Origin of the sequence: Anoxybacillus sp. FSL W8-1294 (assembly GCF_037965005.1) — a bacterium.
GTDB lineage: Bacteria > Bacillota > Bacilli > Bacillales > Anoxybacillaceae > Anoxybacillus > Anoxybacillus flavithermus_G.
Genome location: NZ_CP150179.1, coordinates 1,622,402 through 1,680,072, shown reverse-complemented (window position 1 = coordinate 1,680,072; position 57,671 = coordinate 1,622,402). Strand labels below are relative to the sequence as shown.

Here is a 57,671-nt window from a genome sequence, read left to right as displayed (position 1 = left end):
ACAGAAATCGCAGAACAAAAGCCAGATAACAAATTTGCGATCGTTGATAGCGTCGTTGAAAAACCGAACGTTGCTAGCATCACATTCAAAGAGCATGAAGGTTCGTTCCTTGTCGGCGTTGTCGCTGGTTTAATGACAAAAACAAATAAAATCGGTTTCGTTGGCGGTATGGAAATTCCGTTAATTGAAAAATTCGAAAGCGGTTTTATTGCAGGAGTAAAAGCGGTAAATCCAAATGCCAAAGTTGAAGTGCAATATGCAGGTGCATTCGACAAAGCAGATAAAGGAAAAGCTATTGCTTCAAGCATGTACGCTTCTGGTATTGATATCATTTACCATGCAGCTGGTGCAACAGGAAACGGTGTGTTCTCAGAAGCAATCGACTTGAAAAAACAAGATCCAAACAAAGAAATTTGGGTGATCGGTGTTGACCGTGACCAATATGAAGAAGGAAAAGTGCCAGGAACAGACAAAAGCGTAACATTAACATCGATGGTAAAACGTGTTGACGTTGCTGTATATGACTTAGCGACAAAAACGAAAAATGGCAACTTCCCAGGCGGTCAAGCAGTTGAATACGGCTTAAAAGAAGATGGTGTAGGTATTGCTCCGACAACGAAAAATAACGTTCCTGAAGATGTGTTGAAAAAAGTTGATGAGTGGAAACAAAAAATTATTAACGGTGAAGTGAAAGTGCCTACAACTCGCGCAGAGTTAAAATAGGTAGATGATCGTTCTCCGAAGGGCTCCTTCCCTTCGGAGAACTCACTAAATGAAGGGTTGCAACACGTTGCGGCTTTTCATTTAGTGATGTAAATCATGCTCATATAAGGAGTGGATCACGTTTGGAGTACGTAATCGAAATGCTAAACATCCGCAAAGTTTTTGGGAATTTTGTGGCCAATGATAACATTACGTTGCAATTGAAAAAAGGGGAAATTCATGCGTTATTAGGCGAGAATGGTGCAGGAAAATCGACGCTAATGAACGTGTTATTCGGTTTATATCAACCAGATGGTGGGGAAATTCGCGTCAAAGGAAAAAAAGTAAATATCGTCAACCCGAACGTCGCCAACGACTTAGGAATCGGAATGGTACACCAACACTTTATGCTTGTTGATACGTTTACAGTAACGGAAAACATCATTTTAGGAAGCGAGCCAACAAAAGGTGGACAAATCGATATTGAAAAAGCAGAGCAAGAGGTACGTGAGCTTTCTGAACGATATGGTTTAGCTGTTGATCCGAAAGCGAAAATCGCTGACATTTCTGTCGGTATGCAACAACGGGTAGAAATTTTAAAAACGTTATATCGCGGAGCAGATATTTTAATTTTTGACGAACCAACAGCGGTCTTAACGCCGCAAGAAATTCAAGAGCTCATCCAAATTATGAAAGCGCTTGTACATGAAGGAAAATCCATTATTTTAATTACGCATAAGTTAAAAGAAATTATGGAAGTGTGTGATCGTGTCACAGTTATTCGACGTGGAAAAGGCATCGGCACATTAAATGTATCGGAAACAAACCCGAACGAACTAGCTTCGTTAATGGTTGGACGTGAGGTGCAATTCAAAACAGAAAAACAACCGTCGAAAGTCGGCAAACCTGTCCTTGAAATTGAAAATTTAGTTGTCAAAGACTCACGTGGAATTACTGCGGTTGATCATTTAAATCTAACGGTACATGCAGGAGAAATTGTCGGAATTGCAGGGGTAGACGGCAACGGACAAACAGAGCTTATCGAAGCGATCACGGGCTTAATTAAATCTGAATCGGGCTCGATTCGTTTAAATGGGAAAGAAATTCGTAACTTAACACCGCGCCAAATTACAGAAACAGGTGTTGGGCACATTCCACAAGACCGTCATAAACATGGACTTGTCCTTGACTTCTCGATCGGAGAAAATATGGTGCTTCAAACATATTACAAAGAGCCATATTCTAAACGAGGCGTTTTAAATTTCAAAGCTATTTACGATAAAGCGCGCCAACTTATTCAAGAGTTTGACGTTCGTACGCCAGATGAATATACGAAAGCGCGGGCTTTATCAGGAGGAAACCAACAAAAAGCGATTATCGGACGTGAAGTAGATCGCGACCCAGATTTGCTCATTGCCGCACAACCGACGCGTGGACTTGACGTTGGAGCGATTGAGTTTATTCATAAACGTCTCATTGAACAACGTGATAAAGGAAAAGCTGTCTTGCTCGTTTCGTTCGAGCTAGATGAAATTATGAACATCAGCGATCGTATTGCCGTTATTTACGAAGGGAAAATTGTTGCTATTGTTGATCCGAAAGAAACGACAGAACAAGAGCTTGGTTTGTTGATGGCAGGAAGCAAACGGAAGGAAGCAGGTGTATCATCATGAGTGAAAATCGTTTAACAAATATTCTCGTTCCTGTTTTTGCGGTTATTCTCGGAATTATTGCTGGCGCCATCGTGATGATCGTTAGTGGATATGACCCAATTGCTGGCTATTCCGCTTTATTGAACGGTGCTTTTGGGGATCGATATTACATTGGGGAAACGATTCGTCAAGTGACACCATATATTTTAGCGGGGTTAGCGGTTGCGTTCGCTTTTCGCACCGGGTTATTTAACATCGGTGTAGAAGGACAACTGATCGTCGGCTGGCTCGCTGCGGTTTGGGTAGGCGTTGCGTTTGAGCTCCCGAAAGTCATCCATCTGCCGCTCGCTATTGTTGCTGCTGCGTTCGCTGGGGCACTTTGGGGATTCATTCCGGGATTTTTAAAAGCTCGTTTTCGTGTTCATGAGGTAATCGTCACGATTATGATGAACTATATTGCTTTATACGTGTCGAATGCGATCATTCGCTCTGTTTTATCTGATCAAGGATTTAAGTCGGAAAAAATTCATCCGACTGCATCGTTACGTTCGGAATTTTTACAGTCATTAACTGATTACTCTACCCTTCATTACGGCATTATTATTTCGTTAATTGCAGCTGTTGTCATGTGGTTTTTACTTGAGAAAACGACAACAGGATATGAACTTCGTGCCGTCGGTTTTAACCAACATGCATCACATTATGCAGGTATGAACGTTAATCGCAATATTATATTATCGATGGTTATTTCTGGGGCATTTGCTGGTATTGCTGGAGCGATGGAAGGGTTAGGAACTTTTGAAAACGTCTCCGTTAAAGCTGGATTCACCGGAGTCGGATTTGATGGAATTGCCGTCGCCCTTCTCGGTGGAAACAATGCGTTTGGCATTATTTTAGCAGCTATTTTATTTGGAGCGTTAAAAGTCGGAGCGTTAGAGATGCCATCAGCGGCTGATGTGCCGACAGAACTTGTTGACATCGTCATTGCGTTGATCATTTTCTTCGTTGCTTCTAGCTATTTAATTCGTCTTGTGCTTACGCGCTTGAAAAAGGAGGGAAAATAAATGTTAAACATCCTTGAAATTATTATTCCTTCCGCGATTTTCTTTGCGGCACCGCTCATTTTCACGGCGCTTGGTGGCGTATTTAGTGAGCGTTCCGGCGTTGTAAATATCGGATTAGAGGGCTTGATGGTCATCGGAGCGTTTACTGGTGTAGTATTTAACTTAACGTTTGCTGACCAGTTTGGCGAACTAACCCCATGGCTTGCGATGGTTGTTGCGATGGTTGTTGCTTCTATTTTCTCGCTTATGCATGCAGTAGCAGCCATTTCGCTTCGTGCTGACCAAGTCGTTAGCGGGGTGGCGATTAACTTTTTATCGTTAGGGTTATCGTTGTTCCTCGTTAAAATGTGGTATGGAAAAGGACAGACAGACCAAGTACAAGTTGGTTTTGATAAAATTGATATTCCGATTTTAAGTAAAATTCCTGTTCTCGGTCCGATTTTTTTCTCAAACGGATATTTGCCATCTTATTTAGCGATTGTATTAGCGTTTGTCGTATGGTACGTCATTTATAAAACACCGTTCGGACTTCGCCTTCGTGCCGTTGGGGAACATCCGATGGCGGCAGATACGATGGGGATTAATGTGACAAAAATGCGCTACATCGCAGTGATGTTAAGCGGTGCACTTGCAGGAATTGGCGGTTCGATTTATGCGACGATTATTTCACGCGATTTCAGCCATGCGACGATCTCTGGTCAAGGATTTATGGCGCTTGCTGCGATGATTTTCGGAAAATGGCATCCGCTTGGTGCGATGGGAGCGGCCCTTTTCTTCGGATTTGCGCAAAGTTTAAGCATCGTCGGACAGGCGATTCCGTTTTTGAAAAACGTACCGACTGTTTATTTGCTTATTTTGCCGTATGCTTTAACGATTTTAGCGTTAACTGGATTTATCGGACGGGCGGATGCGCCAAAAGCGCTCGGTACGCCGTATGTCAAAGGAAAACGTTAATAGAAAAAGACTTCGGGCTGCCCGGAGTTTCAGACTGTTGACAAAATGGTTGTAAGACAGTTGTCTTACAACCATTTTGTTCCATTTTTATAAATAAAGCTAGCAAAATATCAAATTATTTTGTAAAATCATTAAAAGAAGAATATTGTTTCTTTTCGTTGAACATGTGTGAGTATATTCGTTTTTATTTAATTATATAAACATTTTTGTAATATGTTATTTGAGCATTTAGAACATAAGCATGTGAATTTGTATTATAAACATCATGTTGAAGATATGAAACGAACAAGTGACAACTTATGGGAAGTAAAAGTACGCGCGACAGGGGAAGCTGACGTTCACACAGCGAAGTTCGTCTTTATCGGGGCAGGCGGCGGCAGCTTGCATTTACTACAAAAATCCGGCATCCCTGAAGGAAAAGGAATCGGTGGATTCCCGGTAAGTGGGCTGTTTATGGTGTGCAACAATCCAGACATTATCGAGCAACATCATGCGAAAGTGTACGGCAAAGCGAAAGTCGGGGCACCTCCAATGTCTGTTCCACATCTCGATACACGTTTTATTGACGGTAAAAAAATGTTATTGTTCGGGCCGTTCGCTGGATTTTCACCGAAATTTTTAAAGAACGGATCGCTGTTTGATTTAATCACGTCTGTCAAGCCGCATAACGTGTTAACGATGCTTGCGGCAGGAGCAAAAAACATGGCATTAACAAAATATTTAATTGAACAAGTGATGTTATCAAAAGAACAGCGCATGGAAGAATTGCGTGAATTTATCCCGCATGCGAAAAGCGAAGATTGGGATGTCATTATTGCCGGTCAGCGTGTACAAGTCATTAAAGATACAGAAGCAGGTGGCAAAGGCACGCTTCAATTCGGTACGGAAGTTGTTGCCGCCCATGACGGCTCGGTTGCTGCGCTACTTGGTGCATCACCAGGCGCTTCAACAGCTGTTCGCGTCATGCTTGAAGTGATTGAAAAATGCTTCCCGAATGAAATGAAACAAAAGGAAGGGGAGATTGTTTTGGTTATTGCATCTGTTGTCGTATATATGGTGGGGATGTTACTCATTGGGTATTGGGCATATAAACGGACGTCAAACTTGTCTGATTATATGTTAGGTGGAAGGACGCTCGGTCCAGCCGTAACGGCGTTAAGTGCTGGGGCGTCAGATATGAGCGGTTGGTTGTTGCTTGGCTTGCCTGGCGCGATGTATGCACAAGGGTTAAGCGCTTCATGGATCGTCATCGGACTAGCTTTAGGGGCGTATGCGAACTGGTTATACGTTGCTCCACGCTTGCGTGTGTATACAGAAGTGGCAAACGATTCGATTACGATTCCAGCATTTTTAGAAAATCGTTTTGGTGATACATCGAAGCTACTTCGCCTCGTTTCAGGATTCGTCATTATGATTTTCTTTACGTTTTACGTTTCTTCTGGTTTCGTTTCTGGCGGAGTCATGTTTAAAAACTCGTTCGGTACAGATTATCATACGGGGCTATGGATTGTCGCTAGTGTTGTTATTGCGTACACGTTATTCGGGGGATTTTTAGCGGTCAGCTGGACGGACTTTGTGCAAGGTCTCATTATGTTTATTGCACTTATTCTCGTACCTGTTGTGACATTGATGCATACAGGGGGATTCACAGAAACGACAGCAACGATTCGAGACACCGATCCGAATTTGCTCGATTTGTTTAAAGGAACAAGCGTAGTCGGCATCATTTCTTTATTCGCTTGGGGACTTGGTTATTTTGGACAGCCTCACATTATCGTTCGCTTTATGGCGATTTCATCGGTGAAAGAGATGAAACAAGCTCGTCGGATTGGAATGGGCTGGATGATTTTTTCATCTGTCGGCGCGATGCTCACAGGTCTTTTTGGAATCGCTTACTTTAAACAAGCCGGCATGACGTTAGAAGATCCAGAAACGGTATTTATTAAACTTGGGGAAATTTTATTCCATCCGCTTATTACAGGGTTTTTACTTGCAGCCATTTTAGCGGCAATTATGAGCACGATTTCATCGCAATTGCTTGTGACATCAAGTTCCCTAACTGAAGATTTATATAAAGTTTTATTCCGTCGTTCAGCGTCCGATAAAGAGCTTGTGTTTGTTGGTCGTTTATCGGTGTTACTTGTTGCTGTTGTTGCTTTAATTTTGGCATATGAGCAAAACAATACGATTCTAAATCTTGTTGGCTATGCATGGGCTGGGTTTGGTGCTTCGTTCGGTCCTGTCATTATATTAAGCTTATGGTGGCGTCGCATGACAAAATGGGGGGCGCTTGCAGGAATGATTGCAGGGGCGACAACGGTCATCGTTTGGGCAAACTCTTCATACGCTAGCGTCATGTATGAGATGATTCCTGGCTTTATCGCAGGCCTCATCGCTATTGTTATCGTCAGCGTATTGACAGCAGCGCCAGATAAACAAGTGACAGAGCAATTTGATACGTTTAAACGTACGATTTCATCGTAAGAAAAAGGTGTCCAATTTGGGCACCTTTTTCTTACGTGGAAAATTGTCGAATGGCTCGCTTCATTTCATTTGAAATATGTTCCAAGTACCATTATAACACCCGTTCCGATAGAAATAAGTAAAAAACGTCCTATTACACTGATCACCTCCGACAAAAAGACTATTACTACTATATGTATATATGGATGACAATACATCTGTATGTATTTTTAAAAATTTTTACACAGTTTTTATGTTATTTGTGATATATTTACAAAAAATGACGTTACATCATGATATGTTTATAGATTGTATACTTGGAGGGGATCAAATTGAACACATTTGGAGCGATAGCTGCTTTTCTACTAGCTGTTGTATTTATTTTACGAAATGTGCCGGTGGGGTATGGAATGATGGGCGGAGCGTTTATTGGTGCTTTACTAGGGGGAGTTTCTATCGATGAAGCTGTTCGGCTAATGATAGATGGAGCAAAAGAGATGACCCCGTCTATTTTGCGCGTTTTAGCAGCTGGTGTGCTTGCTGGTGTATTGATACAGTCGGGGGCAGCGGTGGCAATAGCAGAAAAACTCATGCAAGCATGCGGGGAAAAATATGCGCTATTTTCGCTATGTGTTGCAGCGATGATGTTAACAGCGTGTGGGGTATTTGTTGATGTTGCCATTATGACGATTGCACCTGTTGCGCTTGCGATGGCACATCGACTTGACGTGTCGCGTTTTGCTATATTGCTCGCATTAATTGGTGGGGGGAAAGCTGGGAATATTATTTCCCCTAACCCGAATACGATTGCAGCAGCTGAGGCATTTCATGTCCCTCTTTCCTCTCTCATGATGGCAGGCATCGCACCGGCGGTGATTGGTCTTTTTGTCACGTACCAGCTTGCAAAACGGTGGCGGGGTGATGACAAACATATGCCAAAAATTGAAACGGTTGAAAAAGAAACACCTCCATGGCAAAAAGCGATCGTTGCTCCCGGTGTTGCGATAATTCTTTTATTGTCACGTCCGCTCTTTGGCGTGTCAATTGATCCACTTATCGCTTTGCCGACTGGTGCGGTGATTGGTGTGATTGTTATGAATAAAACGAGGGAGTTGAACGTGTTTCTACGCGTAGGCATGGAAAAAATGAGCGGTGTTGTATTCATGCTTCTTGGTACTGGAACGCTAGCGGGTGTAATCGCGAACTCCGCTTTGCACCAAACGTTTATGCACATGCTCGAATCGCTAGGGTTTCCGCCATACGTCATGGCATCGTTAGCTGGTGCGTTATTGTCAGGCATTACTGCATCTACAACGGCGGGGACAGCTGTCGCAAGCCACGTGTTTGGAAAAGCGTTAGTTGAAGCGGGTGTCCCATCGCTTGCGGGAGCAGCTATGGTACATGCGGGGGCAACAGTGCTCGACCATTTACCGCACGGCAGTTTTTTTCATATCACCGCAGCGAGTGTACATATGTCAACGAAAGAGCGCCTTACATTGCTTCCGTACGAAACGCTCATAGGCATAGCCATTGCCACAACATGTACAGTCATTTTTTATCTATTTTTATAAAACTATGTTCTAAATCATCAACAAATAAAAAAAGAATTTTTACGATCGATAGTGGGGCAGATCTTGTCGTTGGTCATCATCCGCACGTCATTCAAGGCATTGAACAATATAAAGGAAAAATGATTGTTTATAGCTTAGGCAACTTTATGTTCGGAGGCAATAAAAATCCGAGCGATAAAGATACGTTCGTTTATCAGCAAAAATTAACAAACCAACATGGCTCGTATACGAAAAATAAAGTATAATGGAAAGAAAAGGAGTTGATTTTATGTACATCGGGGACATTGTATTTCAATTCGTCATGCTTGGAATAATTGGATTATCCGTTTTCGGAGTCATATGGCTAACACGTTTGGCCATAAAGAAAAATTAGTAAAAAAGTTCGGCGCTCGCCGAACTTTTTATAATGATTTCCCACAAGATGGACAAAATTGAAAGCTTGTTTGAACCATCGTTCCACAATACGGACAAAACTTTTCTCCTTCATTACGACGCAAGCGAGCGTTTAGCGGATCTTTTTCTTCATTTTCGTCAACGATATCGACGATCGACATCCGTTCTTTCCCTGTAGCGTTTTTGTAATGATACACAGCTTGAAAAATACCGATACCAATGATAACGAAGCCGAAAAAAGGAAAGATTTGTGATCCTGGAATGGGAGAATCTTTTGTAATCGAAAAAGTCATAAACGTCCAAAACATACCGAATAAAATGGTGGCGATACTGCCGATAAATCCTTGCATGGATGGCCCGCGGCCAGGTTTGATGCTTTTCATTTCTATTCCTCCCTTATAATGGATACACCCATTATATACAAAACATAGAGAATATTCATCTCATTTACTTTTTTGAATAAGTATGTTAGAGTAAAAACCGCATAGACCATATGTGTAAGTGTGATCACGTAAAAGGAGGCTTTATCATATGACATTATCATTGTTAAGGCGTGAAGCAAGGGAAGCGTTGAAAGGAAAATGGGGCAGTGCCGTGCTTCTTATGCTTGTTTATGCGTTCGTGACCATCGTTTTCCCTATAGTAGTTGAGGTTGTATTAAGTGGAGGATGGGACGTATGGATTGAACAAGAAAACGTGACAATATCTGTTTCGATCGTCAGTTTGCTTCTTTCACTTGCGCTCATTCCGTTTAGTGTTGTTGTGTATTGGGTATTTTTAGATGTGTATCGCCATGAACCTGTCCGAATCTCTCCAATGTTTACAGTATATCAAAATGGGAAGTTATCATTAAAACTCATTGGCACGTCCGTTTTATTTGGTATCTTTGTGTTTTTATGGAGTTTGCTACTTATTATCCCTGGAATTATTAAATCGTTATCTTATTCACAAGCATTCTTTTTATTAAAAGATCATCCCGAATACGGTGCGCTTCAAGCGATTAGCGAAAGTAAAAAACGAATGAAAGGATATAAAGGAAAGTTATTTTTGCTATATGTTAGCTTTATTGGCTGGGGGCTTTTGTCCATCATAACGCTTGGAATCGGACTTTTATGGCTCATTCCGTACGTTTACACATCGCTTGCTGCATTTTATGATCAATTTATTCGCACGCAAGAAGTGCAAGCTGAATAAAAACGAACAAGGGCGACCTTGTTCGTTTTTTTTTTTTATAATAAAGCTAGTAAAATATCGAATGATTTTGTAAAATCGTTAAAAAGAGAATATTGTTTCTTTTTGTTGAACATATGTGAGTATATTCGTTTTTATTTAATTATACAAACATTTTTGTAATCGTTTAGAATAATAGTGACATACTATAATTTAAATGTGTTATAATAAATGTGGAGAAGTTTTTGGTCGAATCGATGGGAACGTTTAGGGGGGGCCAATGATGAAAACAGATGTGATTTTAATTGGTGCGGGGATTATGAGTGCGACATTAGGGACGTTGTTGAAAGAGTTAGCACCAGAGTGGGAAATTGCTGTGTTTGAAAGGCTTGGTCAACCAGCAGATGAAAGCTCGAACGAATGGAACAATGCCGGAACAGGTCATGCCGCACTTTGTGAACTAAACTACACAGTTGAAAAAGCGGACGGATCAATTGATATAAGTAAAGCAATTAAAATTAATGAGCAGTTTCAAGAATCATTGCAATTTTGGTCTTATCTCGTTCAAAATAAACACATTCGCAACCCGAAGGACTTTGTTATGCCAATTCCGCATATGAGTTTCGTGCAAGGGGAAGAAAATGTTGCGTTTTTGAAGAAGAGGTTTGAACAGATGGTGGATAATCCTTTGTTTAAAGGGATGGAGTTTTCTGATGATCCGCAAAAATTAAGAGAGTGGATTCCGTTGATGATGGAAGATCGTATCGTTACTGAACCGATTGCAGCAACAAGAATTGAAGCGGGAACGGACGTGAATTTTGGGGCTTTAACACGCATGTTATTTGAGCATTTAGAACATAAGCATGTGAATTTGTATTATAAACATCATGTTGAAGATATGAAACGAACAAGTGACAACTTATGGGAAGTAAAAGTGCGCAATGTAGCGACTGGTGAAGTACAGTCCCATTATGCAAAATTCGTCTTTATCGGTGCAGGGGGCGGAAGCTTGCACTTACTTCAAAAATCAGGAATTCCTGAAGGAAGAGGAATTGGCGGTTTTCCGGTGAGCGGGCTATTTATGGTATGCAACAATCCAGACATGATCGAGCAACATCATGCGAAAGTGTACGGCAAAGCGAAAGTTGGGGCACCTCCAATGTCTGTTCCACATCTCGATACACGTTTTATTGACGGTAAAAAAATGTTATTGTTCGGACCGTTCGCTGGATTTTCACCGAAATTTTTAAAGAACGGATCGCTGTTTGATTTAATTACGTCCGTCAAGCCGCATAACGTGTTAACGATGCTTGCGGCAGGAGCGAAAAACATGGCATTAACAAAATATTTAATTGAACAAGTGATGTTATCGAAAGAACAGCGCATGGAAGAATTGCGCGAATTTATTCCGCATGCGAAAAGTGAAGATTGGGATGTCATTATTGCTGGTCAGCGTGTACAAGTCATTAAAGATACCGAAGCAGGCGGCAAAGGCACGCTTCAATTCGGTACGGAAGTTGTTGCCGCCCATGACGGCTCGGTTGCTGCGCTACTTGGTGCATCACCGGGTGCTTCAACAGCTGTTCACGTCATGCTTGAAGTGATTGAAAAATGCTTCCCAAATGAAATGAAACAATGGGAAGCGAAAATTAAAGAGATGATCCCATCATATGGTGTATCGCTAATGAAAAACGAAACGCTTTTACGAGAAGTACAAACGCTCGCTGCCCAAACGCTCGGCTTGAAAGAAAATATGCCACTTCAAATTGCATAAACATAAAAGGCAGAAGTCGCTGGGCTTCTGTCTTTTTTGTGGCGATCGTGCATGCATTTGTTATAATGAGGAAAAAGGGGAAGGAAGATTGCTGCGAGGGGAAAGAGGACTGCTGCAAAGAGCAAGAAGATTGTTGCGAAGACGACAAACAAACATGTTGCTAGCACCAGAGCACCAGGGGAGCCTGGTGTTTTTTGTTTTACCACTATGCAATCGGCGACGTTACAATGATGGTGTGAAAATGTGTCTTGACACGTCATATTTTTGTTGTATAATCATGTGCAGAATAAACGCTGTCGTTCATATGGATGACAGGTCAAGAAGGGGAGCGGCATCGTGTCGCTCCTTTTGTTTTTATTGATGAAATGCCTCCTTCCTTGGCAGTGAGGGAGGGGGATTGCTTTTTATTTTTCTCGTATTGACGCACGTTTTCGACTAATTTCGACAGTTTCTGTCATCTCTATTTTGGTACAATAAAATCATGTCGAAATAGGTTTTGTAACTAACCAATAAGGAGTTCCGATGTTATATGTCCAAAGGAATGATTGATAATAAGCAACGTGGTTTAGTAGGGGATGTGCTCAAAAAGCATATGCAAAAAGGGAGTAAACTTTCTGTTGCGGCAGCTCATTTCACGTTATATGCTTTTGTAGAGCTAAAAAAGGAGTTTTCACAAATCGAAGAGTTGCGTTTCATTTTTACGGAACCAGCCTTTGTGAGAGGGGACCATTTAGCGAACGAAAAAATCGCAAAAAACGAAACATTGTTGTACGGTGTGGAAGAAGAGCAAAAATATAAAGCAGAACTAAACCAAGCATACATAGCAAAAGAGTTTGCGAAATGGTTGAAACAAAAAGTGAAAATAAAATCGGTTACTACGCGCAAAATTGAAGGCGGGCTATACCATGTCCAAAATAAAGACGGAACGCAAATTGGATTGGTCGGTGGCGCTCCTTTTTCGAGCCCAGGACTAGGCTACAGCAACTCGTCCAACATGTATATTAACACGATTACGGATGATGAAAAAGAGAATATTGAGTTATTACGCCAGTTTGATGACATTTGGAAAAATGAGTATGCCTTGCAAGATGTAAAGGAGCAAATTTTGCGCCAATTAGAGGTATTGTACCAAGAGCACACGCCCGAATTTATTTATTTTGTTACACTTTACAATCTTTTCAAAGATTTTCTGCAAGAAACGCGCGATTACAGCACGTTACAAACGAAAACGGGCTTTGAAAAGACAACGATTTGGAATAAACTTTATGACTTTCAGCGCGATGGTGTGGTTGGAGCGATTAATAAAATTGAAACGTATGGGGGCTGCATTATTGCTGATAGCGTCGGATTAGGAAAAACATTTGAAGCATTAGCAATCATTAAATATTACGAATTACGAAATCATCGCGTTCTTGTGCTTGCACCAAAAAAACTGCGAGAAAACTGGGAAATTTACCGTGCGAATGACAAACGAAATGTTTTGCTCGAAGACCGCTTCTCTTATGATTTGCTAAATCATACCGATCTGTCGCGCAAAGGCGGATATAGCGGAAACATTAATTTAGAATACGTCAACTGGGGAAATTATGATTTAGTCGTCATTGATGAATCGCACAATTTCCGTAACAATGACCCGCGGAAAAGCCATATTACTCGCTATTCACGTTTAATGAACGATATTATTAAAGCGGGCGTGAAAACAAAAGTGTTGATGCTTTCCGCAACCCCTGTTAACAACAAACTGGACGATTTAAAAAACCAAATTGCTTTTATTACAGAAGGAAATGATAAAGCATTAGCGGAAACCGCCAATATTAAAAGCATTAACCAAACGATTCGCCGTGCACAATCGCAATTTAAAAAATGGAGTAACTTACCCGAAGAAGAACGAACGACAGAACGACTATTGGATATGCTGAGCTGGGATTATTTTACGTTGCTTGATTCACTAACGATTGCTCGCTCGCGCCGCCATATTGAAAAATATTATAATGTAGACGCGATCGGGAAATTCCCGCAACGGTTAAAGCCGATCAATATAAAAGAGACGATCGATGCAAAGCAAGAATTCCCATCGCTCTCTATCATTAATAACGACATTTTACGTTTGCGGTTTGCGCTTTATTCGCCGATGAAATACATTTTACCGCATAAGCAGGCGTTTTATCATGAAAAATACGACACAAAAGTTGCCAACGGACACGTATTGAAACAAACAGACCGTGAAAACAATCTCGTCTATTTAATGAAAACGAACTTATTAAAGCGTCTAGAAAGCAGCATCTACTCTTTCTCGCTAACATTAAAAAACATTATTGAACAAATTGATGCTCAGCTGTCTAAAATCGAGATCGAAGCTACTAACATTGGCGAGTTCGCTGAGATTGACATGGAAGACGATGAATTGGAAGAAGCATTTGTCGGGGCAAAAGTGAAAATCGCTCTGCGTGATATCGATCGTATCCGTTGGAAGCAAGATTTGCTATATGATCGTACCATTCTACAAAAGTTGTTGGATTATGCTAGCCAAGTTACACCGGAACGCGATCAAAAAATGTTGACGCTCAAAAAGATGATTCAACAGAAAATCGCACACCCAATCAATGGACAAAATAAAAAGATACTCATTTTTACGGCGTTTGCTGATACCGCAAAATACTTATATGAACATTTGCATCGCTGGATTCGGCACGAATTCCATCTTCACTGTGCAGTAGTAACAGGGAAAGACCGGCCGAAAACAACGTTTCCGATGCAAAAAACGGACTTTAATAACGTTTTAATGCATTTCTCTCCTACGTCGAAAGAGAGAAAAAAACTAATGCCTGATATGACAGACGAAATTGACATTTTGATTGCGACAGACTGTATTTCGGAAGGGCAAAACTTGCAAGACTGTGATTATTTAATTAACTACGATATTCACTGGAATCCGGTGCGCATTATTCAACGGTTTGGCCGAATTGACCGAATTGGAAGCAAAAACGAGCAAATTCAGCTTGTGAACTTTTGGCCGCCAATAGAGCTGGACGAGTACATTAATCTTGTCAGCAGAGTAAAAGAAAAGATGGCAATTCTCGATATTTCATCGACCGGGGAAGAAGATGTCCTTTCTAGCAACAGCAATGAAATGAAAGACCTTGAGTATCGGAGAAAACAACTGGAAAAACTACAAAGCGAAGTAATAGATTTAGAAGATATTTCTGGAAACATTTCGCTAACCGACTTTACGATGGATGATTTTCGCATGGACTTATTGAATTTTATGAAACAAAACAAAGAAATGATCGAAACAGCACCTTTCGGACTGTTCAGCATCACAGTAAACAAAAATGAAAAATTAAGAGACGACATTCAACCGGGGGTTATTTTTTGTTTAAAGCAAATCAATCATTTTACGACTACCCATGAACAAAACGCCCTTCACCCATACTACTTAGTGTATGTGAAAGAAAATGGCGAAGTATTATACAACCACGTCCATGTGAAAAAAATTTTGGATTTATACCGATCATTATGCCACGGAAAAAACGAAGTAGAAAGCCAGTTATATGCGGCATTTTACGAGGAAACGAAAAACGGAAAAGAGATGGGCGTATATAAACAATTGCTTGAACAAGCGGTAGAAGAGATTGTCGGAAAAATCGATCAACATGCAACGTTGAACATTTTCAGCTTAGGCAATTTAGATCAACTGATGACAACAGCTAATACAAATTTACAAGATTTCGAAATCGTTTCTTATCTTATTATCAAAGGGTGAGAATGATGGCTGGAGTTGCGTTTTATCAAATGATTGGTTTGGATTCTCACGTTCGTCCGCTTCACAAAAAATTAGACAAAAAAACGTTTTACGATTTTGCAGATTTAAACAAAAAAGAAAAAGACTATATTATGAAATATGTGGAGCGGATCGAGTTAACGTATGTATTAACGCCAAGCAACATGAATATCCAGCCGTTCATTAATGAAGAGTACCATTACGAAGGGGTTATGTTTATTACCATTCGGTTAAGAGAAGAAGCAAAAGATACCCATGTGTCAACGATTAGTGAAGTGATTCAAGGCGCACTTCCGAATCCGGTTGTCATCATGTTTACGAAAAAAGAAAACATCCAAGTCCATACGTGTATAAAGCGGCGAAACAAAGTGGATCAGTCACAGGCGGTTTTAGAACAACAAGCTTACACTCCGTGGTTTCCGCTCGATGAAGCGAATGAAACTGTTCGGCAGTTCATCGCGTCCGTACATATGAAAAACGTATCATTTGCGCATTTCTTTCAGTTTTATCAAGATATTCACCGTGCTGTCCAAGCGTTTCAACACGTCGATGCAGTTGGCGCGTTTTATATCGCAGCAAACGAACAATCGCAGCAACTGATCGCACAAATCAAGCAACTAGAAACAGAAATCGCTGCGTGGAAAGCGAATCTAAAAAAAGAAACGCAATTTAATCGCAAAGTAGAAATGAACATGAACATTCACAAACTAACCACACAAATCGAACAATTAAAACAACGATTAAAATGAAAGGGTAAAAACGATGGAAAAGCTAGACGGAAAATCAATGGATTTAGTGCAAACAAACATCGAAGCATTAAAGAAGCTATTCCCAGAAGTCGTGACGGAAGGAAAAATCGATTTTGAGAAACTAAAGCTTGTGCTTGGCGAAGAAATTGAAAAAAGAAACGAGCGATACGAATTTACATGGCACGGCAAGACACAAGCCATGAAACTCGCGCAAACGCCGTCCACTGGAACGCTCAGACCAGACAAACAATCAAGCAAAAACTGGGACACGACAGAAAACCTTTATATTGAAGGGGACAACCTCGAAGTATTGAAGCTATTGCAAAAATCATACTTTGGCAAAATTAAAATGATCTACATCGACCCGCCATACAACACTGGAAAAGACTTTGTTTATAAAGACGACTTCCGCGATAACATTAAAAACTACAAAGAAATGACGCAGCAAACAACAAAAGCCAATACCGAAACAAATGGACGATATCATACCGATTGGTTGAATATGATGTACCCGCGGTTAAAGCTAGCGAGGAATTTGTTAAGGGAGGATGGGGTTATTTTTATTAGTATTGATGATCATGAAATGGCAAATTTGAAAAAAATTTGTGATGAGATATTTGGGCAAGAAAATTTTATAGGTAACTTTATTTGGAGTGCTGGTCGAAAAAATGACTCTAAATATATTTCAAACTCACATGAATATGTCCTTTGTTATTTTAGAAATATGGCATTTGTAAGAGAAGCTGGTTTGGTATGGAGAGAGAAAAAAGAAGGGTTGAAGGAAATATATGATGTTGTTCAAGAATTTATAAAAGAGTCGAATAATGATTATAAGCTAGCCTCTAAGTTATTAAAAGAATGGTATAATTCACTTTCTGACAATCATCCTTCTAAACAGCATAAACATTATAATTGTATTGACGAGAGAGGAGTATATTTTCCTTCAGATTTATCTAAACCTGAAGCAAACGGTGCAAGATATGAAATTTTACATCCGGTTACAAAGAAGCCTGTTAAACAGCCAGCAGGTGGATGGAGATATATGAATAAAGAAAAAATGTTAGACTTAATAAATGATAACCGCATTCATTTTGGTGATGATGAAACAACTATACCTTGCTACAAGCGTTACTTATTTGAAAGTGAATATCAAGTTCCATACAGCGTTTTTTATCAAGATAACAGAAGTGCGTCAAAAAGGTTAAAAGATTTATTTGAAAAAAAAGTATTCGACTTTCCTAAAGATGAAAATATAGTTAAGAAATTAATTAGCGCAGTTTCGTATGTACAGGAAGACTCGGGTAGTTCAATTAACGATATTATCTTAGACTTTTTCTCCGGCTCCGCTACTACCGCCCATGCGGTGATGCAACTAAATGCCGAAGATGGCGGGAATCGGAAGTTTATTATGGTACAGTTACCAGAACCAACTGCTGAAAACTCAGAAGCGTATAAAGCTGGTTACAAAAACATTTGCGAAATCGGGAAAGAACGCATTCGCCGCGCAGGGGAAAAGATTGTTCAGGAGACAGGAAAAAACGATTTGGATATAGGTTTTAAAGTGTTTACGCTCGATTCGTCAAATATTAAAATGTGGGATCCAGATTTCGAAAACTTGAAACAAGACCTTTTTGATTACAAGGATAATATGAAAGAAGACCGGACAAAAGAAGATTTATTGTATGAAATTTTACTAAAAATCGGGCTGCCGCTGACGACGCCGATTGAAGAAATCGACTACAACGGCAAAACGATTTACAACGTCGGGTTCGGGGCGGTGCTACTATGCTTAGAAAATGATATTGATTTAGACATTGTCCATGAAATGATGAAATATAAGTCCGAGCATTTATCGCCGAAAGTCATTTTTAAAGAATCGGGCTTTATGAACGACTCGGTGAAAATAAACGCCATTCAAACATTGAAAAAGAACGGAATCAATGATGTAAGGAGCGTGTAGGAAATGAAGCTAAAGTTTCATGGAGATTTAACCTACCAAAAACAAGCGATTGATTCCGTTGTCCAGATTTTTAAGGGACAAGAGCTGAGCCAGTCAAATTTTACTGTTTCGTATGGGCCAAATGCCGGAATGATTCAAACGGCGCTCGGGATAGGAAATCGCTTAGACCTTACGTCGGATGAAATCTTAAAAAACGTTCAAGACGTTCAACTGAAAAACGGCTTGCCGCGCAGCGAGAAGTTAGACGGTATGAATTTCACGATCGAAATGGAAACAGGAACAGGGAAAACGTATGTGTACTTGCGAACGATTTATGAATTAAATAAACATTACGGTTTTACAAAGTTTGTCATCGTTGTACCGTCGGTCGCCATTCGCGAAGGCGTTTATAAATCGCTACAAATAACAAGAGATCATTTTAATGAACTATATGACAACAAGCCGCTAGAATATTTCATTTACGATTCACAAAAATTGGACCGCGTCCGCAATTTTGCGACCGCTACGACGATTCAAGTGATGGTTATTAATATTGATGCTTTTCGCAAAAGCTTTGAAGATCCAGAAAAAGAAGACAAAGCAAACGTCATCCACCGTCCGAACGATCGCTTAAACGGGTATCGGCCAATTCAATTTATTCAAGAAACGAACCCGATTGTTATTATCGACGAACCGCAAAGCGTCGATACGACGCCAAAGTCAAAAGAGGCGATTGCGTCACTCAACCCATTATGCACGTTGCGTTATTCGGCAACGCATGTCGATAAATACAATATGATTTACCGATTAGATGCGGTCGATGCTTACAACCAAAAACTTGTTAAGCGAATTGAAGTCATGTCCGTTCGCTCCGAGCCATCGTTTAATGTACCTTATATCAAGCTAGTAGATGTGAAGGAACGAAAAGCAACGATTGAACTGGATGTCGAGACGCGTGGGAAAGTGAAGCGAACGACGAAAACAGTGAAATATGGCGATGATTTATATGACGTTTCTGGAGAGCGCGACATATATCGTGGTTATATTGTTGAGCAAATTGACTGGACGCCGGGAAACGAGTCGATTGAAGTCAACGGTCATTATTTGCGAATCGGTGATGTGATTGGCGATATTGATGACGATACGATTAAACGATACCAAATTCGCAAAACGATTGAGGAGCATTTAGATAAAGAATTGCGCTTACGCCATCGTGGCATTAAAGTGCTTAGCTTATTTTTCATTGATAAAGTAGCGAACTATCGTGACTACGATCAAGATGGCAACCCGATAAAAGGGAAATACGCCGTGATGTTTGAAGAAGAGTATCAGAAACTCATTCAAAAACCAAAATATCGTACATTGTTTAACGATATTGATGTCGATATTCCGATTGAAAAAGTGCATAACGGTTATTTTGCACAAGATAAAAAAGGAAGGCTAAAAGATACGAAAGGGAATACAGAAGCGGATACAGATGTATATAACCTTATTATGAAAGACAAAGAACGGTTGTTAAGTTTGGACGAGCCACTTCGCTTTATTTTCTCGCACTCCGCTCTGCGTGAAGGTTGGGACAACCCAAACGTATTTCAAATTTGTACATTAAAAGATTCAGCGGGAACATACGTATCACGTCGCCAAGAAATTGGTCGCGGGCTGCGGTTAGCCGTGAATCAAAACGGTGAACGAGTGCAAGATGACAGTGTGAACATATTAACGGTGATGGCGAATGAGTCATATGAAGAGTTTGTCGCTTCCTTGCAAAAAGAAATGGAAGAAGAAACAGGCGTGACTTTTGGCAAGATCGAAAAACACATATTTGCCAAATTAACGTACATTGATCCAAATACAGAAGAACCGATGCAAATGGGCTACGATTTATCGGCTAAGTTGTACGAAGAGCTGAAGCAGCATGGATATATTGACGGTAAAGGAAAAGCAAAGCCAGAGCTAAAAGAAGCGATAGATAATGATACATTAAAGATGAGCGATGAGTTTCAGCCTTGGAAGCAAGCGATTTTGCATGAAATAAACCATTACTTGCAGCACTTGCCGATTAAAGATGCGACGAAAAAGAAAAGAGTGCAATTAAATAAGCAAGTGTTTTTTGGTGAAGAGTTTCGCCAACTTTGGGAGCGAATTAAATATAAAACGGTCTACTCCGTTCAAATTGATAGCGATCAATTGATTCAAAAAAGTATAAAAAGCATTCAACACATGCCGCGTATTGAAAAAATTCGTATTATCAGCCGAAAAGATCAATTGGCGATCGACCGCGTGGAAGGAGTGCAGTTGGAAACCGTCAGTGAGCGAGTGGAAGATTATATTACCGCTCACCATACGTTGCCAGATATTGTTGCCGAACTGCAAAACCGCACGAATTTAACGCGAAAAACGATTGTGGAAATTTTGACGGGCTGCGACCGTCTCGATGACTTTAAAAACAATCCGCAAAAGTTTATGGAAGAGGTCGCAAAAATCATTCAGCGCGAAATGAAATTGCTTTTAAAAGACGGTGTGAAATATTACAAAATCGGCGATGATGCGTATTATGCCGTCGAGCTGTTTGAAAATGAAGAGCTGCTTGCGTACTTAAACAACAATGCGATTCGTAGTGAAAAATCGTTGTTCGATCATATCGTCTACGATTCGGATATCGAAGCGAGTTTTGCACAGCGATTTGAAAAGGACAAATATGTCAAAGTATATGTCAAACTGCCAAATTGGTTTAAAATCGACACGCCAATCGGTGCATACAATCCCGACTGGGCGCTTGTAGTCGACAAAGACGGCGAAGAAAAACTATACTTCGTCCTCGAAACAAAAGGAACCGACTGGGAAGGCGCACTCCGCCCAGAAGAAGCGGCAAAAATCGACTTTGCCCGCAAACACTTCCAAGCGATCCATACAAACGTCGAATTCATCGGTCCGGAGAAAGATGTCAATGAATTCATGCTCCGAGCAATAAGATAGGACAGATTAGACAGGAGTTGATAAAACTTCTGTCTTTTTTTATTTTTCCGACAAGGTTTGATAGAATTTTTTGTTGAATTTTGTTATATTAACCATGTAAAATCATTAGCATTGCATAAATATAGTTAGAATTTTCTGTTAATTAATTTTTGTGAATTTGTGCCAAAAAGACAAAACCTAAAGAAAGGTGGCACTGCCCATTTGGTAAATATATACAATTAAACCAGAGCGACAACGACAAAAGGGAGATTATGGACTGGCTCGCCCATCAAATTTTCGCAACCAAACATAAGCTGGTTTCCACAGAGCTCTCTTTAACCAACGAGTAATTCGAAGTAGGGATTTCTTACTTTTCATCTCCAATTGAATGAGAACATGTAAGCAATACGTGATCAGGGCTAAGAAAATTTGATTTTGAATAGCTGTTTCACTCATTCCATAAAAGTGCTTAATTTCTACGTGTTGCTTGAGCCATTTGAAAAAGAGTTCAATAGCCCAGCGAGATCGGTAAATATCACTTATCTCTTCTGGTTTTAAATCAAATCGGTTGGTAATTAAACGAAGTAAGTTCCCTTTTGTGTCCATAACTTCTAGTAGACGATAGACATTTTCAGTACGATTTTGTGTGGTACCAATGTAAACCATTTTATCGGATAGAACGTGACAATCATCAGGAAGTGAAAATGTATAGACTTCACGAATGACTGCGTTTTTCTTCAGTCTTGAAACGAAGAAATAGCCATCATCTGTCATCCGGTCAAAACGTTCATAGTCCACATAACCGCGGTCAAACACATACATGGCTTCTTGATCATCCACTAGGACTTCGAGTTGATTTCGGTCATGTTCTTTTGCTGTCGTAACCACTGCTTTTTCAGGATAGACGGTGTCTTTATCCATGAAAACGAGCCGTAAGTGTAGCTTTACACCAGCTTTTGTTTTACGGAATTTTGCCCATTTATAATTGGTCAAATTCAACGGGAGTGTACTTGAATCAATGATTTTCAGTGGCATATTCTTTCCGTTTTTATAATGGTACTGTTGAATTTTCCAAACAAGATCCAAGAACAAATTTGCAAGAATTAGTGGGTGGATCTGATTGTTTTTTCGGGATAGCTGAGAGGCACTTATCGATTCAAATCCGAGTGCTTTTTGAAGATCTTCGTCTACAAGTGCATCACTCATTTCCTCTAAGCTCTTAAATTCGAGCAGTTGGGCTACCAATAAAAGTTTAATATAGGCTTCTGTTGTCATCTTTTTTGTGTAATAGTCCTGTTTCAATTCTTTGACTTGTTCGCTAAGTTTTTGAATATTTATGGGTGAAACCCATTTACCAAATGATGAAATTAGTGTATTCTTGTCCATAACAGTTATCCTTTACGATTGGATTTGGACAGGAACCACCTGTACTTCCATTGTAAAGGATTTTTTTGTTTCGAAATCAATAAAAAATTGAACATTCTTAGTATTTTGAATCATCAGATTTAATTACTGCAATGCTAGTGAGAACGAATATACTATATAAGTTGAATTAAAGATTTACAACTGAACACACAAACGATCGATCGTTTGTTCTGGTTTCTGGTTGATTCGCTGAATAAAGGCTTGGACATTCTTTCTAATTTCTTGCACACTCGAATAGAACACGTTGTAAATCACGTCTGATTTCAGCCATTTCCATAGCCCTTCAATCAAGTTCAATTGCGGACTGTATGGTGGCAAAAAGACGAGCTCTAACCGATCTTCGTGTTCTTTTAAAAATGGCTGAATGAGTTTGGCATGGTGAATTCGAGCGTTATCTAAAATCATCACTATTTTGCCTGTGGGATAGCGTTCTAACACAAGTTGAAGAAATCGAAGAAATGTTTCCGCGTCATAGCGTTCTTCTTCGATGCAAAACACTTCCCCTGTTTCGTAGTTCAACGTGCCAATCAGCTTCAGCCCTTGATGTTTTCCAAACGTCGGAATGATTCGTTGTTTTCCTTTGACAAACCATGTTTTTTGAATCGCTTGGTAATCACGAATCATCGACTCATCTTGAAAGAGGACATGGGCGATGTTCCCATCTACCAGTTTTTTTTTTACTTCAGGGAAGGTGATTTCGACGAATTCTTTCTGTTTCTCTTCATCGGCATTGGCTAGTGTATAGGTCGGTTTCGTATAGCTTAGCCCTAACCGATGCAGAATGTCACTTGTTCCGCGAAGCGTGTATGTTGGCCCCCACTTTTGTTGAATGAGTTCAGCGATTATCGCAAGCGTCCAATTATATTTTGCTTCGAATCCCACATCTACGGGGAGCTGATGTTCAATGATCAAAGCCAGCTCTTTTTCCTGCTCAGGGGTCAATCGACGTGGGGCGCCAGGTGAGTATTTCATCTCCAGTCCATCAAGACCGCGCTGGGCGTAGGCATGAATATAGTTATAAATAGTTTTCTTGGATCGACCAATAATCGTTGCGATTTCTCCTTTGGTATATCCCTGCAAATGAAGATAAATCGCTTGGTAGCGTTCATATGCTCGTTTACTTTTTGCTTCTTTCATGGCAGTGGACAACTTTTCGATCTCGTCTTTGTGATTTGGCATCATAGTTTTCTCTCCGTTCCCCTATTTTCTCTTTGTATTTATTCGCCGTGGAACGGGAGAAAACCTTTATTTCAATTTATATAGTTTTTGCACTTCGCTATGCTTGAGTTGCAAATCAATTGTTTTTTCTTTTTAATCGTTTTATAATGTATTGTAGGAAGAACAAGTTGATCTTTACTTTTGCGATGAGAATGGGCAGGCAGGAAAATTAGCTAAAGGGAGGGAAAAATGATGAGCAATGAAAAATATGAATTGGCTACTTTTGCGGGTGGCTGCTTCTGGTGCATGGTCCAGCCTTTTGATGAGCTTCCGGGAATTATTAAGGTTGTTTCCGGATATACGGGAGGACATAAGGAAAATCCGACATATGAAGAAGTGTGCTCGCACACGACGGGTCATGTGGAAGCCGTGCAAATTACCTTTGATCCGAACGTGTTTCCATATAAAAAGCTTCTGGATATATTTTGGCAGCAAATTGATCCGACTGATCCGGGCGGACAATTTTATGACAGGGGAGAATCTTACAAAACGGCTATTTTTTATCATTCGGAGGAACAGCGCGAGCTCGCGGAACAATCGAAAGAGCTTTTAGAAAAAAGCGGACGTTTTGAAAAACCGATTGCGACCGAAATATTGCCGGCAAAACCTTTTTACCCAGCCGAAGACTATCATCAAGATTACTACAAAAAAAATCCTTTTCACTACAAACGGTATCGTCAAGCGTCTGGACGGGATGAATTTATACGCAAGCATTGGAGCGACTGGGATAAAGAAGAGCTGAAGAAACGATTGACTCCGATGCAATATGAGGTGACGCAAAACAACGGGACGGAGCCTCCATTTCAAAATGAATATTGGGATCATAAAGAAGAAGGGATTTATGTCGACATCGTCTCGGGAAAACCGCTTTTCAGCTCGCTCGATAAATTTGATTCAGGCTGCGGATGGCCAAGTTTTACAAAACCGCTTCATCAGCATGAGATCGTCGAAAAATTAGATACATCTTACGGCATGATCCGTACAGAGGTTAGAAGCAAAACGGCGGATTCGCACCTTGGACATGTTTTCCCTGACGGTCCAGAACCGACAGGCCTTCGCTACTGCATTAACTCGGCTGCGCTTCGCTTTATCCCGAAAGATCAGCTCGAACAAGAAGGCTATGGTGAATATAAAAAACTGTTTGAAGTCGATCAAACAGAGTAAAGATTATATGTAAACGAATGGGCACAAAAACATGTGCCCTTTTTTTATTAAATGTTCAAATTTATGTAAAATTCCGTTAAAACCTATATACATCGTAAAACAAAATTAGTATCATATATTAGGTTGAATTTTTATGGATGAAGGAAGGTGAAAATCGTTTATGAATAGCGGTTCTTTTTTAGATCCGGACGGACCCGAGATAGGTAAGGCAGTATGTATGCGGAAAGAGGCGCTGTTCGTAAGCGATGACACTCTTGCGCGTGCAGACTGCCTCTAGCAAAGGAGGTTAAAGCATGCTGAACATTTATATGTCAAGCGCGAACGGCCAATTGAAGGAAATTGAAGATATTCAAAACGGTTGTTGGATCAACATGGTGGCACCGACTGAGGAAGAAGTTCATTTCGTGTCAGAACGGCTGCAAATTCCAATAGACTTTTTTAAAGATGCACTGGATGATGAGGAAAGATCCCGGATTGAAAAAGAGGACCACAATGTGTTGATTATTGTTGACATTCCGGTTATCACGGTAGATGACATCGGGCAAACGTTTTATGAAACGATCCCGATCGGAATGATCATTACTGACAGTTGTTTTATTACAGTATGTTTGCAAGGAAACCCAATCTTTGAACAGTTTGCCAGAAACAAAGTTAAAGGTTTTTATACGTTTATGAAAACGCGTTTTGCTTTTCAAATTTTATATTTAACTTCAACATATTATTTGCGATATCTGAAACAAATTAATCGCAAAACGAGCGAAGTAGAAAAAGAGCTTCATCAATCGATGAAAAATAAAGAATTTTTTTCATTGCTCAGTCTGGAAAAAAGCTTAGTTTATTTTACGACATCGCTGAAATCTAATAATATTGTCATGGAAAGGCTGCTGCGATTAAATTACTTGAAAATGTATGAGGAAGATCAAGATCTTTTGCAAGATGTCATTATCGAAAACAAACAAGCAATTGAAATGACAGAGGTATATTTAAGTATTTTAAGCGGAATGATGGACGCATTTGCATCAGTCATTTCCAACAATGTCAATATTGTCATAAAATTTTTGACGGCAATTACGATCGTCATCTCTATTCCGACATTAGTAGCGAGCGTGTATGGAATGAATGTGCCGATACCGTTTCAAAATCATCATTTTGCGTTTTATATTCCCATTTTCATTTCATTGCTCATGTCAAGTTTAACAGCTTATATTTTTTGGAAAAAAAGATATTTTTAAACTTGTACAACCATAACTGGTCAGATGACTCTGAACTAATACTAGCAGCTTATGTCGGAAAAAGACGAATTTGCCCACTCCTTTTCTTTCGTTGACCGCTGCCATGTCTATAGTAATCTCAAATAATCTAAAATTTGTAAAATCATGGTACGGTGCCTGTCACGCCCCGAAGCATGTCGAGATTTGTAGAAATAGAGAGTCATAGCGCGTGTACTCCTCCGTGATCTTTGACTCTCTTTGCTTTTTATTGTAGGAAATGTGCCTTCACATTTTGAAATTCAAATTGTTCCTTTAGGGACGCCTGCGATACGATTAGGGTTGGCTGTTTTTGTTCTCGCTGTTGAAAAAGTGTATTTTGCGTTTTCACATTGCAGCAAGCGGGTTGGGAAATATCTTGTTGCGGAAGGAGTATTTTGAGAATATTTTGGTGATGAGGTCACGAATGTCGTTAATGGAGATGTCGTGTAATACGTAAAGGGTAATATGTTCGAATAAAAATGCTAACGTTCTTTCTAAACCCCTCTGCTTTCGATATAGGCTTTGACAAATTCGCCGTAAGCTTTCTTATCCATTATGGGATTTACATAATTTAACTTTCGATCTTTATAAGTATAGTTCTCTCGAATCCAGCGAAAGTCTTTATCGTTATTACTAACTAATGTGGCCAGGCGTGTTGATTAACCAATAATATCCATAAAAAACATAGAAAAAAGAGCACCTTTCCTGTAGAATGTAAGTAACAACACAAACAAACCTAGGAGGTGCTCTCTATGCACAAGCATACCACACTCCCAAATTTGATGCAAAAAATTGTTTCTGATGAAGATCTCCAGTCGATTACCGAAGCCGTTGGCTACCATGACACTTCGCGGACGTTTACGGTGCGCACGTTGGTTGATTTTTTTCTGCTGGCGGCACTTCACGAATGGAAAAGTTTCCGTCATGGTGCCGATGTGGCGAAAATGTACGGATTGCCGACGTTTCATTACTCGACGGTTTCTAAGAAAGCGAAAGAAGTTCCGTACGAGGTGATGAAGCGCTTATTTGCTTTGGTTGTTTCTAAGTGCAATCGCCAAACCCGCCGTTCGCTTCGCTTTCCAAAAGCATTGCGTATAGTAGACTCCACGACCGTCACCGTGGGGAAAAACCGCCTGACATGGGCACCCTATCATGGGGAACGATCCGGAGTGAAAATGCACGTCGCGTATTCCCCTGAGCAACAAATGCCGAGCGACATCGTAGAAACCGTAGGGTTGCGCCACGATGGACCGGTGGGAGAGCGGCTCACAGACGTACAAACGGTTCTTGTCGAAGATCGAGCGTACTTTAAAATTGAACGCCTCGATCGGTTTGTCGAACAGAAGCAACCGTTTGTGATTCGGATGAAAGACAATGTCGAGATCCATCAAAAAAAGAGCCTAAAGCGCCTTTCTTCCTCCTCTTCTTCTATTGTGGCGGATTTTACTTGCCAGTTAGGAACGAAACAATGTCGTTCCAAAAAGCGCCATCGCGTCGTGATCTTTCAGGATGCGAACGGGCATGAAATCCGTGTGGTCACGAACGTCTTAGAGGCATCGGCGGAAAAGATTGCCGAGATGTATCAAGAACGTTGGACAGTGGAAGTGTTTTTCCGATGGATCAAGCAATATCTAAACGTTCCGACCTTATTTGGCAACAACGAGCATGCGGTATACAACCAACTTTTTGCGGCATTTATCGCTTATGTGTTACTGAGATGGCTATATCATCGAACGGAAAAACGGACAACCTCGTCCCTTACCTTTCTTTCGTTTGTCCGTCGTTTTTTCTCTGGGCAACTTCCTCTCGAATGGAAATCCGAGATGGCAGCTGTCTTATTTGAGTATGCCCGAATATATGGGAGGAGTATGCCTAATTTTGGATAATCAACAGCCGTGTAATGTGGCATTATGTATAAGAGCTGCAGCTGCAACAAGAGCGTCTGGTGCTTTAATACTCTTTTTGCGTGTACGATCGGCTCTTGCTTTCCTTCTTATGTCAGCTGCTAGCTCTGTATCTTCTCTAGTGATGTCATAAATTTGATCAGCCAGTTGAATATATCCTTTTCTATTTTCTCTTATGTCAGGATCTGTTTCGATTTCGAAATGAGACATGATCTCCATCTCAATCAAGGTAGTCATAATAATCTCTGCCTCATCTTCAATTAGCTGTTCGATGAACTCCACTGCATCAGGGTAACCCATTTCATGTGCCGCATATATATTTGTATCAATTAGTATTTTTGTTGACACTGCTTAATCCTCCCACTCTTCCCTGTTTGCAATTCTCAATGATTCCAACACGCCTTCTTTGCTAAATAACTTTCCACTACCAGCTAGACGTTTGTGTAACGCTTTTTTTTCTTCTTTGGTTAGTTTTTTCTTTTCAGGTCGCACTTGAATGACCTCCTTCATTTGCCCTTCTGTTAGAACAGGCACTTCGATTCGGTAATGATGACGGTTCTGACGCACGATTCTCTTTAAAATTGGTCGTTTTGCTGTTCCAGTTGTTATATGATAGGCGCCACGGTTCCCTTTTTTGTTAGTTCTCATTTGTATCCCACCTTGGTTGAGGTTTTATACACATTATACCATATTTCAAGAAGTCATGATACGGTCCACTGTCACGCCGTTTGAGTCAAGACTTTGTGGGAGATTTTTTTCTCGACCGATTTTTTTGGTTATATATGGTTTTATAAAATCGTTATATGTAAGCGCTTTTACTCACTCTCATCCTGTAGGTATGTGCGTTTTCTCTCGTTTTAAAAACCTTTCAATGCTTGCAATGCCTCGTAAATCGGTGTCCCTGAAGATTGGCGAAGGTATGGGATGTTATCTCGTACCACTTCTGTCATTTGCGTTTGCACGCGCTTCAGTGCCTTTTTCACGATCGTTTCTCGTTTCGTTTCTTCTCGTTCTTCCACGCCATACATCACTCCATCGCGTGTCCGAATGAGTAACGTATCTTTTATCGCGACGATCGCTCGCAACATCGCTTCAATCCCTGCATCCCTCCAACTTCGACCGTTTTTACTTCGTTTCGCAAACACATGCATCGTTCCTTCCGCACTCCCCATCGCCCTCATGTTTGTCGTGTCAATCCCTTTTTCCTTCAACCATACGCGATAGTCACGTAAACATCCTGGTATCTCCTCGATTCGACGAACAAGCGCCTCGAGTTGCTTTTCCTTCTCCTCATGTTCTAACGTACCGATGGCACTTGTGAGTTCTCGTAACACACCTTCTTCATCCCATGATGCTAACTTCTTTCGAATCACCCGATATCTCGCATGACCTCGGAACAATTGACGAATCTCTCTTGCCACATGGAACCGATCAAGCTGAAAGTACCCCCTGTCCCCGAAATATTCTCGACACGCTGTAATCCATGGGGCTCCATCTCCATTGATGACCACCCAATCCTCAAACGGATCATAGCTGTATTCCTTCATCAGAAAATTCTCTACAGCTTCCCAAATCGGTTCATTCGTTTGATGAACCATATACCGTCGATTCACTAAGGATACGCGTTTCCCGTTTTTCTCCCATCCTTGGTGAATCGTGATGATCTTTTCTTCTTTTCCTTTGATGCGGCTTCGTTGACGTTTCACGTACAACCCGTCTGCTTCGATAAAAAACACGCGCCCTTTTTTCTCCATCGCACGGTGCCCTTCCACCTCTGCCTCGATGATGGACTGGCGAATCGTTTCGTGACTCATACATGCATACCCCACCAGCTTTTCAAGCGACTGCGCAGCCTGTCGATACGAAGAACCCGTCACGGCGAGATGAATCGCTGTCTCCTCTAATAGCGGACTCACTCCATGCGCCCCATCGAACTGAAGAAAGACATCGAGTAAAGACGTATACACCTTTTTTTCACGGTCAAAGTAGTAGTTTCGCTTCACTTCCACCTCTCCAAATAGCGTTTGGAGTCGGATCGTCCGCTTATCTTTGAGCGCATATCGTTTCTTGTCCCGCTGTTCTGCCAATGTGCGGTCGATCTCCTCCAACACCTGTTGAAGGAGATGACCATATTGTTTTTGCATATGTCTAAATAAAGACTGTTCGATCTCTTTTAATGTCAAGCCGTTTGTGATATAATCCTGCATGGGCTCCACTCCTTTCTTTGGTTGTATTTTTTTCTCACTTACTACCTTACCAGGAGGAGAGCCCGTTTTTCATCTATTTTGCTTACATATCTGACAGGTTCCTTATTATACCAAATCAGGAACCTGTCTTTTTTTCTCCCACAAACATTTTACTCATACTGTCACGCCCCCCGAAGATTGTCGAAGTTTGATAGAGACAGAGAGTCGTTGGGTGGCTCTCTGTTTTTTCATTTCCGAAGCAGGAATGCTGTTTTTGCTGTCGGAAAATATGCAACAAAACAGAAAGCGAGGTGCATATATGCGGTTAGGTACGGTGCCTGTCACGCTCAAAATTTGCATTCCGATCGGTGCAGAGGACGAAGCGCGAGCGTTTTATACAGGAGTGCTCGGTTTTAGCGAAATCGAAAAACCGAAAACGTTGAAAGCAAGTGGCGGGCTTTGGTATGAAGTTGGCGATATTGGACTACATATCGGAGTTGAAAACCGCGAAGGATATCGAAGCAAAAGCCACCCCGCGTTTGAAGTCGAAAATATTGAAGCAGTACGACGTTATTTGGAAGAAAAGGGAGTAGTGACGAAAGACGAAAAAGCCATTCCTGGTATTGCTCGCTTCTCGTTTCTTGATTCGTTTCACAACCGAATAGAATTTTTGGAGAAACATCGAGGGCAATAGTCCTCGTTGGATGTTGCCGATAAGTTGAGACAGAAGCGGAGAAACCCTTTGTCTTTTTTTGTTTTCACGACAAAATCCGACATCGTTTTTTTAAGTTTTTATGTAGGATAAAGGTAGTAATTTTAGTGGAGGGTTGAGAGTAATGGGTAATTTTCTGAATTTTTTCGTTCCTATTTCTATTGTTGTAACGAGTGCATTTGGACTTATTTATGTGATACGGCGGGAACGGGACTATTGCCCAAAATGTGGTGGAAAGCTGCAAGATTTTTATGTTGATCGCAATCAAAGAGCGTTTACCGACGGAGAGTTAGAGGCGTTTAAAATTTTACATCCAGAGGATCGCTCAACATTTCAGAAAGTGAAATATTGCCGTCAATGTCGGAAAGCATATCGGCACATCACTTAAAGATATACTGCATGACAAAAATAAAGGGGAAAAACATGATGCGAATACGCAAATGCGCTAGGGCAGTAATCACCAATGAATATCATGAAATTCTTCTTCAAAAATTTGAATTTACGGATGTCATAGGAAATGTCGTGTTATGGGTAACTCCCGGGGGTGGCATCAAGGGAAAGGAAACACCAATCGAAGCTTTGAAAAGAGAACTACGTGAAGAGCTTGGAATTGTTGTTGATATTTATGACGAACCACTATTTGAAATCGATGTATTCATTGAAGGAAAAAGCGATTCTTTTATAAGCCGGGAGATTTATTATAAGATAACGATTCAATCCGACACGATATTATCGATTGAAAATATGACTGAAAAAGAGAAAGATACGTTTATTGATTTAAAGTGGTGGAGTAAGGAAGAGTTGAAGAAAATAAAAAACTTTGCGCCGCGTGAAATATTGAACTATTTTTAGAAGGTAAATACATTTAGATGTGATGCTTGTCACACTTTAAGCAGATGATTTGAAGTGAGAAAGATATGTTCGTTACAATAAGGAAGAAAATTCCCTCCGATCTGGAGGACAAAACTGAGGTGTCACAATGAAAATTGAAGTATGGTCCGATTTTGTTTGTCCGTTTTGTTATATCGGAAAGCGACGATTAGAAGAGGCGCTCGAGTCTTTTCCGCACCGAGAGAATGTCGAGGTCGTCTTTCGAAGCTTCGAGCTTGATCCGAATGCGAAAAAAGAAACGCCGCTCAGTATCCATGAAATCATTGCGCAAAAATATGGCATTTCCGTTGAAGAAGCGAAGCGTGCAAACGCCGATATTGGCAAGCAAGCGGAGGCGCTTGGTCTTACGTTCCGTTTTGAGACGATGAAACCGACCAATACGTTTGATGCACACCGTCTCGCGCAATATGCGAAGGAAAAAGGGAAGCTTGATGAAGTAGTGGAGCGGCTGTTTTACGCCTATTTTACCGAATCGAAGCGAATTAGCGACCGCGATGTGTTGCTTGAACTTGCCGAAGCAGCAGGGCTTGACCGCAAAGAGACGGAAGCGGTGCTTGCTGACGGTCGCTATGCAGAACAAGTGCGACATGAGGAAGCAATAGCGACTCAACTCGGCGTCCGGGGCGTTCCGTTTTTCGTTTTGAATCAAAAATACGCCATTTCCGGTGCCCAGCCTGTCGAAGTATTCAGGCAGGCGCTAGAGCAAGTATGGGCAGAAGAACAGCAGTCCTCATCGCTGCAATCGCTAGCGGAAGAAGGAAAAACGTGCACGGACGGAAATTGCGCTATCGACTAAATTTAAGCAAATGAAAAGCCGGCTAGGGACCCCCTGATCGGCTTTATCTTATTCCACATCATCCATATGCAAGATGGAATTAAGCGAAATTGCTAAATCTGGATACAAAAAAGACGTTAACACATCTTTCGGACCGAATACTGCGCGTTTTTGAAACCGCCCGTCTTCTAAGCCGATGACTTCAATCGTCCGATTGCTTGGGTCGACCATCCAATACTCTTTCACGCCGTTTGTTTCATATAAATAATATTTTTGGTTTCGATCTTTAATTCCTGTGCTAGCGGATAACACTTCGATCACGAGATCAGGTGCGCCTTGTACTCGGTTTTTCTTCAGTTGATTTACGTTGCAAATGACGAATAAGTCTGGCTGTACAACGGTTTGCGCTTCTTCTTCATTGTTATCTGTATCGAATTGCACGTCAAATGGGGACAAGATGAGGCGGCATCCACGTGCTTTGAAGTAAGGAGCTAAGGCGAGATACAGTTCGCCGACGACATATTGATGAATATACGAAGGCGATGCAAGCAAATAAGGGACACCGTCAATCAGCTCCCAATTTCCTTCCCATTGCTGAATATCTTTATATGAATACATACGACCGTGTTGTGCTTTTTCCATCTCTTCCACATCCTTTTTTCTACATTATATCATAATGAGAAAGTACTTTTGACATACGGCGAAACCAACACTTCATTTGTTTTGTCTGGACAAATTTCGACAAAATTTTGTGCGTATATTTGCTATAGTAGAATTAATATTGATCGTAAAGGGAGATGGACATGATTCGTAAGTTGAATAGCGCAGATCATCATGTTGTGTTTTCTTTTTTAAGGCAGGAGCCTTCATTGAATCTTTTTATTATCGGTGATATTGAAGCGTTTGGATATGAACAAGAGTTTCAAGAGCTGTGGGGCGACTTTGATGAGAATGGCGAGTTGCGAGCTGTATTGTTGCGATTTTATGATTCGTATATTCCATATGCTCCAGGGGAGTTTGATATAGAGGGATTTGCGAAAATTATGAGACATGCCGCTCAGCCTGTTCGACTCTCAGGCAAAACCGAGCTTGTCGCAAAATTTGAACCTCTCTTATCACTTGGGAAAAAGCGTGTGACGTATTTTTGCGAATGTAACGAAATCATATTTCCGGAAGTGGAAAGCCGCTATGAAATAAAACAAGCAACGATTGATGATGTCGATCGAATACTTGAATTGCGCAGTCGCATTGCTGAGTTTTCGGTGCTTCCTTCATCGCGTGATATGCTTGTCAAATCGTTAGAAACAAATACAGGGCGTGTGTACTATATCGAGGAAGATGGTCGCATGGTGTCGTCTGTTGCGACAACTGCAGAAAATACGCTATCTGCGATGGTTGTCGGCGTTTGCACAGATCCGAATGATCGTCACAAAGGGTATGCAAGCGAAATGATGAAACGTGTCATCCAAGACTACATTCGCGCTGGAAAAACGTTATGTTTATTTTATGATAACCCGAGTGCAGGACGTATTTATAAAAGACTCGGTTTTTCCGATATCAGCATGTGGACGATGTATGGATAATTTTTAGCTATGACATGAAAAACGTGAAGTTGCCGAGCTTCACGTTTTTCTTTTGTTGCATAGGTGAGCTATAATGGAGAGGTTAGATGAACGGAAGGGGAAGGATTGGTCGGTTATGCACATCATATTATTTGATGGCATTTGTCATTTTTGTAGTGCAACGGTTCGGTTTATTATTGAAAGAGACGAAAAAGCTTATTTTCGTTTTGCTTCGTTGCAAAGTGAAGTAGGTCAAGCGTTGCTTAAGAAATATCATATCCCTCAACAACTCGATAGTTTTGTATTCATCGATGAATGTACATACTATGTTAAATCTACTGCAGCGTTACGCGTATGCAAACATTTGCGAGGGTTTTGGAAGTACTTATATTGGCTTATTCTTATCCCATCTCCTATTCGCGATCGAGTATATGATTGGATCGCGAAAAATAGGTATCGTTGGTTCGGAAAGAAGGATTATTGCTTTGTTCCGACAGAGGATATAAAAAAGCGCTTTTTATAAGGAGCTGTTGTCAGTGAAGGAGGAAAAATGATTCAAGGAGAAAATTTGTTGCTTGTAGCAAGTTTGGTTATGACATATTTATTTTTTTATTATGGTGTGTTCGTTTTAAAAGCGGAACGACGCATGATGGATGTTATTTTTAACAGTTTCATATATGGCTTAGTCATATGGAAATTGAGTTACGGTATTGTACATCCAAACATGGTGCTGGAAAATCCGTTAACGCTTCTTTATTTTAACGGTGGCGTTGTTGGACTTGTTTTAGCGGCTGTGTTTATTGTTTTTTATACATATTGGCATTTGAAAAAAGAGCATATAATGTCTTTGGGGATATTGTCTAGGCAACATATAGGGATTTTTCAGTAGAAATAATCGAAACAGGCATTGAAGAGGAAAGCAAGAGCAGGGGGAATGTCCTGCTCTTGTCTTTATTAGAATGACGTATCTTCGGTAATTGAAAATATTTTATAAATCTCTGATCTTCTTCCTTTTTCGATTAATATATAAACAACATCATTTTCGTGTAATCTCACGTTTCCTTTCGGGGTAATAATTTTATCATTACGAATAATGGCCGTAATTAAGCAATCCTTTGGCAATGGAAGTTGACTAATCGTCATATTTAGTAAATGTGACTGCTTATTACTGATATGGACTTCAACAATTTCCTTATTTGCTTTCGTCGTTGACATCAGTTCGATGGAGTGAGCCACTTCCCTCTTTTCTCCGAGTAGCAGTCCTAAATGCTTGGCTAAAAAAGAAGTTGTTGATCCTTGAATAAGGGCGGAAATGAGCACAATAAAGAAAACAATATTAAAAATGAGCTGACTATTTTCAATGTTCGAGGTAAGTGGGTAAGTTGCCAAGACGATCGGAACAGCACCTTTTAGCCCAGCCCAAGAAAGGAATAGCTTTTCCTTAATAGAGAAATTCATGTTTATTGTACTTATCATGACGCTGATCGGCCTCGCCACAACAATAAGTAGGATAGCTAGGGCGACACCTTCCCATGCTACTTTTACTAGTTCATTTGGAAAAACGAGTAGTCCGAGTAAAATGAACATAAATATTTGCATCATCCATGCTAGCCCTTCGTTAAAACGAAAAATAGAATGGCGATAAACGATTTGTGCATTGCCGACAAAAACGCCCATAATATATACCGAAAGAAACCCACTACCTTTTAGCAAGGCTGCTATACTATAAGAGAGTATCGCAAATGATAAAGATAGAGTGGGGTATAATCCCGAGGAATCAAGATTTATTTTATTCAAACACCACACAGTTAATTTTCCTAATCCAAGCCCAACAAGAATACCGATAACGATCTGCCAAATAAAGCTGAGAAAGGTGTGGGAAATAGTTAGTTCTGGCTGTTGGATAAATGTAATCAAGGAGAGGGTTAAAATAACGGCCATCGGATCGTTCATCCCCGACTCAGCTTCTAGTGTTGCTGAGAGACGGCGTTTTACATTGACGCTTCCTAGCGTAGCAAATATTGCTGCAGCGTCAGTCGAAGAAACGATAGCGCCTAATAGAAATCCCTCGGCCCATGAGACGTGTAAAATGTATTTGGCAAATATGCCTACGCAAATGGCAGTAATTAGCACTCCAAACGTTGCAAGGGAGGAAGCGGGAACTAAAACTTTTTTTAATGTATTCCACTTTGTGTTCATCCCACCTTCAAACAAAATAATGATTAACGCAAAAATGCCAACAATCTGGGTGAGAAAAGCGTTATCATAATATATAAATTTGGATAAAATCATTCCGACGAGTATGTAAAATACAAGTGATGGCACGCCTAGCCAAGAAGAAAACTTCGTTGTTAATACACCGATGATTAGAAGTAATCCTAACAGAAAAATGATGAAATCTGTGAGCAAGCAAGTCACCCCTTTCCATACTTTCTACTTAAAGTTACGACCTAAATTTTATAGTAAGCGGAATGTCAACGAATATGACTTAAATAACATTTTTTGTAAAAAAGTGCAAGCTGAGCGCTATCTCTCAGCTTGCATGATGTTTGTATATTCAACAAATTGTTTTGCCTTTTCTTTCATTCCTTCGCTTTGTAGTGTTTTTTGTAATTCATGAGAAATATTCATTGAACAAAATTTCGGACCGCACATCGAACAAAAATGAGCAAGCTTTGCTCCTTCGGCCGGTAGCGTTTCATCGTGATATTCACGTGCGCGCTCAGGATCTAGTGACAAGTTGAATTGATCTTGCCAACGGAACTCAAATCTCGCCTTTGATAATGCATCATCACGCGTTTGTGCGCCAGGGTGTCCTTTTGCTAAGTCAGCAGCGTGGGCAGCAATTTTGTAGGCGATGACTCCTTGGCGGACGTCTTCTTTATTCGGTAGGCCAAGATGTTCTTTTGGTGTCACATAGCAAAGCATGGCCGTACCGTGCCAGCCGATAAGCGCTGCACCGATAGCTGAGGTGATATGGTCGTAACCTGGTGCAATGTCGGTAGTGATAGGACCTAGCGTATAAAAAGGTGCCCCATGACAAATTTCAATTTGTTTATCGACATTTTCTTTAATTTTATGCATTGGAATATGCCCTGGACCTTCGATCATCACTTGGACATCATGTTCCCAAGCGATTTTTGTCAACTCTCCAAGTGTTTGTAACTCGGCGAATTGCGCCTCATCGTTTGCATCTGCAATTGAGCCTGGACGTAATCCATCCCCAAGTGAAATAGCAATATCGTAAGTTTTTAAAATTTCGCAAATTTCTTCGAAGTGGGTGTATAAAAAGTTTTCCTCATGGTGTGCTAAACACCATTGTGCCATAATTGAACCACCCCGAGAGACAATACCAGTTGTTCGGTTGACTGTTAGTGGGATATAGCGAAGTAAGACACCTGCATGAATAGTAAAATAGTCTACGCCTTGCTCGGCTTGTTCAATTAATGTTTCTCGATAAATGTCCCATGATAAGTTTTCGACAATGCCGTTCACTTTCTCTAACGCCTGGTAAATAGGTACAGTTCCAATCGGCACAGGGGAGTTTCGAATAATATATTCTCTTGTCTCATGTATATGCTTTCCTGTCGATAAGTCCATGACTGTATCGGCACCCCAACGAACAGCCCAAAGCATTTTTTCAACTTCTTCTTCTAAGGAAGATGTGACAGCTGAATTTCCGATATTTGCGTTAATTTTCACATGGAATTTACTTCCTATAATCATTGGTTCACTTTCAGGGTGGTTAATATTAGCTGGGATAATTGCTCTTCCTGCTGCAACTTCTTGACGAACAAATTCGGGATCCATTTGTTCACGAATTGCGACAAACTCCATTTCAGGTGTAATGATCCCTCGTTTTGCATAATGCATTTGGGTCACAACTTTCCCTTTTTTCGCACGAAAACGTCTAGGTGAAAAAGGAATGTTTGTTCTCACTAATGAAGGGTTATATTCTTCTACATCGCCACGCTCCGTTATCCATTTTTCTCTTAATTTTGGCAATCCTTTATCAATATTCGGCGCGAAAAGTGGGTCGGTGTATGGTCCACTCGTGTCATAGACTCGAATAGGCTCATTTTCTAGCATCGTTGTACCTGTCTTGGTTGGCGACAGTTGAATTTCTCGCATTGGCACACGAACATCTTCACGCGTTCCGGGCACATACACTTTTTTACTCGAGGGAAATGGCATTGATGAAAATAAGTCTTTCATTTTTAATCGCTCCTTTTCATTTTTTAGTTGCAACGCCAATACGTAAAAAAATCAGGCTCCATAACGAGAACCTGATTTTGTCCGCAAATAGCACAAGTAAAGAACACTCGCGCCATCTACTTCCCTACGCTGGCATCACCCAGATCAGGTTCAAAGGGTCAAAGAACTTTTGCGCGTTCTTCTCTCAGTCCAAGCTATTGGACTCCCCTAGTAGATGATAAATTATGAATTTTAAAAATAGTCTAACATATGATAAAAATGTTGTAAAGTTATAAATGAAAAACTTGTTAAAATGGAGGCATAGTGGACGTACGAACCGATGATTTCGGGATGGAGTTCGTATGTTAGAAGTGCAGTGATAGAAGCATCAACTACCCCCACTTAGCTAACGCTTGAAGCGGGGGCTTGCAACTCCCCAGAAGTGCAAACGGACTTCTTCCTCCTTCCTTGACTTGGGGTTGCATCAGGGGCAGGTTGACGACTACCCAACGACGCAGGTCATGCCTGCATCGTTACCGATTCTCTCGGTGTGTCTGTTGGCAGTACTTGGCTTCCACACACAACAGACGGACCCACGCTCGATGTTTTACGGTTACAACGTTTCCTGTAACCAACTCCATACATCGAGTAGCAGTTATTGGAGTGCCTTTATTGAACGGTTTTCTCCACGCCTTTATTATATCATACACAAAAGAAAGGGGGAACGCGCATTCCTCTCCCACTTACTCCCTTTGGTCGTTGAAGTGGGAGTCTCCTGCGCGAAATAGGATGAACGTAACACGTGCGCAACAAATTGCCCAATCGCCCGATATGAAAAATGTAACGTATAATGGAAAATCGGTATATATCGAACATGTCGATGCGCAAACGGAAACGGCAACAATCCATTTTTTAGACAACCCTGAAAATCAACAGCGTGTTCCAGTGTCACAGCTAGCAGAGCATTAAGACGAAAAGGGTGTAACAGAGCAGGATAGCCGTGCTCGTTACATCTTTTTTCGTTCGAGAAAATCAATAAATAAATGAACAATTTTTTTGCTTTTCATTGTCGGTGCATAAAGATAAGAAAACGTTCGGTAAAAAGGGGGGTGCTTTAAACAGACGATCGATAAGTGACCTTGTTTTAATTCACGCTCAATCACATGGCGTGAAAGAAAGGCTAACCCGTTTCCGCGCATTAACGTTTCTTTAATTCCTTGATTGCTGCTGATGATCATGAGCGATTTAATTTTTAATCCATTTGAACGAATAAAATGGTTAAAGTATTCACGTGTGCCAGAGCCTAATTCGCGCGTAATCCATATTTGATTTTGTAGATCGCTTATACATACTTCTTGTTTGTGAACGAGCGGGTGATCGTTTGAAGCCACGATGACAAGCTCATCTTGCATGAATGGATAAACAGCCAATTCTTTTTCGTTCGTTTGCCCTTCAATTAAGCCAATATCGGTTTCATATGAACGGACAAGCTCGACGATCTCCTTCGTGTTGCCAATCATCACTTCGAAGTGTAGTTCTGGATAATCGTCTTGTAAAGAAAGTAAAAAAGAAGGAAGCACATATTCCCCGATCGTAAAACTAGCCCCGATTTTCAACGTTCCTTTCACACAATCGTGGTATTCTAAAATATCTTGTTTTGTTTGTTCGTACAAGGCAATCATTTTTTTAGCTCGATCGTAAAGTAATTCGCCAGTCGCTGTCACTTGTAGTTTTTTTGGCGAACGAATAAATAGTTTCGTTTGAAATTCTTTTTCTAAATTTTTAATGTGCAAACTGACGCTCGGTTGGGATAGATGGAGAATTTCCGCAGTTTTTGTGAAGTTTTTCACCTCTACTAAAGTCATAAATGTTTTTAATTCGTCGTACACAGCTATCGCTCCTTAATCATTAAAAAAATAAATAGTTCTGATAATTTATATTTATTTTACTAATTTTATTTTTTGCGGTAAAGTCAAATAAAACATACTTAATTTATAGGAATAGTAAAAAAAACGAGAGGTGAAAGATGTTGCCGTTTCAAGTGACGAATAGCCCATTTAACGAACAACAAGTTGACTTGCTCAACCGACTTTGGCCGACATTAACGCCAGCGCAAAAGCTTTGGTTAAGCGGATATTTAGCTGCTACCGAATTTGCGAGCACAGCGGTACAGCAAGAAGCCCACGTATCGAAAGAAATAACGATCCTTTACGGCTCACAAACAGGAAATGCACAAAAATTGGCAGAAAAAACTGGAGAAGTACTCAAAAGCCATGGGTTTCATGTTCATGTTTTATCGATGCTTGATTTCAAACCAAACGACTTAAAAAAAATCGACACGTTGCTTGTTGTCGTTAGCACGTATGGTGAAGGGGAACCGCCAGATAATGCTTTATCATTTTACGAATTTCTCCATAGCAAGCGCGCACCAAAACTTAACCATCTGCGCTTCTCGGTATTGGCGCTTGGCGATACGTCGTATGAACATTTTTGTAAAACAGGAAAAGACTTCGATCAACGGCTAAAAGAACTCGGAGGAGAGCGGTTATACGAACGCGTTGATTGTGATGTCGATTATGAGGAAGCAGCGGCGAAGTGGCTTGATGGGGTGCTTAGTGAGTTGAATAAGCAAGGCGGGGGTTCCGTCACCGTCCTTCCCCAGCAGTCGCAAGTGAAACCTGTTTCTAACTACTCGCGCAAGCATCCGTTTCAAGCAGAAGTATTAGAAAATATCAATTTAAATGGACGCGGCTCGAACAAAGAAACACGCCATATTGAATTATCGCTCGAAGGTTCAGGATTGGTATTTGAACCAGGCGACGCGCTTGGTGTTTTCCCGAAAAACGATCCAGAACTTGTCGATCTCATTATTCAAGAAATGAAATGGAATCCAGACACACCGGTTTCTGTTGAAGGAAAAGAAGAACCGTTACGCGAAGTGCTGCTTTCCCGATTAGAAATTACGGTGTTAACCGAGCAATTATTGCAAACATTGGCTTCGTTTTCACGTAATCAAGCGTTTCATGTGCTCCTTTCTGCTGAGCAAGAAGTGAAAAGAAAGGAATATATGAAAGGGCGCGATGTGCTCGATGTTCTTCGCGATTTCGGTCCGTGGGATATGTCGCCAGATCAGTTTGTTTCTTCTTTACGTAAGTTGCAGCCGCGCTTTTATTCAATCGCAAGCAGTTTAGCGGCGTATCCAGAAGAAGTGCATATCACCGTTGGTGCAGTGCGTTACGAAGCGCACGGACGTTTACGTAAAGGTGTTTGTTCAACGTTTTGTGCGGAGCGCCTGCACATTGGTGATAAACTTCCGGTGTTTATCCATCACAATCCGAACTTTAAACTGCCGAAAGATGCGAATACACCAATTATTATGATTGGACCAGGTACAGGGGTTGCGCCGTTCCGCAGCTTTTTGCAAGAGCGCGAGGCAATAGGGGCGAAAGGGAAGTCGTGGCTATTTTTTGGCGATCAACATTTTGTGACGGATTTCCTCTATCAAACAGAGTGGCAAGCGTGGTTGAAAAATGGTGTGTTGACAAAAATGGATGTTGCGTTTTCACGTGATACAGATCAAAAAGTGTACGTGCAGCATCGCATGCTAGAACGAAGCAAGGAGCTGTTCCGCTGGCTTGAAGATGGAGCTGTCGTTTACGTTTGTGGTGATAAGCAGCATATGGCGCGCGATGTACATCAAACGCTTATTCATGTGATTGAAAAAGAAGGAAACATGACAAGCGAACAAGCAGAAGCGTATATAGCTGAGATGCAAAAACAAAAACGATATCAGCGCGATGTATATTAGGGGGGATATGAATGGAAAAGTTTGTATTAACACCACCAGATGGACCACCGAGCGATGTTGAGCGCATTAAACGGGAGAGCAACTATTTGCGCGGCACGTTAAAAGAAACGATGGAAGATCGCATTACTGCCGGTATTCCAGAAGATGATAACCGGTTAATGAAATTTCATGGCAGTTATTTACAAGATGATCGTGATTTAAGAGCAGAGCGGCAAAAACAGAAGTTAGAACCTGCATATCAATTTATGATTCGCGTTCGTACGCCAGGCGGAGTAGCAACACCAGAACAGTGGCTTGTGATGGATGAACTAGCAAGAAAATACGCCAACGGGACATTAAAGCTTACGACACGACAAGCGTTTCAGTTTCATGGTGTATTGAAATGGAATATGAAAAAAACGCTTCAAGCGATTAATGATGCCCTACTTACAACGTTGGCGGCATGTGGCGATGTGAATCGAAACGTTATGTGCAACCCAAATCCGTACCAGTCAGAAGTGCATGCGGAAGTGTATGAATGGGCGAAAAGGTTAAGTGACCATTTATTGCCACAAACAAGGGCGTATTACGAAATTTGGTTGGATGAAGAAAAAGTAGCCGGTACACCAGAAATAGAGCAAGAGCCGATTTACGGACCGCTTTACTTGCCACGGAAATTTAAAATCGGCATTGCCGTCCCACCGTCAAACGATGTCGATGTGTTTTCGCAAGACCTTGGTTTTATTGCGATTGTCGAACAAGGAAAGCTCGTTGGTTTTAATGTAGCGATCGGTGGGGGGATGGGAATGACGCATGGCGATCGTACGACATATCCACAGCTAGCGAAAGTCATCGGTTTTTGTAAGCCAGAACAAGTCATTGATGTGGCAGAAAAAGTCGTCACGATTCAGCGCGATTACGGCAACCGCTCCGTACGCAAACACGCCCGCTTTAAATATACGATTGATCGGCTAGGGCTTGAAGCTGTCAAAGCAGAATTAGAGCGTCGGCTTGGCTGGGAGCTGGAAGAAGCGCGTCCGTATCATTTTGAACATAATGGCGATCGCTACGGCTGGGTTGAAGGGGTAAACGGGACGTGGCATTTTACGTTATTTGTCGAAGGTGGTCGGGTGAAAGATACAGATGATTATCCGTTAATGACAGGCTTGCGAGAAATTGCGAAAGTGCATACAGGGGACTTTCGCTTAACAGCTAATCAAAACTTAGTCATTGCGAACGTGCCAAGCGAGAAAAAAGAAGAAATTGATGCGCTCATTCAACAATACAAATTGACAGATGGCAAACATTATAGTGCGCTTCGCCGCAACTCACTTGCCTGTGTGGCGCTACCAACGTGCGGATTAGCGATGGCGGAAGCGGAGCGGTATTTGCCAAAACTGCTTGATAAAATCGAAGAAATTGTGGAGGAAAACGGGCTTCGCGATGAAGAAATCACGATTCGTATGACGGGTTGCCCGAACGGCTGTGCACGTCATGTGCTTGGAGAAATTGCATTTATCGGCAAATCCGTCGGTAAATATAATATGTATCTCGGAGCAGCGTTTGACGGCAGTCGCCTTGGAAAATTATATCGTGAAAATATCGGCGAAAAAGATATTTTATCAGAACTTCGTATGCTTCTTTCTCGTTATGCGAAAGAACGCTTCGATGGCGAACGTTTTGGCGACTTCGTTATTCGTGCGGGCATTGTGAAAGAAACGACAGATGGAAGGAACTTTCATGACTAAACAAATCGGCTTCCTGTTTGGGAGCCGATTCGTTTTTGGAGAAAGGATGATTTTAAACGGTGGAGAATATAATAAAGGAGTTCATTTTATTTATAGAAAGGGGTAATTGACATGATCGTTACAACAACAAATAGCATTGAGGGAAAGCAAATTGAACAATACCTTGGCTTAGTGTCTGGTGAGGTGATTTTAGGGGCTAACGTCGTACGCGATTTTTTAGCGAGCATTACAGACATTATCGGTGGGCGAAGTGGAACGTATGAAAGCAAGCTAGCTGAAGGACGAGACATGGCAGTAGAAGAAATGGTAAAAAAAGCGCGCAATATGGGCGCAAATGCAGTCGTTGGTGTCGATCTTGATTTTGAAACGTTGCGCGATGGAATGATGATGTGCATTGCGACAGGTACAGCGGTGAAGGTGGAGGAATAGAAAATTTTGGGAAGAAGCCAAGTCGGCTTCTTTTTTCTTTTTTACGGTTGAGCGTGTATTCAAAATTTCGTTGAGAAACTGACATACAATGTTCAATGGTTCCTTTTTGTATATTGACTCATGTATAAAAAAGGGATATTATGCAATTAGAAATTTATCTAAATATCTAAAAGAAAGTAGGTGAAAAAGGATGTCGTTTAACGAAGCGTTTAAAGCGATTGCTGATCCGAACCGAAGAAAAATTCTTTCTTTATTAAAAAAAGGGGACTTAACAGCAGGGGAAATTGCCGAACATTTTGATATGCAAAAGCCGAGCGTTTCCCATCATTTAAAAATATTAAAGCAAGCCGACTTAGTGGAAGATCGCCGAGTTGGTCAGCATATTTATTATTCATTAAACACAACGGTGTTCCAAGATTTAATGAGTTGGTTTTATGACATATTACAAAAAGAAGGTGATGAATCATGAAAAAGCATTCGTTTGTTATTTTTCTTATTATATGTAGCTATATCTTAAGTTTATTAGCTATTCCGTATTTGCCGAATGAGGTAGCCATTCATTGGAACGTTGCGGGAGAACCAGATGGCTTTACAAACAAATGGTGGGGCGCGTTATTATTACCGATTTTGTTAACAGGAATTGTTGCTCTCATCGTCTTTTTGCCGAAAGTGGATCCACGCAAAGAAAACTACGAGAAATTTGAAAAAGTATATCGTATTTTTTTACATGTATTTATTTTGTTTTTATTTAGCATACATGTGGTGACGCTCGCATATAATCTCGGGTTTCCTGTGCAAGTTGATATTGTTGTGCCTATCGGGGTGGGTGTTTTATTTATTGTCCTTGGCAATTATATGCCGAAAATTAAACCGAATTATTTCATTGGCATTCGCACCCCTTGGACGTTAGAAAACGAAGTAGTTTGGCAAAAAACGCACCGTGTCGGTGGAAAAGTGTTTGTTATCATGGGTGTATTGATTATGTTCACGATATTTGTAACAAGTGTGTGGCGCTTTATTTTTCTTATGATCGTCGTATTTGGTGGCACGATGTATTTGTTTATCCAGTCGTATATATTTTCACGTAAATGAACGGAGAGATCAATTTGTTTGGGATGTCTATTCAATGATGTTGTCCCTGCGTTATATCAAGTGAAAGTTATTTCAAATATTTGGGCTGTAGAAAGTATCCTTGCTTTGATTGCAATTGCTTCGTTTGTTTTTATTCGACGCATGAGTGAAAAGTTTCATTAAAAAATTGCAAAAACATGTTGCATCGAAACGCGTTTCATACCTTATGCTCGTGTCAAAAGCATAAGGGAGGAGAATTTTATGGGTATATTGTATATTTTTATTTTATGCGCCGTTGAGTTAATGGGGGCACAGTTTGCGATAGAAGTTGCTTCAAAGCGAAAGTATAATAGAAAGTATAAGGGAGTAAAAAAGGGGTGATGTCGTGAGAGTTGTTAACCAACGTTGGATGTCATTAGAGGAGTATGATGAATTAAGAGAAACAACGGATAAGCGGTTGGAATATATGAATGGGGTTGTATGTATGGTTCCTTCACCGTCTACAAAGCATCAGCGAATATCTGGACGCATGTATGTTGAACTTTTTCACTTTTTTGAGGAAACGGATTGTGAAGTGTTCCATGCCCCTTGGGATGTGGAATTATATAGCAATGAGATTGATGAAAAATATATCGTTGTTCCTGATTTATGTGTCATTTGTGATAAAGAAGGGTTACAAGATCAAAAATACGTTGGTGTGCCTACGTGGATTATAGAAATTTTAAGTCCATCGAACCAAGCGTACGATTTAGTTTTTAAATTGAACATTTATATGCGCTATCAAGTAAAAGAATATTGGATTGTCAATCCAATGCTAAATAGCATACAAGTGTATGCGTTGAACGAACAGAAGCAATACGACCAGGTGGAAGTGATTAAGGAAAAGGGAAGTGTACGTTCATCTATTTTTCCAGCATTTTCACTTGATGTAGCAAAGATTTTTAGTTAATTGAAACGTATACAAGGGCTTTGTCGAAAAGCCCTTGTATGTTTGATTTTTCTATTTAAAATCGTTAGTTTAATAAAAAAGTTTAATAACACTAGTGTTGCATTAATTTGATTTTAATATTAAAAAGACTCACAATCTTCACTTATTTTATTTTGTGAAAAGAAAAAGTCCTTTATAATGGATAAGTCAGGTGGTAACCCGTCCAAATCCACTAAAAAGGACCAAACTCATGGACAAGATTACACGAAAAACTTCATTTGGACAATGGTTTTCGCCAATAAATCTTCAATTATTTGAAGAACAGGTGAAAACGATGAAATTAGATTACTATACGAAAAAATTAACGACAGAGTCATTTCTAAAATTACTGCTTTTTGCGCAATTGGAAGAAATCGAAAGTCTCCATGCGCTAAGCGATTGCCTTTTTGATGACCAGCTTCAAAAAGGGGTCGGCCTTAATTCTATCAGTATTTCACAGTTGTCACGGCGATTAAATGGTATAAACCCAGATCTATTTCAAAAGCTTTTTCTTGATTTAGTCGCAAAAATTCATGCCAAAACACAACACACAAAACGGGTCATGCCTTTAAAAATCATTGATTCAAGCACATTGCCACTTAATTTGACCAACCATAAATGGGCGAAGTTTCGTAAAACAAAGGCGGGTGTAAAGCTACATTTGCGCCTTGTGTTTATGGAAAAGGGGATATCCTATCCTGAAAAAGCTTTGATGACAACGGCAAGAGAACATGACCGTGGACAGCTTGAAATCATGGTGGATGACAAGGAATGCATGTATGTGTTTGACCGTGGCTACCTAGACTATGAGCGCTTTGATCGTATGACGGATGACGGCTACTTCTTTCTTTCCAGACTACGGAAAAACGCTGTTATACGGGAAGTTTATGATTTTAAACTACCCGAAGATACGAGTGTTTTGTCAGATCAAATGGTATTGATTGGAACAACTCAAAACCGTGCTGAAAATTACTTTCGCCTTCTAAAAGTGATGGATTCAAAAGGAAATGAACTCCATTTAATCACAAATCGTTTTGATTTAAGCGCCGAAGAAATTTCCGAGATGTACAAATCACGATGGGCTATTGAACTGTTTTTTAAATGGATCAAACAACATCTCAGCATCAAAAAATTCTATGGTCAAAGTGAATGGGCGATTCAAAATCAAGTATTTATCGCACTTATTGTTTTTTGCCTACATGTTCTGGCACAAATTGAAACAAATAGTACGCGAAAAACCTTACAAATTAGCCGTTATTTAAGGGCTGCATTGTGGAAACCAGCACATATCTGGCTTCGAAAAATTGAAGGAAAAGCCATCCCTTAATAAGTAAATTGTCGTCGTCGCACAGGTCTAATTGTCAATAAATTTCCAAATGGATGGAGTCACCTTTAATTGGGTATTCACCTTTTTGGCTCTAAACAGGAAAAATAATAAAACTGAAAATTACGACAATATTTATGCAACACTAGTGGTTTAATAAAAAAAGTTTAATAAAAAGGAGAGAAAATAGCTGTGTTTTTTGAATATTTTGGGCACATTCATCGGTTACTTACTATAGTAGAACAAAAAGAAAGAGAAAAGGTTTTACTCGCAGCGGAAAAAGTTGCGGAATGTATGCGACAAAACGGGCTCGTCCATATTTTCGGCTGTGGGCATTCCCATCTACTAGCGGAGGAAGTTTTTTATCGTGCCGGTGGGCTTGTGCCCGTGAAACCGATACTGATAGAACCGCTAATGCTTCATGAAGGGGCGATCCAATCCTCGCAATTAGAAAAGAAAGAGGGATACGTGCAAATGTTTTTAGCAAAAGAAACGTTTGCGCCAAACGATGTTGCTTTTGTTGTTTCCACTTCAGGATGCAATCCAGTGCCAATTGATGTTGCGCTATGGGCGAAAGAGAGAGGGGCTTACGTGATTGGCGTAACGTCATTGGCATATTCGCAGTCTCTTCCAACGCTGCACTCGAGCGGAAAGCGATTAGCGGAATGTGTTGATCTTGTCATTGATAACCATTCAGTAGCAGGTGATGCGATTTTAACCCATCCCGCGATTCCTGTTTCGTTTGCACCGACGTCCACGATTGTAGGTGCGGCTATTTTACATGCTATTTTCGCAGAGGCAACGATCCGATTGGCTGAGGAAGGAGTCACCCCACCTATTTTTCTTAGCAACCATCTACCTGGTGGAAAAGAGCATAACGAAAAATGGATTCGACAATATCGGGACCGAATTTCATTTTAAAAATAAAATAAGTGGTATAGACAACTAGATAATATAATATTAATATATATAAAGAGAAGGATGGTGTAAAAGATGAACCGATTTCTTTTGAAAAATGCAACTGTTTATGCAGAAGAAGGGTGGATAGAAAATGGATGCGTATTGGTAGAAGGGGAGAAAATTGCTTATGTTGGTTCAAATACATTTTTTCCAGATGTACCAACGATTGAATTAGCTCCTCGCTACTTCCTTGTTCCAGGGTTCATTGATCTTCATATTCACGGTGCTTTCGGTGCGGATGTGATGGATGCATCGATGGAGGCACTGCAAACGATTGTCTCCCGTTTGCCGGAAGAAGGGACGACTAGTTTTCTAGCAACAACGATGACGGCGCCCGCCGAACAGATTGAACAAGCAGTAGAAAACGTTGCGCGTTACATGCGATATAACGTTCCCGGTCAGTCGGAAGTGCTAGGCATTCATTTAGAAGGACCGTTCCTTTCGCCTAAACGGGCAGGAGCGCAGCATCCGCGCGATATTATCGAACCAAACGTTGCGTTGTTTCAGCATTGGCAACAAAAAGCAAACGGAAACATTCGGCTCGTTACGCTTGCACCAGAAGAGAACAATGGCATAGCGCTTGTTTCGTATTTAAAAGAAAACGATGTTATTGCATCCATTGGTCATTCTGATGCGGGGTATGAACAAGTAAAAAAAGCAATTCAGGCAGGGGTCACGCATGTCACACACTTGTTTAATGGCATGAGCGGTATTCATCATCGAACACCAGGGGTTGCTTTAGCTGCACTTATGCATGAGGAAGTAATGTGCGAGTTAATTGCGGATGGGATTCATGTTGCACCAGAAATGGTTTGGTTTGCTTATAAGAACAAAGGAAAAGAAGGATTGGTCATCATTACTGATTCAATGCGAGCGAAATGCTTTGGAGAAGGAAAATTTGGAGAAGGAGAATATGAACTAGGAGGACAACGGGTCGTTGTTCGTAACGGAAAAGCAATGTTAGTAGACGGAACGTTAGCAGGGAGTGTGCTGACGTTGAAACAAGCGGTGCAAAATGTGATCGCATTTGCAAAGTGTTCGCTCGAAGATGCCATTCATATGGCGAGTTGGAACCCAGCAAAACAACTCGGTGTACTTGATCGCAAAGGGAGCATTCGTACAGGAAAAGATGCCGATCTTGTTGTACTAAACGAAACCTATGAGGTTGTCATGACATTTTGCCGTGGAAAATTGGCATATGACAGGAGGGGAAATAGATGCGAGTGATACAAGTGAACGATTATGACGAAATGAGCCAAAAGGCAGCGGAGATGATTAGCGAACAAGTCAGAAAAAAGCCCGATTCTGTACTAGGATTGGCAACAGGAGAAACGATGCTTGGAACGTATGCTGTGCTTGTAAATGAACATCAACAACACAACACGTCTTATCGAGATGTTCGGACGTTTAATTTAGACGAATATATTGGATTAGACGCTACTCATCCAAATAGTTATCGCTATTATATGAATGAGAAACTGTTTCGTTTTCTCGATATCCCTTTAGCACAAACCTATATTCCGAATGGATGTGCTCCCCTTCTAGAAGAGGAATGCGCCCGCTACGAGCGATTGATTGAGCAATGTGGAGGAATTGATCTGCAGCTGTTAGGAATCGGACAAAATGGGCACATCGGGTTTAACGAACCAAACACGTCTTTTGCTTCCACGACACATGTTGTTCAACTTTCAGAGTCGACAAGAAAAGCAAACGCCCGTTTTTTTCCTTCTGCAGATGCAGTACCAACGCATGCGATTACAATGGGAATTGCGACGATTATGAAAAGTAAGCAAATCATTTTATTAGTGTCAGGAAAAAGAAAAGCATGGGCGGTTTCTCGCCTTCTTGAAGGGGAAGTCACGCCAGCTGTTCCTGCTTCTATTTTAAAAGCGCATCCAAACGTCATTGTGATCGCCGATACGGAAGCATTGTCGCATGTAAGCAAAGAGAAAAGAAGGGTGCATCGTCCATGATTAATAAACATTCACCGCTACCAATTTACTATCAACTGGAACAAGGAATTAAAGAAATGATTGAGAAAGGACAGCTTCAACCTGGGGAAATGATTCCGTCGGAAAGGGAATGGGCGGAAATGTATGAAATTAGCCGGATGACCGTTCGCCAAGCGATTAACAACTTAGTCAATGACGGCTATTTAGTAAGAAAACGAGGAAAAGGAACGTTTGTTGCAACGAAAAAAATTGAACAACCGTTAAAAGGGCTAACAAGTTTTTCAGAAGATATGCGAGCGCGAGGAATGGTACCGGGAACAACCCTATTAGCTTTTCACACCATTCCTGCCTCTCCATCTTTCGCTAGCCAACTTGGAATTGGTGAAGGAGAGGACGTTTATGAAATCCGCCGTATCCGCCTCGCTGACGGATTGCCGATGGCGCTTGAAACAGCGTATGTCCCTTGTTCGCTTGTTCCTGGGCTCACGGAGCAAAATGTAAGCGGTTCTATTTATGAATTTATTGAAAATAAACTAGGATTAACCATTCGCTCCGCAACACAAGTACTAGAAGCATCCGTCGCACGGAAGCTGGAGGCAGAGTTGCTGCAAATTAAAGAAGGAGCCCCAGTGCTGCTTATTCAACGCAACAGCTATTTACAAACTGGCCAGCCGCTTGAAATCGTTAAATCCGTGTATCGCGCGGATCGCTACAAATTTATGATTGAAATGGAACGTTGATGCGGGAGAAAGGCAACTCATTTGCTTTTCTATACATGAAAAAGGGGGAATTTGTATGTTAGGATTTTTACAACGAATTGGGAAAGCGCTCATGCTTCCGATTGCTGTATTGCCAGCAGCAGCGCTATTGCTTCGGTTAGGCCAACCAGATTTACTGAACATCCCGTTTATCGCTGCTGCAGGAGATGCTGTTTTCTCTAACTTAGCACTTTTATTTGCTATTGGTGTAGCGGTAGGATTAGCGAAAGACGGCAACGGTGCAGCAGCATTAGCAGGGGCAGTTGGGTATTTCGTGTTGACGAAAGGAACTGCTGCAATCAATGAAGAAGTGAATATGGCTGTATTAGGTGGAATTATTTCTGGTGCCGTCGCAGGGGTGCTGTATAATCGTTATCACGATAAAAAACTCCCAGACTGGCTCGGATTTTTTGGTGGCAAGCGGTTTGTACCGATTGTTACGTCGTTTGCAATGCTTGTGCTCGCGCTAATATTTGGGTATATATGGCCACCAATTCAGCACGGTATTAATGCAGTAGGGGAGTGGATTGTTGGAGCAGGGGCGATTGGAGTTGGCATTTTTGGTTTCTTGAATCGCTTGTTAATCCCTGCTGGTCTGCATCATGTTCTTAATAGTTTAGTTTGGTTTGTCTTTGGTGAGTTCCATGGAAAAACAGGTGATTTAAACCGTTTCTTCGCAGAAGATCCTGATGCAGGGATTTTTATGGCGGGCTTTTTCCCAGTAATGATGTTTGGTCTTCCAGCCGCTGCGTTTGCGATGATTGCCGCAGCGAAAGAAGAACGGCGAAAAGCAGTAGCTGGCGCACTTCTCGGGGTTGCTTTTACATCGTTTTTAACAGGGATTACAGAACCGATTGAGTTTTTATTTATGTTTTTATCACCATTACTTTATTTCGTTCACGCTGCACTAACGGGGCTATCGCTATCAATTGCTACGCTATTAGGCATTCATCACGGGTTTGGGTTTTCCGCTGGTGCAATCGATTATTTCTTAAACTACGGAATCGCTCAAAAACCGCTACTATTATTTGTGCAAGGGATTGTTTATGGCGTCATTTATTTTCTCGTATTTTATTTCCTAATCAAAAAGCTGGATTTAAAGACACCAGGCCGAGAAGACGAAGTGGAGGGAGAATTTGCGGAAAGTGGGATTCCGTCGGGTACGAAGTACGAAGAATTGGCGCAACAATATATGAAGGCGTTAGGCGGAAAAGCGAACATTGTCCATCTTGATAATTGCATCACACGTTTGCGGTTAAAAATAAATGATATGTCAAAAGTAAATGAGGCAGAGTTAAAGCGTTTAGGGGCAAAAGGCATCGTTCGTCTCAACCAGTCAGATTTGCAAGTAGTCGTCGGAACAGACGTTGAATTTTTAGGTAACTATTCAGCCACATCATAAAGTGAGCTGAATATTTTCTTCTTTCCTTGTCTATGATGTGAATACTGATAGACAAGGAGGTGAATCGCATGTTGACGGTACAACAAGCTGTATTTACAGTTGAGAGCTTAATCGGCAAAGTTCAACAACAAAAACAGCTCATTCATCAACTCGTTCAAGAAAATGAACATTTGCGTCACGAAAACAAACAACTACGCAAAGAAAATGAACAACTGAAGTACCGTGTTCAAGAGCTGGAAGCACGCACGAAAAAAAACAGCTCCAATAGCCATTTGCCCCCATCTTCTGACCGTTTTGCCAACACGCGTTCTTCTCGTCAACCATCTGGCAACAAGCCAGGCGGACAAGAAGGACATCAAGGAACGACGCTCCGTCAAGTGGAACATCCACATCATCGTGTCGTCCACCGTGTGCATACGTGTCAAGGATGTGGGGCTTCTTTGCGTGAAGTCAAACCGTTCAAAGTCGATATCCGTCAAGTGTTTGATGTCCCTCCTGTGGCGATCGAGGTGACACAACATGAACGTGAAGTGAAATCGTGTCCACATTGTCGATGTGTTCAACAAGCCGAATTCCCATCCCATGTCACGAATCATGTGCAATACGGTCCACGTCTTACTGCGCTCGTTGTTTATTTACATCATATCCAATTGATCCCGTACAAGCGTTTAAGTGATACAATCGAAGCGTTATATCAACACTCGATTAGTACGGGAACTCTTGCCAATATGGTGAAACGAGGACGTGAAGCGTTGGAATCAAATATGGACATCATCGAAGACGCCTTACTTGAATCCAACATCCTGCATGTCGATGAAACGAGTTTGCGCATCAATGGGAAACTCGCATGGGTGCATGTCGCGTGTACATCGAGATATACATACTTGGCTCCTCACGCTTCTCGTGGAAAAAAAGCGACCGATGATATCGGGATTCTTCCCCGATATGAAGGGACGATGATGCACGATGCGTTCGGTACGTATCCGAAATACACACATGCCACCCATGCCCTTTGTCACGCCCATCATTTGCGTGAGTTAAAAGGATTCATCGAACAAGGGCATACGTGGGCGATGCGCATGACCACGTTTCTGTTAGCCGCCAAGCAAGCCGTCGAAGCCCATCACGGTGCACTTTCCGAAGAAGAAGCGAGACGGTGGGAACGAGTGTATGATCGCATCCTAGAAAGAGCACAACACCGATTGGAAACGGCGACGCCTCTTCCGAAAAAAGCACTCGCTTTTGTTCGACGCCTTCAAAAACGAAAGGAAGAAGCGTTGCGTTTCTTACGTGAAGTGCATGTTCCCTTTGACAACAACCAAGCCGAACGCGATCTTCGCATGGTTAAAGTGAAAGAGAACATTTCGGGTACATTTCGCGAAGAAACATTCGCCCAGTCTTTTTGCATCACAAGAAGCATCATTTCCACACTGACGAAACACGAAAAAAACGTGTGGGATTCGTTATGTCTTCTGTTGACAGGCGAAACGCTCGATCGTGTTCTTTCTACCACTTAGGGCATTTTCTATTACGGGGATGCCTTATTTGTGTTGCGCTCCTTTACATACTACTATCGGGATGAATAGTTACATTTTTAGCAAATGAAATGCGGAAAATATGATTTAAAAGACATTTGCCAAGCAAGCCATGTGCAACTCTCTCGACAAGAGTGGTACGAAATCTATCGTACGGCAGGTCATCGGTTGCCGTAATTGACGAAAACACTTTTTTGGCGATTGCTGAAAAAGTGTTTTTTCATTGCTTAAGCTCTGTCATCTTTTCATACCACCGTGCTAAAATAAGGGGGGATTATTTTTATACTGGGGGACTGAACGATGACAATGACGACGAAGATTAAAACAGACATTGAAATTGCCCAAGAAACGAAATTAAAGCGCATTCAAGACATTGCAAGTGAACTGGATTTGTTAGAAGAAGAGATTGAACCGTATGGGCATTATAAAGCGAAAATTTCCCTTCATGCACTGAAGCGGTTAGCGACGAAACAAGACGGCCATGTCATTTTAGTGACGTCAATTAATCCAACGCCGGCGGGAGAGGGAAAATCGACGGTCACTGTCGGGCTTGGTCAAGCGTTACATAAAATGGGTAAAAAAGTGATAATTGCGATGCGGGAACCTTCCCTTGGTCCGACGATGGGAATAAAAGGCGGTGCGACAGGTGGAGGGTATTCACAAGTGTTGCCGATGGAAGACATTAATTTGCACTTTACAGGAGACTTACATGCGATTACGACCGCGAACAACTTCTTAGCTGCGCTTATTGACAACCATATTCACCAAGGAAATGAATTACGAATCGATACGCGCCGCATCGTTTGGAAGCGAGCAGTTGATTTAAATGACCGTGCACTACGTAAAGTCGTGGTCGGATTAGGTGGACCGACGCAAGGCGTGCCACGCGAGGACGGATTCGATATTACCGTTGCCTCTGAAATCATGGCGGTGTTTTGCTTAGCAACCGATTTGCAAGACTTAAAACAGCGTTTAGCAAAAATGGTTGTGGCATATAACGTGGATCGTCAACCTGTGACCGTAGCGGATCTTGGCGCCGAGGGAGCCCTCACACTTTTATTAAAAGATGCGCTAAAACCGAATTTAGTCCAAACGGTAGAACATGTACCTGCGCTTGTGCACGGTGGTCCGTTTGCCAATATCGCTCACGGATGCAATAGCGTTATCGCAACAAAAATGGCGCAAAAGCTTGGGGACTATGTCGTGACAGAGGCGGGATTTGGTGCGGATTTAGGTGCGGAGAAATTTTTACATATTAAAGCGCGCACGGCAGGAATTGAACCATCAGCAGTTGTCATTGTGGCAACGGTTCGGGCGTTAAAAATGCACGGCGGGGTAGGGAAACAACAACTAGCGAGCGAAAATGTCGAGGCATTAAAAAAAGGACTAGCCAATTTAGAGAAACATATTGAAACGATTCAAGCGTTTGGTTTGCCGTTTGTCGTTGCTATTAACCGTTTTATTACGGATACAAATAAAGAAATTCAAGCATTAACGGCATTTTGTGAAGAAAAAGAATATCCTGTATCGTTAACGGAAGTATGGGAAAAAGGTGGGGATGGCGGAATTGATTTAGCTCATAAAGTATTAGAAGTAATCGAAAATACAAAAAGCACGTACACTCCGTTATACGAATTAGATGAACCGATTACGGATAAAATTCAAAAAATCGCGCGCGATGTTTATGGTGCAAGCGACGTTTCTTTTTCTGACAAGGCGAAAAAGCAAATCGAACAATTTACATCGTTTGGGTGGGACAAGCTCCCGATTTGCATGGCAAAGACGCAATATTCGCTTTCCGATGACCCAACAAAGCTTGGCCGCCCGACCGATTTCACGATCACAGTGCGCGAATTAAAACCATCGATTGGCGCTGGATTTCTCGTCGCCTTAACAGGGGATGTCATGACGATGCCAGGCTTGCCGAAACAACCAGCAGCGCTTCAGATGGATATCGACGAACATGGAAACGCACGCGGACTTTTCTAAGTGAGCAATAAGGTAGCGTCTCATCTATGTGATGAGGCGCTTTTTATGAGTAAGCAAAAAAATTGAAATATTGACAGAAGGTATTATAATGTAAATATTCCATTTGTTTCGTAGGGAGAGAGGAAAATGCAAGCAAGTATTGAGCAACGTGCAAATATGCAAACCGTTGTTTATCCTATCTTAATCGCTATTAGCATCGGTCATTTATTGAACGACGCGATGCAAGCTGTGGTGCCAGCGCTGTTTCCTATTTTAGAATCATCGATGCATTTATCTTATACACAAATCGGTTGGATTGCATTTACGCTGAATATGACTTCGTCCATCTTGCAACCGGTTGTCGGTTTGCTTTCGGATCGACGCCCGTCACCGAGCTTTTTGCCGCTTGGCATGGGAGCTAGTTTGTTAGGAATGATTGGATTGGCGTTTGCGCCTAATTTTTTCTTTGTTTTATTGTCGGTTTTATTCATTGGATTAGGGTCAGCAGTATTTCATCCGGAAGGTTCGCGTGTTGTTTATTTGGCTGCTCGAGCGAGAAGAGGATTTGCCCAATCGATTTACCAACTTGGCGGCAATACAGGAAACGCCCTTGCACCGTTATTTACAGCCCTTATTTTTGTTCCGTTCGGGCAAAAGGGAGCAGGATGGTTTGTGTTTGTTGCAGCGGTTGGGATGACTGTTTTATTTTGGGTTTCTAAATGGTATGCTGTTCAATTGTATCAGGTGAAAGAGCGACATGAAAAAACGATAGAAGAAAAGGGGCGTGCAAACAAACGTGTAATATTTGCACTCATTCTTTTAGTTCTTTTAGTGTTTGCGCGTTCGTGGTACTATGCGGGAATTTCAAATTATTATCAATTTTATTTAGCGAAATATTATCATATTTCGATTCGTGAAGCGCAGCTTTATTTATTTGTTTTTATGATTGCAGGGGCAATCGGGACAGTTTTTGGCGGTCCGCTTGCTGATCGATTTGGGAGACGAAATTTAATTTTTGCATCCACGCTTGGTACGGCACCATTTGCGCTCATTTTGCCATATGTGCCACTTCATTTTGTTTTGCCAATTGTTTTTGTCACGGGTTTTATTTTATCGTCTAGTTTCGCTACTTTTGTTGTTTATGCGCAAGAATTGCTTCCAGGAAATGTCGGGATGGCATCGGGATTAATTGTGGGTCTCGCATTTGGAATGGGAGCGCTTGGAGCGGTTGCACTCGGAAAAATTGCAGACGTGTATACGCTAAAAACACTTATGGTTATGTGTAGCTTTCTTCCTTTGTTTGGCGTGTTGACATTTTGGTT

48 protein-coding genes, 3 pseudogenes and 1 riboswitch (2 of these 52 running past the window's edge) are annotated in these 57,671 nt (G+C 41.2%); of the genes and pseudogenes, 41 read left to right on the top strand and 10 right to left on the bottom strand.

Annotated features, from left to right (window positions below; translation table 11 throughout):
• The 8 genes and pseudogenes from NSQ23_RS08920 to NSQ23_RS08885 form a co-directional block, all read left to right on the top strand.
• On the top strand, positions 1-723 hold the 3' portion of the coding sequence (locus tag NSQ23_RS08920) for a BMP family protein (protein WP_339170264.1). It extends 351 nt beyond the left edge of the window; the window shows 723 of its 1,074 coding nt (coding positions 352-1,074); its start codon lies off the left edge, out of view; it ends in the stop codon at positions 721-723.
• A gap of 122 nt (positions 724-845) precedes the next feature.
• Positions 846-2,375 carry an ABC transporter ATP-binding protein gene (locus NSQ23_RS08915; protein ID WP_339170262.1) on the top strand — a complete coding sequence of 510 codons (1,530 nt, stop codon included), beginning with the start codon at positions 846-848 and terminating at the stop codon, positions 2,373-2,375.
• Positions 2,372-3,418 (top strand): ABC transporter permease, encoded by a 1,047-nt coding sequence (locus NSQ23_RS08910; protein WP_339170260.1) that lies wholly within the window; start codon positions 2,372-2,374, stop codon positions 3,416-3,418. The genes NSQ23_RS08915 and NSQ23_RS08910 overlap by 4 nt, the downstream gene beginning before the upstream one ends.
• Entirely contained in the window at positions 3,419-4,372 is a 954-nt protein-coding gene (locus NSQ23_RS08905; RefSeq protein WP_339170257.1) for an ABC transporter permease, read from the top strand.
• Between the two features lie 213 nt (positions 4,373-4,585).
• Positions 4,586-5,380: pseudogene (locus NSQ23_RS08900) on the top strand (malate:quinone oxidoreductase); the annotation flags it as partial.
• An 18-nt stretch (positions 5,381-5,398) separates the two neighbouring features.
• Positions 5,399-6,856, top strand: a complete 1,458-nt coding sequence (gene putP / locus NSQ23_RS08895) for a sodium/proline symporter PutP (protein WP_339174365.1) — start codon at positions 5,399-5,401, stop codon at positions 6,854-6,856.
• A 305-nt stretch (positions 6,857-7,161) separates the two neighbouring features.
• A complete protein-coding gene (locus tag NSQ23_RS08890) occupies positions 7,162-8,406 on the top strand; it encodes a Na+/H+ antiporter NhaC family protein (protein ID WP_339174363.1) in 1,245 nt (414 codons plus the stop codon).
• A gap of 44 nt (positions 8,407-8,450) precedes the next feature.
• Positions 8,451-8,606, top strand: a pseudogene (locus tag NSQ23_RS08885) (CapA family protein); the annotation flags it as partial.
• Between the two features lie 201 nt (positions 8,607-8,807).
• Here NSQ23_RS08885 and NSQ23_RS08880 read toward each other — a convergent pair.
• On the bottom strand, positions 8,808-9,182 hold the full coding sequence (locus tag NSQ23_RS08880) for a zinc ribbon domain-containing protein (RefSeq protein WP_129000162.1): 375 nt from the start codon (positions 9,180-9,182) through the stop codon (positions 8,808-8,810).
• A gap of 148 nt (positions 9,183-9,330) precedes the next feature.
• On the opposite strand from NSQ23_RS08880, the gene NSQ23_RS08875 reads away from it, so the two are divergent.
• From NSQ23_RS08875 to NSQ23_RS08850, 6 genes are all read left to right on the top strand, one after another.
• Positions 9,331-9,993 (top strand): DUF975 family protein, encoded by a 663-nt coding sequence (locus NSQ23_RS08875; protein ID WP_339170254.1) that lies wholly within the window; start codon positions 9,331-9,333, stop codon positions 9,991-9,993.
• 259 nt (positions 9,994-10,252) lie between these two features.
• Entirely contained in the window at positions 10,253-11,743 is a 1,491-nt protein-coding gene (locus tag NSQ23_RS08870) for a malate:quinone oxidoreductase (protein WP_339170251.1), read from the top strand.
• Between the two features lie 529 nt (positions 11,744-12,272).
• Positions 12,273-15,506 carry a helicase-related protein gene (locus NSQ23_RS08865; protein ID WP_339170248.1) on the top strand — a complete coding sequence of 1,078 codons (3,234 nt, stop codon included), beginning with the start codon at positions 12,273-12,275 and terminating at the stop codon, positions 15,504-15,506.
• A 5-nt stretch (positions 15,507-15,511) separates the two neighbouring features.
• Positions 15,512-16,273, top strand: coding sequence for a DUF4391 domain-containing protein (locus NSQ23_RS08860; protein WP_339170245.1), 762 nt, complete (start codon positions 15,512-15,514; stop codon positions 16,271-16,273).
• 13 nt (positions 16,274-16,286) lie between these two features.
• Positions 16,287-18,233, top strand: a complete 1,947-nt coding sequence (locus NSQ23_RS08855) for a site-specific DNA-methyltransferase (RefSeq protein ID WP_339170243.1) — start codon at positions 16,287-16,289, stop codon at positions 18,231-18,233.
• Between the two features lie 3 nt (positions 18,234-18,236).
• On the top strand, positions 18,237-21,188 hold the full coding sequence (locus NSQ23_RS08850; RefSeq protein WP_339170242.1) for a DEAD/DEAH box helicase family protein: 2,952 nt from the start codon (positions 18,237-18,239) through the stop codon (positions 21,186-21,188).
• Between the two features lie 249 nt (positions 21,189-21,437).
• Here NSQ23_RS08850 and NSQ23_RS08845 read toward each other — a convergent pair whose 3' ends face one another.
• Together NSQ23_RS08845 and NSQ23_RS08840 are read right to left on the bottom strand one after the other, a co-directional pair.
• On the bottom strand, positions 21,438-22,553 hold the full coding sequence (locus NSQ23_RS08845; RefSeq protein WP_339170240.1) for an IS4 family transposase: 1,116 nt from the start codon (positions 22,551-22,553) through the stop codon (positions 21,438-21,440).
• Positions 22,554-22,727: 174 nt separating this feature from the next.
• On the bottom strand, positions 22,728-23,774 hold the full coding sequence (locus NSQ23_RS08840) for an IS630-like element ISBs2 family transposase (protein WP_150825609.1): 1,047 nt from the start codon (positions 23,772-23,774) through the stop codon (positions 22,728-22,730).
• A gap of 228 nt (positions 23,775-24,002) precedes the next feature.
• On the opposite strand from NSQ23_RS08840, the gene msrB reads away from it, so the two are divergent.
• The 3 genes from msrB to NSQ23_RS08825 all read left to right on the top strand — a co-directional run bounded on the left by msrB (position 24,003) and on the right by NSQ23_RS08825 (position 28,110).
• A complete protein-coding gene (gene msrB, locus NSQ23_RS08835) occupies positions 24,003-24,974 on the top strand; it encodes a peptide-methionine (R)-S-oxide reductase MsrB (RefSeq protein ID WP_066250282.1) in 972 nt (323 codons plus the stop codon).
• A 293-nt stretch (positions 24,975-25,267) separates the two neighbouring features.
• Positions 25,268-26,206 (top strand): magnesium transporter CorA family protein, encoded by a 939-nt coding sequence (locus tag NSQ23_RS08830; RefSeq protein ID WP_339170237.1) that lies wholly within the window; start codon positions 25,268-25,270, stop codon positions 26,204-26,206.
• 770 nt (positions 26,207-26,976) lie between these two features.
• Positions 26,977-28,110, top strand: coding sequence for an IS4 family transposase (locus tag NSQ23_RS08825; protein WP_064214037.1), 1,134 nt, complete (start codon positions 26,977-26,979; stop codon positions 28,108-28,110).
• Here NSQ23_RS08825 and NSQ23_RS08820 read toward each other — a convergent pair whose 3' ends face one another.
• The 3 genes from NSQ23_RS08820 to NSQ23_RS08810 form a co-directional block, all read right to left on the bottom strand.
• On the bottom strand, positions 28,111-28,476 hold the full coding sequence (locus tag NSQ23_RS08820; RefSeq protein ID WP_339170235.1) for a PIN domain-containing protein: 366 nt from the start codon (positions 28,474-28,476) through the stop codon (positions 28,111-28,113). It lies immediately after the preceding gene.
• A 3-nt stretch (positions 28,477-28,479) separates the two neighbouring features.
• Positions 28,480-28,776, bottom strand: coding sequence for a hypothetical protein (locus tag NSQ23_RS08815; RefSeq protein WP_128356953.1), 297 nt, complete (start codon positions 28,774-28,776; stop codon positions 28,480-28,482).
• 209 nt (positions 28,777-28,985) lie between these two features.
• On the bottom strand, positions 28,986-30,335 hold the full coding sequence (locus NSQ23_RS08810) for an ISLre2 family transposase (protein WP_075039588.1): 1,350 nt from the start codon (positions 30,333-30,335) through the stop codon (positions 28,986-28,988).
• Between the two features lie 298 nt (positions 30,336-30,633).
• Here NSQ23_RS08810 and NSQ23_RS08805 point away from each other — a divergent pair, with 298 nt between their 5' ends.
• The 4 genes from NSQ23_RS08805 to NSQ23_RS08790 all read left to right on the top strand — a co-directional run bounded on the left by NSQ23_RS08805 (position 30,634) and on the right by NSQ23_RS08790 (position 32,713).
• On the top strand, positions 30,634-31,008 hold the full coding sequence (locus tag NSQ23_RS08805; RefSeq protein ID WP_339174360.1) for a VOC family protein: 375 nt from the start codon (positions 30,634-30,636) through the stop codon (positions 31,006-31,008).
• Positions 31,009-31,150: 142 nt separating this feature from the next.
• On the top strand, positions 31,151-31,414 hold the full coding sequence (locus NSQ23_RS08800) for a hypothetical protein (RefSeq protein WP_004890928.1): 264 nt from the start codon (positions 31,151-31,153) through the stop codon (positions 31,412-31,414).
• A gap of 38 nt (positions 31,415-31,452) precedes the next feature.
• Positions 31,453-31,878, top strand: a complete 426-nt coding sequence (locus tag NSQ23_RS08795; protein ID WP_004890925.1) for an NUDIX hydrolase — start codon at positions 31,453-31,455, stop codon at positions 31,876-31,878.
• A 127-nt stretch (positions 31,879-32,005) separates the two neighbouring features.
• Positions 32,006-32,713 (top strand): DsbA family oxidoreductase, encoded by a 708-nt coding sequence (locus NSQ23_RS08790; protein WP_339170230.1) that lies wholly within the window; start codon positions 32,006-32,008, stop codon positions 32,711-32,713.
• Positions 32,714-32,761: 48 nt separating this feature from the next.
• On the opposite strand, the gene NSQ23_RS08785 is transcribed toward NSQ23_RS08790, so the two are convergent.
• Complete coding sequence (locus tag NSQ23_RS08785) at positions 32,762-33,334, bottom strand: Uma2 family endonuclease (protein ID WP_339170228.1); 573 nt, start codon at positions 33,332-33,334, stop codon at positions 32,762-32,764.
• 161 nt (positions 33,335-33,495) lie between these two features.
• On the opposite strand from NSQ23_RS08785, the gene NSQ23_RS08780 reads away from it, so the two are divergent.
• From NSQ23_RS08780 to NSQ23_RS08770, 3 genes are all read left to right on the top strand, one after another.
• Entirely contained in the window at positions 33,496-34,275 is a 780-nt protein-coding gene (locus NSQ23_RS08780) for a GNAT family N-acetyltransferase (RefSeq protein ID WP_339170226.1), read from the top strand.
• A 73-nt stretch (positions 34,276-34,348) separates the two neighbouring features.
• Positions 34,349-34,777, top strand: a complete 429-nt coding sequence (locus NSQ23_RS08775) for a thiol-disulfide oxidoreductase DCC family protein (protein ID WP_339170223.1) — start codon at positions 34,349-34,351, stop codon at positions 34,775-34,777.
• A 27-nt stretch (positions 34,778-34,804) separates the two neighbouring features.
• The gene (locus NSQ23_RS08770; RefSeq protein ID WP_339170221.1) at positions 34,805-35,143 is read left to right on the top strand and encodes a hypothetical protein; all 339 of its coding nucleotides are present in this window, start codon (positions 34,805-34,807) and stop codon (positions 35,141-35,143) included.
• A gap of 65 nt (positions 35,144-35,208) precedes the next feature.
• Here the strand turns inward: NSQ23_RS08770 and NSQ23_RS08765 are convergent, their stop codons facing one another.
• Positions 35,209-36,672 (bottom strand): potassium/proton antiporter, encoded by a 1,464-nt coding sequence (locus tag NSQ23_RS08765; RefSeq protein ID WP_081253642.1) that lies wholly within the window; start codon positions 36,670-36,672, stop codon positions 35,209-35,211.
• A gap of 108 nt (positions 36,673-36,780) precedes the next feature.
• Complete coding sequence (gene thiC / locus NSQ23_RS08760; RefSeq protein WP_339174358.1) at positions 36,781-38,469, bottom strand: phosphomethylpyrimidine synthase ThiC; 1,689 nt, start codon at positions 38,467-38,469, stop codon at positions 36,781-36,783.
• Positions 38,470-38,573: 104 nt separating this feature from the next.
• Positions 38,574-38,688, bottom strand: a riboswitch (TPP riboswitch).
• Positions 38,689-39,237: 549 nt separating this feature from the next.
• Between thiC and NSQ23_RS08755 the strand changes: the two genes are divergently transcribed.
• Positions 39,238-39,417: a small acid-soluble spore protein H gene (locus NSQ23_RS08755; RefSeq protein ID WP_003397457.1), complete on the top strand. Its 180-nt coding sequence runs from the start codon at positions 39,238-39,240 to the stop codon at positions 39,415-39,417.
• 38 nt (positions 39,418-39,455) lie between these two features.
• On the opposite strand, the gene NSQ23_RS08750 is transcribed toward NSQ23_RS08755, so the two are convergent.
• Positions 39,456-40,337, bottom strand: a complete 882-nt coding sequence (locus tag NSQ23_RS08750) for a LysR family transcriptional regulator (RefSeq protein ID WP_003397454.1) — start codon at positions 40,335-40,337, stop codon at positions 39,456-39,458.
• Between the two features lie 137 nt (positions 40,338-40,474).
• Here NSQ23_RS08750 and NSQ23_RS08745 point away from each other — a divergent pair, with 137 nt between their 5' ends.
• From NSQ23_RS08745 to NSQ23_RS08670, 16 genes and pseudogenes are all read left to right on the top strand, one after another.
• A complete protein-coding gene (locus NSQ23_RS08745; protein WP_035018708.1) occupies positions 40,475-42,256 on the top strand; it encodes an assimilatory sulfite reductase (NADPH) flavoprotein subunit in 1,782 nt (593 codons plus the stop codon).
• 11 nt (positions 42,257-42,267) lie between these two features.
• Entirely contained in the window at positions 42,268-43,983 is a 1,716-nt protein-coding gene (gene cysI, locus NSQ23_RS08740; RefSeq protein WP_339170215.1) for an assimilatory sulfite reductase (NADPH) hemoprotein subunit, read from the top strand.
• Positions 43,984-44,094: 111 nt separating this feature from the next.
• The gene (locus tag NSQ23_RS08735) at positions 44,095-44,412 is read left to right on the top strand and encodes a YbjQ family protein (RefSeq protein WP_339170213.1); all 318 of its coding nucleotides are present in this window, start codon (positions 44,095-44,097) and stop codon (positions 44,410-44,412) included.
• Positions 44,413-44,602: 190 nt separating this feature from the next.
• Positions 44,603-44,881: an autorepressor SdpR family transcription factor gene (locus NSQ23_RS08730; protein WP_003397448.1), complete on the top strand. Its 279-nt coding sequence runs from the start codon at positions 44,603-44,605 to the stop codon at positions 44,879-44,881.
• Positions 44,878-45,504: an SdpI family protein gene (locus NSQ23_RS08725; RefSeq protein ID WP_192948754.1), complete on the top strand. Its 627-nt coding sequence runs from the start codon at positions 44,878-44,880 to the stop codon at positions 45,502-45,504. Before NSQ23_RS08730 ends, NSQ23_RS08725 begins: the two co-directional genes overlap by 4 nt.
• Before the next feature lie 388 nt (positions 45,505-45,892).
• Positions 45,893-46,432 (top strand): Uma2 family endonuclease, encoded by a 540-nt coding sequence (locus NSQ23_RS08720; protein WP_192948757.1) that lies wholly within the window; start codon positions 45,893-45,895, stop codon positions 46,430-46,432.
• Between the two features lie 229 nt (positions 46,433-46,661).
• On the top strand, positions 46,662-47,777 hold the full coding sequence (locus NSQ23_RS08715) for an IS4 family transposase (RefSeq protein WP_064214425.1): 1,116 nt from the start codon (positions 46,662-46,664) through the stop codon (positions 47,775-47,777).
• 189 nt (positions 47,778-47,966) lie between these two features.
• Positions 47,967-48,695 (top strand): sugar isomerase domain-containing protein, encoded by a 729-nt coding sequence (locus NSQ23_RS08710; protein WP_192948688.1) that lies wholly within the window; start codon positions 47,967-47,969, stop codon positions 48,693-48,695.
• A 72-nt stretch (positions 48,696-48,767) separates the two neighbouring features.
• Positions 48,768-49,961: an N-acetylglucosamine-6-phosphate deacetylase gene (gene nagA / locus NSQ23_RS08705; protein WP_192948687.1), complete on the top strand. Its 1,194-nt coding sequence runs from the start codon at positions 48,768-48,770 to the stop codon at positions 49,959-49,961.
• On the top strand, positions 49,952-50,707 hold the full coding sequence (nagB, locus tag NSQ23_RS08700) for a glucosamine-6-phosphate deaminase (RefSeq protein ID WP_192948686.1): 756 nt from the start codon (positions 49,952-49,954) through the stop codon (positions 50,705-50,707). Before nagA ends, nagB begins: the two co-directional genes overlap by 10 nt.
• Positions 50,704-51,426, top strand: coding sequence for a GntR family transcriptional regulator (locus NSQ23_RS08695; RefSeq protein WP_019417211.1), 723 nt, complete (start codon positions 50,704-50,706; stop codon positions 51,424-51,426). The genes nagB and NSQ23_RS08695 overlap by 4 nt, the downstream gene beginning before the upstream one ends.
• 55 nt (positions 51,427-51,481) lie before the next feature.
• A complete protein-coding gene (gene nagE / locus NSQ23_RS08690) occupies positions 51,482-52,846 on the top strand; it encodes an N-acetylglucosamine-specific PTS transporter subunit IIBC (protein WP_339170209.1) in 1,365 nt (454 codons plus the stop codon).
• Positions 52,847-52,914: 68 nt separating this feature from the next.
• Positions 52,915-54,363 carry an IS66 family transposase gene (locus tag NSQ23_RS08685; protein ID WP_339170207.1) on the top strand — a complete coding sequence of 483 codons (1,449 nt, stop codon included), beginning with the start codon at positions 52,915-52,917 and terminating at the stop codon, positions 54,361-54,363.
• 93 nt (positions 54,364-54,456) lie between these two features.
• Positions 54,457-54,558, top strand: a pseudogene (locus NSQ23_RS08680) (aldo/keto reductase family oxidoreductase); the annotation flags it as partial.
• A gap of 123 nt (positions 54,559-54,681) precedes the next feature.
• Complete coding sequence (locus NSQ23_RS08675; protein WP_339170204.1) at positions 54,682-56,370, top strand: formate--tetrahydrofolate ligase; 1,689 nt, start codon at positions 54,682-54,684, stop codon at positions 56,368-56,370.
• Positions 56,371-56,496: 126 nt separating this feature from the next.
• A protein-coding gene (locus tag NSQ23_RS08670) for an MFS transporter (RefSeq protein ID WP_339170201.1) crosses the window boundary here: on the top strand, positions 56,497-57,671 show its 5' portion. It continues 16 nt past the right edge of the window; the window shows 1,175 of its 1,191 coding nt (coding positions 1-1,175); the start codon lies at positions 56,497-56,499; its stop codon lies beyond the right edge, outside the window.

Coding starts and splice junctions, on each gene's coding strand:
- NSQ23_RS08675 (WP_339170204.1), top strand. CDS start 54,682: ATGACAATGACGACGAAGATTAAAACAGACATTGAAATTGCCCAAGAA.
- NSQ23_RS08850 (WP_339170242.1), top strand. CDS start 18,237: ATGAAGCTAAAGTTTCATGGAGATTTAACCTACCAAAAACAAGCGATT.
- NSQ23_RS08770 (WP_339170221.1), top strand. CDS start 34,805: ATGATTCAAGGAGAAAATTTGTTGCTTGTAGCAAGTTTGGTTATGACA.
- NSQ23_RS08695 (WP_019417211.1), top strand. CDS start 50,704: ATGATTAATAAACATTCACCGCTACCAATTTACTATCAACTGGAACAA.
- NSQ23_RS08810 (WP_075039588.1), bottom strand. CDS start 30,335: ATGCAGGATTATATCACAAACGGCTTGACATTAAAAGAGATCGAACAG.
- NSQ23_RS08855 (WP_339170243.1), top strand. CDS start 16,287: ATGGAAAAGCTAGACGGAAAATCAATGGATTTAGTGCAAACAAACATC.
- nagE (WP_339170209.1), top strand. CDS start 51,482: ATGTTAGGATTTTTACAACGAATTGGGAAAGCGCTCATGCTTCCGATT.
- thiC (WP_339174358.1), bottom strand. CDS start 38,469: ATGAAAGACTTATTTTCATCAATGCCATTTCCCTCGAGTAAAAAAGTG.
- NSQ23_RS08795 (WP_004890925.1), top strand. CDS start 31,453: ATGCGAATACGCAAATGCGCTAGGGCAGTAATCACCAATGAATATCAT.
- NSQ23_RS08785 (WP_339170228.1), bottom strand. CDS start 33,334: ATGGAAAAAGCACAACACGGTCGTATGTATTCATATAAAGATATTCAG.
- NSQ23_RS08875 (WP_339170254.1), top strand. CDS start 9,331: ATGACATTATCATTGTTAAGGCGTGAAGCAAGGGAAGCGTTGAAAGGA.
- NSQ23_RS08730 (WP_003397448.1), top strand. CDS start 44,603: ATGTCGTTTAACGAAGCGTTTAAAGCGATTGCTGATCCGAACCGAAGA.
- NSQ23_RS08880 (WP_129000162.1), bottom strand. CDS start 9,182: ATGAAAAGCATCAAACCTGGCCGCGGGCCATCCATGCAAGGATTTATC.
- NSQ23_RS08745 (WP_035018708.1), top strand. CDS start 40,475: ATGTTGCCGTTTCAAGTGACGAATAGCCCATTTAACGAACAACAAGTT.
- cysI (WP_339170215.1), top strand. CDS start 42,268: ATGGAAAAGTTTGTATTAACACCACCAGATGGACCACCGAGCGATGTT.
- NSQ23_RS08830 (WP_339170237.1), top strand. CDS start 25,268: ATGCTGAACATTTATATGTCAAGCGCGAACGGCCAATTGAAGGAAATT.
- NSQ23_RS08840 (WP_150825609.1), bottom strand. CDS start 23,774: ATGATGCCAAATCACAAAGACGAGATCGAAAAGTTGTCCACTGCCATG.
- NSQ23_RS08870 (WP_339170251.1), top strand. CDS start 10,253: ATGAAAACAGATGTGATTTTAATTGGTGCGGGGATTATGAGTGCGACA.
- NSQ23_RS08775 (WP_339170223.1), top strand. CDS start 34,349: ATGGAGAGGTTAGATGAACGGAAGGGGAAGGATTGGTCGGTTATGCAC.
- NSQ23_RS08735 (WP_339170213.1), top strand. CDS start 44,095: ATGATCGTTACAACAACAAATAGCATTGAGGGAAAGCAAATTGAACAA.
- NSQ23_RS08780 (WP_339170226.1), top strand. CDS start 33,496: ATGATTCGTAAGTTGAATAGCGCAGATCATCATGTTGTGTTTTCTTTT.
- NSQ23_RS08865 (WP_339170248.1), top strand. CDS start 12,273: ATGTCCAAAGGAATGATTGATAATAAGCAACGTGGTTTAGTAGGGGAT.
- nagB (WP_192948686.1), top strand. CDS start 49,952: ATGCGAGTGATACAAGTGAACGATTATGACGAAATGAGCCAAAAGGCA.
- NSQ23_RS08910 (WP_339170260.1), top strand. CDS start 2,372: ATGAGTGAAAATCGTTTAACAAATATTCTCGTTCCTGTTTTTGCGGTT.
- NSQ23_RS08860 (WP_339170245.1), top strand. CDS start 15,512: ATGGCTGGAGTTGCGTTTTATCAAATGATTGGTTTGGATTCTCACGTT.
- NSQ23_RS08790 (WP_339170230.1), top strand. CDS start 32,006: ATGAAAATTGAAGTATGGTCCGATTTTGTTTGTCCGTTTTGTTATATC.
- NSQ23_RS08725 (WP_192948754.1), top strand. CDS start 44,878: ATGAAAAAGCATTCGTTTGTTATTTTTCTTATTATATGTAGCTATATC.
- NSQ23_RS08720 (WP_192948757.1), top strand. CDS start 45,893: ATGTCATTAGAGGAGTATGATGAATTAAGAGAAACAACGGATAAGCGG.
- NSQ23_RS08905 (WP_339170257.1), top strand. CDS start 3,419: ATGTTAAACATCCTTGAAATTATTATTCCTTCCGCGATTTTCTTTGCG.
- NSQ23_RS08685 (WP_339170207.1), top strand. CDS start 52,915: ATGTTGACGGTACAACAAGCTGTATTTACAGTTGAGAGCTTAATCGGC.
- NSQ23_RS08825 (WP_064214037.1), top strand. CDS start 26,977: ATGCACAAGCATACCACACTCCCAAATTTGATGCAAAAAATTGTTTCT.
- NSQ23_RS08800 (WP_004890928.1), top strand. CDS start 31,151: ATGGGTAATTTTCTGAATTTTTTCGTTCCTATTTCTATTGTTGTAACG.
- NSQ23_RS08845 (WP_339170240.1), bottom strand. CDS start 22,553: ATGGACAAGAATACACTAATTTCATCATTTGGTAAATGGGTTTCACCC.
- NSQ23_RS08715 (WP_064214425.1), top strand. CDS start 46,662: ATGGACAAGATTACACGAAAAACTTCATTTGGACAATGGTTTTCGCCA.
- msrB (WP_066250282.1), top strand. CDS start 24,003: ATGAGCAATGAAAAATATGAATTGGCTACTTTTGCGGGTGGCTGCTTC.
- NSQ23_RS08755 (WP_003397457.1), top strand. CDS start 39,238: ATGAACGTAACACGTGCGCAACAAATTGCCCAATCGCCCGATATGAAA.
- nagA (WP_192948687.1), top strand. CDS start 48,768: ATGAACCGATTTCTTTTGAAAAATGCAACTGTTTATGCAGAAGAAGGG.
- NSQ23_RS08805 (WP_339174360.1), top strand. CDS start 30,634: ATGCGGTTAGGTACGGTGCCTGTCACGCTCAAAATTTGCATTCCGATC.
- NSQ23_RS08815 (WP_128356953.1), bottom strand. CDS start 28,776: ATGAGAACTAACAAAAAAGGGAACCGTGGCGCCTATCATATAACAACT.